At 66.1% G+C, this 56,652-nt stretch carries 53 protein-coding genes and 2 pseudogenes (1 of these 55 only partly in view); 34 read left to right on the top strand and 21 right to left on the bottom strand.

Going from position 1 to position 56,652, the window contains the following annotated elements:
* Window positions 1–364: pseudogene (gene dnaJ / locus BM282_RS17010) on the top strand (molecular chaperone DnaJ); it begins 803 nt to the left of the window's first position.
* Between the two features lie 181 nt (window positions 365–545).
* Window positions 546–1,631, top strand: coding sequence for a CobW family GTP-binding protein (locus BM282_RS17005; RefSeq protein WP_089883274.1), 1,086 nt, complete (start codon window positions 546–548; stop codon window positions 1,629–1,631).
* Here BM282_RS17005 and BM282_RS18715 read toward each other — a convergent pair.
* The gene (locus BM282_RS18715) at window positions 1,606–1,773 is read right to left on the bottom strand and encodes a hypothetical protein (RefSeq protein ID WP_175501609.1); all 168 of its coding nucleotides are present in this window, start codon (window positions 1,771–1,773) and stop codon (window positions 1,606–1,608) included. The two genes, BM282_RS17005 and BM282_RS18715, sit on opposite strands and share 26 nt — an antisense overlap.
* Window positions 1,774–1,895: 122 nt before the next feature.
* On the opposite strand from BM282_RS18715, the gene BM282_RS18710 reads away from it, so the two are divergent.
* Window positions 1,896–2,051, top strand: coding sequence for a hypothetical protein (locus BM282_RS18710; protein WP_175501608.1), 156 nt, complete (start codon window positions 1,896–1,898; stop codon window positions 2,049–2,051).
* Window positions 2,052–2,091: 40 nt separating this feature from the next.
* On the opposite strand, the gene BM282_RS17000 is transcribed toward BM282_RS18710, so the two are convergent.
* Window positions 2,092–3,261, bottom strand: a complete 1,170-nt coding sequence (locus BM282_RS17000) for a glutathione-independent formaldehyde dehydrogenase (protein ID WP_089883272.1) — start codon at window positions 3,259–3,261, stop codon at window positions 2,092–2,094.
* 240 nt (window positions 3,262–3,501) lie between these two features.
* Here BM282_RS17000 and BM282_RS16995 point away from each other — a divergent pair, with 240 nt between their 5' ends.
* Complete coding sequence (locus BM282_RS16995) at window positions 3,502–4,239, top strand: acetyl-CoA synthetase (RefSeq protein WP_245758406.1); 738 nt, start codon at window positions 3,502–3,504, stop codon at window positions 4,237–4,239.
* Window positions 4,240–4,284: 45 nt separating this feature from the next.
* Here the strand turns inward: BM282_RS16995 and BM282_RS16990 are convergent, their stop codons facing one another.
* A complete protein-coding gene (locus BM282_RS16990) occupies window positions 4,285–6,291 on the bottom strand; it encodes an AMP-binding protein (RefSeq protein ID WP_089883270.1) in 2,007 nt (668 codons plus the stop codon).
* A 98-nt stretch (window positions 6,292–6,389) separates the two neighbouring features.
* Between BM282_RS16990 and BM282_RS16985 the strand changes: the two genes are divergently transcribed.
* Entirely contained in the window at window positions 6,390–7,799 is a 1,410-nt protein-coding gene (locus BM282_RS16985) for a short-chain fatty acid transporter (RefSeq protein ID WP_089883268.1), read from the top strand.
* Between the two features lie 69 nt (window positions 7,800–7,868).
* On the top strand, window positions 7,869–8,462 hold the full coding sequence (locus BM282_RS16980; RefSeq protein ID WP_089883266.1) for a GNAT family N-acetyltransferase: 594 nt from the start codon (window positions 7,869–7,871) through the stop codon (window positions 8,460–8,462).
* A gap of 9 nt (window positions 8,463–8,471) precedes the next feature.
* On the opposite strand, the gene BM282_RS16975 is transcribed toward BM282_RS16980, so the two are convergent.
* Window positions 8,472–8,756 carry a hypothetical protein gene (locus BM282_RS16975; protein WP_089883264.1) on the bottom strand — a complete coding sequence of 95 codons (285 nt, stop codon included), beginning with the start codon at window positions 8,754–8,756 and terminating at the stop codon, window positions 8,472–8,474.
* A gap of 87 nt (window positions 8,757–8,843) precedes the next feature.
* Entirely contained in the window at window positions 8,844–9,140 is a 297-nt protein-coding gene (locus tag BM282_RS16970) for a DUF7520 family protein (protein ID WP_089883262.1), read from the bottom strand.
* Here BM282_RS16970 and cdd point away from each other — a divergent pair.
* The 3 genes from cdd (at window position 9,131) to BM282_RS16955 (ending at window position 11,855) form a co-directional block, all read left to right on the top strand.
* Window positions 9,131–9,643, top strand: a complete 513-nt coding sequence (cdd, locus tag BM282_RS16965; RefSeq protein WP_394327794.1) for a cytidine deaminase — start codon at window positions 9,131–9,133, stop codon at window positions 9,641–9,643. The genes BM282_RS16970 and cdd overlap by 10 nt on opposite strands.
* Window positions 9,644–9,700: 57 nt before the next feature.
* The gene (locus BM282_RS16960) at window positions 9,701–10,519 is read left to right on the top strand and encodes a nucleoside phosphorylase (protein ID WP_089883258.1); all 819 of its coding nucleotides are present in this window, start codon (window positions 9,701–9,703) and stop codon (window positions 10,517–10,519) included.
* A gap of 145 nt (window positions 10,520–10,664) precedes the next feature.
* On the top strand, window positions 10,665–11,855 hold the full coding sequence (locus tag BM282_RS16955; protein WP_089883256.1) for an NAD(P)/FAD-dependent oxidoreductase: 1,191 nt from the start codon (window positions 10,665–10,667) through the stop codon (window positions 11,853–11,855).
* A 195-nt stretch (window positions 11,856–12,050) separates the two neighbouring features.
* Here the strand turns inward: BM282_RS16955 and BM282_RS16950 are convergent, their stop codons facing one another.
* Entirely contained in the window at window positions 12,051–12,584 is a 534-nt protein-coding gene (locus tag BM282_RS16950) for an Rrf2 family transcriptional regulator (RefSeq protein ID WP_089883254.1), read from the bottom strand.
* Window positions 12,585–12,759: 175 nt separating this feature from the next.
* On the opposite strand from BM282_RS16950, the gene BM282_RS16945 reads away from it, so the two are divergent.
* The gene (locus BM282_RS16945; protein WP_089883252.1) at window positions 12,760–13,674 is read left to right on the top strand and encodes an NAD-dependent epimerase/dehydratase family protein; all 915 of its coding nucleotides are present in this window, start codon (window positions 12,760–12,762) and stop codon (window positions 13,672–13,674) included.
* A 48-nt stretch (window positions 13,675–13,722) separates the two neighbouring features.
* On the opposite strand, the gene BM282_RS16940 is transcribed toward BM282_RS16945, so the two are convergent.
* A complete protein-coding gene (locus tag BM282_RS16940; RefSeq protein WP_089883250.1) occupies window positions 13,723–15,168 on the bottom strand; it encodes a TIGR00341 family protein in 1,446 nt (481 codons plus the stop codon).
* A gap of 145 nt (window positions 15,169–15,313) precedes the next feature.
* Here BM282_RS16940 and BM282_RS16935 point away from each other — a divergent pair, with 145 nt between their 5' ends.
* Together BM282_RS16935 and rocF are read left to right on the top strand one after the other, a co-directional pair.
* Window positions 15,314–16,717: a DUF389 domain-containing protein gene (locus tag BM282_RS16935; RefSeq protein ID WP_089883249.1), complete on the top strand. Its 1,404-nt coding sequence runs from the start codon at window positions 15,314–15,316 to the stop codon at window positions 16,715–16,717.
* Window positions 16,718–16,756: 39 nt separating this feature from the next.
* Entirely contained in the window at window positions 16,757–17,665 is a 909-nt protein-coding gene (gene rocF / locus BM282_RS16930) for an arginase (RefSeq protein WP_089883247.1), read from the top strand.
* A gap of 69 nt (window positions 17,666–17,734) precedes the next feature.
* Here the strand turns inward: rocF and gyrA are convergent, their stop codons facing one another.
* The gene (gyrA, locus tag BM282_RS16925) at window positions 17,735–20,278 is read right to left on the bottom strand and encodes a DNA gyrase subunit A (RefSeq protein WP_089883245.1); all 2,544 of its coding nucleotides are present in this window, start codon (window positions 20,276–20,278) and stop codon (window positions 17,735–17,737) included.
* On the bottom strand, window positions 20,279–22,192 hold the full coding sequence (gene gyrB, locus BM282_RS16920) for a DNA topoisomerase (ATP-hydrolyzing) subunit B (RefSeq protein WP_089883244.1): 1,914 nt from the start codon (window positions 22,190–22,192) through the stop codon (window positions 20,279–20,281).
* 248 nt (window positions 22,193–22,440) lie between these two features.
* On the opposite strand from gyrB, the gene BM282_RS16915 reads away from it, so the two are divergent.
* Together BM282_RS16915 and BM282_RS16910 are read left to right on the top strand one after the other, a co-directional pair.
* Window positions 22,441–24,843, top strand: a complete 2,403-nt coding sequence (locus BM282_RS16915) for a DNA topoisomerase VI subunit B (RefSeq protein ID WP_089883242.1) — start codon at window positions 22,441–22,443, stop codon at window positions 24,841–24,843.
* Window positions 24,844–24,845: 2 nt separating this feature from the next.
* Window positions 24,846–25,940 carry a DNA topoisomerase IV subunit A gene (locus BM282_RS16910; protein WP_089883240.1) on the top strand — a complete coding sequence of 365 codons (1,095 nt, stop codon included), beginning with the start codon at window positions 24,846–24,848 and terminating at the stop codon, window positions 25,938–25,940.
* Window positions 25,941–25,947: 7 nt separating this feature from the next.
* Here the strand turns inward: BM282_RS16910 and BM282_RS16905 are convergent, their stop codons facing one another.
* From BM282_RS16905 to BM282_RS16890, 4 genes are all read right to left on the bottom strand, one after another.
* A complete protein-coding gene (locus BM282_RS16905) occupies window positions 25,948–26,775 on the bottom strand; it encodes an alpha/beta fold hydrolase (RefSeq protein WP_089883238.1) in 828 nt (275 codons plus the stop codon).
* Between the two features lie 85 nt (window positions 26,776–26,860).
* A complete protein-coding gene (locus BM282_RS16900; RefSeq protein ID WP_089883236.1) occupies window positions 26,861–27,577 on the bottom strand; it encodes an MBL fold metallo-hydrolase in 717 nt (238 codons plus the stop codon).
* 61 nt (window positions 27,578–27,638) lie between these two features.
* Window positions 27,639–29,048: an alkaline phosphatase family protein gene (locus BM282_RS16895; RefSeq protein WP_175501607.1), complete on the bottom strand. Its 1,410-nt coding sequence runs from the start codon at window positions 29,046–29,048 to the stop codon at window positions 27,639–27,641.
* Window positions 29,045–30,319, bottom strand: coding sequence for an inositol-3-phosphate synthase (locus tag BM282_RS16890; protein ID WP_175501606.1), 1,275 nt, complete (start codon window positions 30,317–30,319; stop codon window positions 29,045–29,047). The genes BM282_RS16895 and BM282_RS16890 overlap by 4 nt, the downstream gene beginning before the upstream one ends.
* 189 nt (window positions 30,320–30,508) lie before the next feature.
* On the opposite strand from BM282_RS16890, the gene BM282_RS16885 reads away from it, so the two are divergent.
* From BM282_RS16885 to BM282_RS16870, 4 genes are read left to right on the top strand one after another with little or no spacing between them, the layout of a single operon-like run.
* Window positions 30,509–31,363, top strand: a complete 855-nt coding sequence (locus BM282_RS16885; RefSeq protein WP_089883514.1) for a TatD family hydrolase — start codon at window positions 30,509–30,511, stop codon at window positions 31,361–31,363.
* A 1-nt stretch (window position 31,364) separates the two neighbouring features.
* A complete protein-coding gene (locus tag BM282_RS16880) occupies window positions 31,365–32,201 on the top strand; it encodes a sugar phosphate isomerase/epimerase family protein (protein WP_089883232.1) in 837 nt (278 codons plus the stop codon).
* A gap of 2 nt (window positions 32,202–32,203) precedes the next feature.
* The gene (locus BM282_RS16875) at window positions 32,204–33,136 is read left to right on the top strand and encodes a UbiA family prenyltransferase (RefSeq protein WP_089883230.1); all 933 of its coding nucleotides are present in this window, start codon (window positions 32,204–32,206) and stop codon (window positions 33,134–33,136) included.
* 7 nt (window positions 33,137–33,143) lie between these two features.
* Window positions 33,144–33,989, top strand: a complete 846-nt coding sequence (locus BM282_RS16870) for a sugar phosphate isomerase/epimerase family protein (RefSeq protein WP_089883228.1) — start codon at window positions 33,144–33,146, stop codon at window positions 33,987–33,989.
* Here the strand turns inward: BM282_RS16870 and ligA are convergent.
* Window positions 33,986–35,818, bottom strand: coding sequence for an ATP-dependent DNA ligase LigA (ligA, locus tag BM282_RS16865; RefSeq protein WP_089883226.1), 1,833 nt, complete (start codon window positions 35,816–35,818; stop codon window positions 33,986–33,988). The two genes, BM282_RS16870 and ligA, sit on opposite strands and share 4 nt — an antisense overlap.
* Window positions 35,819–35,951: 133 nt before the next feature.
* Between ligA and BM282_RS16860 the strand changes: the two genes are divergently transcribed.
* Complete coding sequence (locus BM282_RS16860; RefSeq protein ID WP_089883224.1) at window positions 35,952–37,481, top strand: hypothetical protein; 1,530 nt, start codon at window positions 35,952–35,954, stop codon at window positions 37,479–37,481.
* Window positions 37,482–37,625: 144 nt separating this feature from the next.
* Here the strand turns inward: BM282_RS16860 and psmB are convergent, their stop codons facing one another.
* Together psmB and BM282_RS16850 are read right to left on the bottom strand one after the other, a co-directional pair.
* Window positions 37,626–38,357 (bottom strand): archaeal proteasome endopeptidase complex subunit beta, encoded by a 732-nt coding sequence (gene psmB / locus BM282_RS16855; RefSeq protein WP_089883223.1) that lies wholly within the window; start codon window positions 38,355–38,357, stop codon window positions 37,626–37,628.
* 167 nt (window positions 38,358–38,524) lie between these two features.
* On the bottom strand, window positions 38,525–38,707 hold the full coding sequence (locus BM282_RS16850) for a hypothetical protein (RefSeq protein WP_089883512.1): 183 nt from the start codon (window positions 38,705–38,707) through the stop codon (window positions 38,525–38,527).
* 293 nt (window positions 38,708–39,000) lie between these two features.
* Between BM282_RS16850 and BM282_RS16845 the strand changes: the two genes are divergently transcribed.
* From BM282_RS16845 to BM282_RS16835, 3 genes are all read left to right on the top strand, one after another.
* On the top strand, window positions 39,001–39,372 hold the full coding sequence (locus BM282_RS16845; protein WP_089883510.1) for a DUF555 domain-containing protein: 372 nt from the start codon (window positions 39,001–39,003) through the stop codon (window positions 39,370–39,372).
* A 45-nt stretch (window positions 39,373–39,417) separates the two neighbouring features.
* Window positions 39,418–39,957, top strand: coding sequence for a CBS domain-containing protein (locus BM282_RS16840; RefSeq protein ID WP_089883221.1), 540 nt, complete (start codon window positions 39,418–39,420; stop codon window positions 39,955–39,957).
* An 81-nt stretch (window positions 39,958–40,038) separates the two neighbouring features.
* Window positions 40,039–40,443: a hypothetical protein gene (locus BM282_RS16835; RefSeq protein ID WP_089883219.1), complete on the top strand. Its 405-nt coding sequence runs from the start codon at window positions 40,039–40,041 to the stop codon at window positions 40,441–40,443.
* Window positions 40,444–40,445: 2 nt separating this feature from the next.
* Here the strand turns inward: BM282_RS16835 and BM282_RS16830 are convergent, their stop codons facing one another.
* Window positions 40,446–41,750, bottom strand: a complete 1,305-nt coding sequence (locus BM282_RS16830) for a cytochrome P450 (protein ID WP_089883217.1) — start codon at window positions 41,748–41,750, stop codon at window positions 40,446–40,448.
* Window positions 41,751–41,826: 76 nt separating this feature from the next.
* Window positions 41,827–42,831, bottom strand: coding sequence for a phosphoribosylformylglycinamidine cyclo-ligase (gene purM, locus BM282_RS16825; protein WP_089883214.1), 1,005 nt, complete (start codon window positions 42,829–42,831; stop codon window positions 41,827–41,829).
* Between the two features lie 373 nt (window positions 42,832–43,204).
* Here purM and BM282_RS16820 point away from each other — a divergent pair, with 373 nt between their 5' ends.
* Together BM282_RS16820 and BM282_RS16815 are read left to right on the top strand one after the other, a co-directional pair.
* Window positions 43,205–43,453, top strand: coding sequence for a hypothetical protein (locus BM282_RS16820; protein ID WP_089883212.1), 249 nt, complete (start codon window positions 43,205–43,207; stop codon window positions 43,451–43,453).
* A 44-nt stretch (window positions 43,454–43,497) separates the two neighbouring features.
* Entirely contained in the window at window positions 43,498–43,743 is a 246-nt protein-coding gene (locus tag BM282_RS16815; RefSeq protein WP_089883210.1) for a hypothetical protein, read from the top strand.
* Here BM282_RS16815 and BM282_RS16810 read toward each other — a convergent pair.
* Both BM282_RS16810 and BM282_RS16805 read right to left on the bottom strand, forming a co-directional pair.
* Window positions 43,740–44,381, bottom strand: a complete 642-nt coding sequence (locus tag BM282_RS16810) for a metalloprotease (protein ID WP_089883208.1) — start codon at window positions 44,379–44,381, stop codon at window positions 43,740–43,742. The genes BM282_RS16815 and BM282_RS16810 overlap by 4 nt on opposite strands.
* A 54-nt stretch (window positions 44,382–44,435) precedes the next feature.
* On the bottom strand, window positions 44,436–46,112 hold the full coding sequence (locus BM282_RS16805; RefSeq protein WP_089883205.1) for a TraB/GumN family protein: 1,677 nt from the start codon (window positions 46,110–46,112) through the stop codon (window positions 44,436–44,438).
* Window positions 46,113–46,165: 53 nt separating this feature from the next.
* On the opposite strand from BM282_RS16805, the gene BM282_RS16800 reads away from it, so the two are divergent.
* The 10 genes from BM282_RS16800 (at window position 46,166) to dhaM (ending at window position 56,035) form a co-directional block, all read left to right on the top strand.
* Window positions 46,166–47,518 (top strand): glycerate kinase type-2 family protein, encoded by a 1,353-nt coding sequence (locus BM282_RS16800; protein ID WP_089883203.1) that lies wholly within the window; start codon window positions 46,166–46,168, stop codon window positions 47,516–47,518.
* Between the two features lie 81 nt (window positions 47,519–47,599).
* On the top strand, window positions 47,600–47,974 hold the full coding sequence (locus tag BM282_RS16795; RefSeq protein ID WP_089883201.1) for a CBS domain-containing protein: 375 nt from the start codon (window positions 47,600–47,602) through the stop codon (window positions 47,972–47,974).
* Window positions 47,975–48,091: 117 nt separating this feature from the next.
* Entirely contained in the window at window positions 48,092–48,706 is a 615-nt protein-coding gene (locus tag BM282_RS16790; RefSeq protein ID WP_089883200.1) for an ArsR/SmtB family transcription factor, read from the top strand.
* 82 nt (window positions 48,707–48,788) lie between these two features.
* Window positions 48,789–49,256, top strand: a complete 468-nt coding sequence (locus BM282_RS16785) for a bifunctional nuclease family protein (RefSeq protein WP_089883198.1) — start codon at window positions 48,789–48,791, stop codon at window positions 49,254–49,256.
* A gap of 68 nt (window positions 49,257–49,324) precedes the next feature.
* Window positions 49,325–49,783 (top strand): hypothetical protein, encoded by a 459-nt coding sequence (locus BM282_RS16780; protein WP_089883196.1) that lies wholly within the window; start codon window positions 49,325–49,327, stop codon window positions 49,781–49,783.
* Window positions 49,784–49,908: 125 nt separating this feature from the next.
* Window positions 49,909–50,496: a hypothetical protein gene (locus tag BM282_RS16775; protein WP_089883194.1), complete on the top strand. Its 588-nt coding sequence runs from the start codon at window positions 49,909–49,911 to the stop codon at window positions 50,494–50,496.
* Between the two features lie 71 nt (window positions 50,497–50,567).
* The gene (ileS, locus tag BM282_RS16770) at window positions 50,568–53,699 is read left to right on the top strand and encodes an isoleucine--tRNA ligase (protein ID WP_089883192.1); all 3,132 of its coding nucleotides are present in this window, start codon (window positions 50,568–50,570) and stop codon (window positions 53,697–53,699) included.
* Between the two features lie 151 nt (window positions 53,700–53,850).
* Complete coding sequence (gene dhaK, locus BM282_RS16765) at window positions 53,851–54,846, top strand: dihydroxyacetone kinase subunit DhaK (protein ID WP_089883189.1); 996 nt, start codon at window positions 53,851–53,853, stop codon at window positions 54,844–54,846.
* A 92-nt stretch (window positions 54,847–54,938) separates the two neighbouring features.
* Window positions 54,939–55,649, top strand: coding sequence for a dihydroxyacetone kinase subunit DhaL (gene dhaL / locus BM282_RS16760; RefSeq protein WP_089883508.1), 711 nt, complete (start codon window positions 54,939–54,941; stop codon window positions 55,647–55,649).
* Window positions 55,646–56,035, top strand: a complete 390-nt coding sequence (gene dhaM, locus BM282_RS16755) for a dihydroxyacetone kinase phosphoryl donor subunit DhaM (RefSeq protein WP_089883187.1) — start codon at window positions 55,646–55,648, stop codon at window positions 56,033–56,035. Before dhaL ends, dhaM begins: the two co-directional genes overlap by 4 nt.
* A 37-nt stretch (window positions 56,036–56,072) precedes the next feature.
* Here dhaM and BM282_RS16750 read toward each other — a convergent pair.
* Window positions 56,073–56,652, bottom strand: a pseudogene (locus BM282_RS16750) (hypothetical protein); the annotation flags it as partial.

The following is a 56,652-nucleotide window of genomic DNA, read 5'->3' as shown; positions in this document are numbered from 1 at the left end:
CGAGGTGGGAATCCGGGACCACGACGCGTTCGAACGCGACGGCGACGACCTGTACCACAACCTCGCCGTCTCCTTCCCGCAGGCCGTCTTCGGCGCGACGGTGGAGATTCCGACCGTCACGGGGACGACGGAGTTCGAGGTACCCGAGGGAACGCAGAGCGGCGAGTCGTTCCGCGTCCGCGGCGAGGGGATGCCCCACCTGCGGGGCCGCGGCAGCGGTGACCTCCACGTGTAAGTGGATGTGGTCACCCCCGAGAAACTGAACAAAGAGCAACGCGAAGCGCTCGAAGCGTTCGCCGAGGCGGGCGGCGAAGAGGTGAACGTGAAAGAGGGCTTCTTCGAGAAGATCAAGAACTCGCTGTAGCGCCTCCTCGTTCTCCCACCACCGTGTAGGCCGTTGAATTCCGCTCTCGGTCTCCGGGCAGGCGTTCGCGTCTCGTCTCCGCGCCGGCGGCGTGAACGCAACTGGTATCTAGTCTAACACTACTTCTTCGAAGCGGACGGTTCCGGAACGTTATCTTACTTCGTCTCGTCTACTGGCAGTGATGACCGCCGGTAGTGCCGAAACGATACCCGTCACCATCGTCAGCGGAACGCTCGGTGCGGGGAAGACGACGCTCGTGAACCGCATCTTAGAGAACGACGCGGGGTACGACGTCGCCGTCCTCGTCAACGACATGGGCGAGGTGAACGTCGACGCCGAACTCGTCGCCGGGTCGACGGACGACGACGTGATAGACCTCACGAACGGCTGTATCTGCTGTCGGTTGCAGGACGATTTAGCGAGCGAGGTGACGCGTCTCGCCGACGAGCGAGTGTTCGACTGCCTCCTCGTGGAGGCGTCGGGAATCAGCGAACCGTTCCCCATCGCGCGGACGTTCGTCGAGAACGACGCCGTCGCCGAGCGCTATCGGTTGGACACGATGGTGTCCGTACTGGACGCGTACGGCTTCTGGAAGGAGTTCGACCCCGAGACGAACCGGCCGACCGAACAGGCTGCCGGCGGGCGAGAACTCGCGGACGTCCTCGTCGACCAGGTGGAGTTCTGCGACGTGTTGTTGTTGAACAAGTGTGACCTCGTCCCCCACGACGAGTTAGACGGCGTCGAGAGCGTCGTCCGCGAGATGCAACCGCGGGCGGGTATCCACCGGACGACGCACGCCGACGTCCCCGCCGAGACGGTTCTGGACACGAACCTGTTCGACTTCGACGCGATTCGACGCTCTGCGGGATGGAAACGACGACTCGCCGAGGACCACCATGGTCACGACCACGACCACGGCAACGCGCACGGCGTCTCGTCGTTCTGCTACGAGACGACGCGCCCGTTCCACCCCGAACGGTTCGAGGCGTGGATGGACGAGTGGCCGCCGGGCGTCTACCGCGCGAAGGGGTTTTTCCTCCTCTCGACCCGTCCGGAGACGGTCATGGGGTTGAACCGCGCCGGTCCCTCGGTCACGGCCGGACCCATCGGTCGCTGGCAACCGGACGACGAACCGACGACGAGACTCGTCTTCATCGGCGCGGAGTTGGACGAAGAAGCGATTCGAGAGCAACTGGACGCGTGTCTCGTCGAAGACGGAGCGGAGGTCCCCACCGAGGAACTCAGCGACCCGTTCCCGACGGCGTAACCTGGTCTCGAAGTTCGTCCCACGACTCCTCGAACCCGTAGTTCGACTCCCGTTCTCGTGCCTTCGCCTGGGCGGTCTGGTAGACGTCGTCGTACTCCAGCAGTCTGTGCCACCCCTCGTTCATCATGCAGTAGAGACACATCGCTCGTCTAGTTCACTCCTCGCATCGGCAAGGTCGTTACCCCACCACGACGACACGAATTTCGTAATACGACTGACAGTCTTCTCGGAAGATATATCTATGCGCGCGAATTGGTGCTGGTGATGAGTCGAGAAATCGTGTCAGCATACCGCGCGGTCGTCACGGGCGAGTGCAACCACTGCCAGTGGGAAGCACTCGCGACGTCGTACCCCGAGATGGTCGAGATGTACCACGACCACCTCCGGGCGGACCACCCGACGGCGTGGTTACACGCCTGAGAGTCGGTCCGTCTCGGCGACTGCGCGTCCGTCCGTTCGACTACGGTTCGAGGAGTACCTTCGTCACGCCCTCTTCGCGCTTGTCGAACGCCTCGTACATCTCCGGTGCCTCGTCGAGGCCGACGCGGTGTGAGACGACGAAACTCGGGTCCGCGCGCCCCTCGATTATCAGGTCGCGGAGTTCCCGGTTGTAGTCTTTCACGTTACACTGGCCGGTGCCGAGTTTCTGTCCCTTCTCGAACAGTTTCCCGAAGTCGATACCGAGTCGACCCTCCGCGGACATCTCGTCCGGCGCGCCGGGGTCCGAGGGGACGTACAGTCCCGGTATCCCGAGTTGCCCCGTCGGTCTGACGGTTCGGATGAGTTGGTTGAGGACGACGGCCGGGTTCTCGCGGGCGGGGTCGTACGGGTCGTCGTCGTCGGCGTCGCGGGCCTTCTCGGGGTCGATGGCCTGATAGCCGACGGCGTCGACGCCTCTATCGACTTCGTCGCCGTGCGCGTCGATAATCTGGTCGACGGGGTTGCCCTCCTCGAAGTTGATGGTCGTCGCGTCGCAGTGCTTCTCGGCGAGTTCGAGGCGACTCGGAACTCGGTCGACGACGTATATCTCGGAGGCGCCCTTGATTTTCGCGCTGTACGCCGCCATCAGGCCGACCGGACCCGCACCGTAGATGGCGATGGACTCGCCCGGTTGCAGTCCGGCGAGTTCCGTCCCGTGCCACCCCGTCGGGAAGATGTCCGCGAGGAGTGCGAACGAGTCCTCGTGTTCTCTGCCCTCCGGCAGTTTCAGCGCGTTGAAGTCGGCGTAGGGGATGCGAAGTTTCTCCGCCTGTCCCCCCTTGTACGGCCCCATCGCGACGTAGCCGTAGGCACCGCCGGCGAACCCGGGGTTGACGTTGGTACAGAACCCCGTAAAGCCCTCCTCGCAGTTCTTACAGAACCCACAGGCGACGTTGAACGGGGCGACGACGCGGTCACCCTCTTTCAGCGTGCTCACCCCGTCGCCCACCTCCGTCACGATACCCATGTTCTCGTGCCCGAACACGATTCCCGGTTCCGCCGCCGTTCGGCCCTCGTACATGTGGAGGTCCGACCCACAGATGCACGACGTCGTAATCTCGATGAGAACGTCGTTCGGGTGTTCTATCTGTGGTTCGTCTACCTCCTCGACCGCCACTTCTTTCGGTCCCTTGTAGACCACTGCTCTCATTGACATTGTGTTGCCACCACTCTATACTGCGGTCGTCTGATTATTATGTCATTTTACGTACTACTGTGACTATCATGATGTTTTGTTATAAAATTGTAGGTGATAGTATCTGGTGCGTTCTTTTCGACCTCCCCACACTGTCGAACGCCGCGCAGCGGAACCGAACACCGACCGGACGCTCCGGCGACCCGACGCGGGTCAGACGACGGACCTTTGTCGAGTGCCTCCCTCCTCTCGGACGTGACGCACGACGCCCCGCCGAGTCCCGTGACTGCTCCCACGGTGGTCGGTGACCTCGTCGCACGCGATAGACGCACCGCGGCACCCGCCCTCCGCGACGACGTCTCCGACCGGTCGTACAGTTACCACGACTTCGTGACGACGACGTACAAGGCGGGGAACGTCCTCAGATACCTCGGCGTCCGCGACGGGGACGGCGTCGCCGTCGCCCCCGACGCCCGGCCCGAAGCGCCACTCGTGTTCTACGGGGCCGCCCAGTTGGCGGCGGTCACCTCCTTCTCGCCCGACGCCGACGACCCCCCGCGCGCCACCGTCGTCGGCGTCGAACGCGAGGCCGACTTCGAACTCCCGGCGGGACACAAACTCGCCGTCTACGGCGGCCCGCCGGAACGCCCGGAGACGACGCACTGGGAACAGGAGGTGTGGAGCGAGAACCCCGCCGTCCACCCCGTCGCCGTGGAGGCTTCCGCACCCGTCCTCAGCGCCGCGGACGAGACGTACACGCACGAGGGGGTCCTCGACGCGGCCCTGTCGGTGGTCGAGGACGCGGGAATCGAACCGGGCGACGACGTCGTCGTCCGCGCTTCCTTGACGGAGGCGGGTGCCGTCGTCGCCGGACTCCTCGCGCCCGTACTCGCCGGTGCCGTCGTCGTCTTCCCCGACGCGGAGACGGTCGGTGACGTGGCCGTGGGGTCGGGCCCGGAGGAGAGAGCGGTCGACCCCGACGGCGTCTGCTGACGCCGCGGCGTCTCTTTCTGGAATTTCCCTTCGAATCTCCGCTCGCTACCGCGCGTCGCGTATCTCGTCTAGCGCGCTCGGGTTCTCGATGCTGGAGAGGTCACCGGGGTCCTCGCCCTGATGGACGGCGGCGATGGCCCGACGGATTATCTTGCCCGACTGCGTCTTCGGGAACTCCGAGACGAACAGGAGTTCGCGCGGGCGGAACGGCTTTCCTTGCTCGTCGCCGACGAGTTCGCGGAGTTCGTCTCGCAACTCGTCGCTCGGGTCGACGCCGTCTTCGAGGACGACGTAGGCGACGACGGCGGTTCCGGTGGTGTCGTCGTCGACGCCGACGGCGGCGGCTTGGTTCACCGCGTCGTGTTCGATGAGCACGCCCTCTATCTCGGCGGGTCCGACCTTCCGACCGGCCACGTTCAGGGCGTCGTCGGCGCGCCCGTGGAGGAACCAGAACCCGTCCTCGTCTTTCTGCGCCCAGTCGCCGTGGTTCCACAACGGCGGGTCCTCGAACGCCGACCAGTACTCTTCGAGGTAGCGTTCGTCGCCGCTCCAGAGGCTCTTCGTCATCGACGGGCAGGAGTCACGAGCGACGAGGTAGCCGCGTTCGTGCGTGTCGGCGATGCTCGCGCCCGTCTCGTCCACGATGTCGATGTCCATTCCCAACCCGGGGCCGCCGAGCGAACAGGGCTTGAGAGGTTGGTTGGGCATCGGCATGAGGAAACAGCCGCAGATTTCGGTGCCGCCGGAGATGTTGATGATAGGCGTGTCGCCGCCGCCGACGTGCTCGTAGAACCACTGCCACGACTCGGGGTCCCACGGTTCGCCCGTCGACCCGAGGAGTCTGAGCGTCGAGAGGTCGTGTTTCGCCACGAGTTCGTCGTCGTACTTCCGCAGGGCGCGGACGGCCGTCGGCGAGATGCCGAACACCGAGAGGCCGTGGCGTTCGATCATGTCCCAGAACCGGTCCGGTTCGGGGTAGTCCGGCGCGCCCTCGTACATGAACACCGTCCCGCCGAACGTGTGATTGCCGACGAGCGTCCACGGTCCCATCATCCATCCGATGTCGGACACCCAGAAGAAGCGGTCCGAGGGCTTGTGGTCGAAGCCGAAGAATATCTCCTTGGCCGTCTGCATCTGCACGCCCGCGTGCGTGTGGACGATGCCCTTCGGCTTGCCCGTCGTTCCCGACGAGTAGAGGAGCATCGACTCCTGCGCCGAGGGGAGTTCTTTCGTCTCGTACGCGCTCGACGCCTCGCCGACCGTCTCGTGCCACCAGTCGTCCCGCGTGGTCCACCGGATGGTCTTCTCCTCGCTCGCTTCGACGCCCAGTCGGTCGTAGACGACGGTGTGTTCGACGGTGCCCGCCTGTTTGATAGCCGCGTCGGCGGTGTCCTTCAGCGTCACCTCGCTCCCCCGGCGGTGGAAGCCGTCGGCGGTGAAGAGCACCGAACACCCGGAGTCCTCGATGCGCGTCGCCGTCGCGTCCACGCCGAACCCCGAGAAGATGGGGACGGCGATGGCACCGACCTTCAGACAGCCGTAGAGGATGGAGACGACTTCGGGCACCATCGGCATGTAGAGGCCGACGGTGTCGCCCGTCTCTATCCCGTAGTCTTCGAGGGCGTTCGCCACGCGGTTCGACTCTCGGTACAGGTCGTGGTAGGTGACACGGCGTTCGTCGCCGGGTTCGCCCTCCCAGAGGAGTGCGACCTTGTTTCGGTTCTCCGCGTCGGGTCTGCCGTGTCTGTCGACGACGTTGTGGGCGACGTTTATCGTCCCGCCGGGGTACCAGTCGGTGAACTGCGGGCCGTCCGCGCTGTCACGGACGGTGTCGTAGTCGGCGTAGAACTCCACGCCGAGGTAGTCGACGAGTTCGTCCCAGAACCAGTCCACGCCGGACGCTTCGACGCCGTCTACGTCCGTGCAGGTCCGTCGAATCAGTTCGTCGTAGTCGGCGATGCCGTACTCCTGCATGAACGCGTGGACGTTCGTGGACTCGACGAACTCCCGCGTCGGTTCGTGGACCACCTCGTCCGTGTCGGGTACCTCCATCACGTCCGGCAGTTCTCCGCGTCCGGCCAAGTAACTTTCCCGAACGATTGTCCGGAACTCGGAACGCTTATCTGGCTCACGTCTAGCCATCACCTCGTATGTCAACAGACACCACGTCAGGGTCGGCCATCCAGCGCTTCGGCGCGCGGATGGCGAGCGTCGTCGAGCGGGTGATGCCGAGTCCGTTCCTCTTCGCCATCCTGCTCAGTTACGTCGTGTTCGTCGGCGGCGTCCTCATCGAGGGGACGAACCCGGCGACGATGGTGACGTACTGGTACGACGGCTTCTGGGTGCTTCTCAGCTTCGCGATGCAGATGGTGCTCATCCTCGTCACCGGATACGCACTCGCGTATCACCCGTTCGTCCAGCGCGGTATCGAACGCCTGACCGCGATTCCGAACGACGGGAAACAGGCCGCCGTCCTCGTCGGTGTCATCTCCATGACCGTCGCGTGGGTTCACTGGGGCCTCGGCCTCATCGTCGGCGCAGTGATGGCTCGCGAGATGGGTCGACAGGCCGCGAAGCGCGACTTGCAGGTTCACTACCCGCTTCTCTGTCTGGCCGGCTACATGGGCATGGGACTGACGTGGCACTGGGGCCTCGCCGGGTCCGCACCGCTTCTCATGAACACGCCCGGGAACGTCTTCGTCGAACAGGGGGTCGTCTCCGGCCTGATTCCGACCTCCGAGACGGTGTTTCACCCGTACACGCTGACGCTCGTCGTCACGGGCATCCTCTACACGTCGCTCGTCCTCTACCTCCTCGCGCCCGAAGCCGAAGAGGCCGAGAGTATCACGGCGTACGTCCCCGAGTCGCAACTGTTCGGGGCGTCCGCCGACGGCGGCGACGCCGACACGAGTGCGGCGGCGGACCCGAACACCGTGGGCGAGAAGATAAACCAGAGTCGACTCGTCGGTGGCATCGTGGCGCTCACGGGCGTCGTCTTCGCCGCCTACACGTTCTACACGCAGGGTCTCGCCGCGCTGAACCTCAACATCGTCAACTTCGGGTTCCTCTTTCTCGGACTGCTTCTCTACACGCGCCCGAAAGCCTATCAGGAGCAGTTCTACGACGCCATCTCTTCGACGGGCGGCATCGTCCTGCAGTTCCCCCTCTACGCTGGTATCATCGGGATGATGAACAACTCGGGGCTCTCGGCGACGATGGCCGAGGCACTCGTCTCGCTGTCGACGGAGGCGACGTTCCCGGCCGTCGCGTGGATTACCGCGGGGATAATCAACGTCTTCGTCCCCTCGGGCGGCGGCGAGTGGACGGTCATCGGCACCACTGTCCTACAGGCCGCCAACGAACTCGGCGTGCCCGCCGGACAGGCGACTATCGCCTACGCCGTCGGCGACGCCCACACCAACCTCCTGCAACCGTTCTGGGCGCTTCCGCTCCTCGGAATCACGGGCATCCGCGCTCGCGACATGTTCGGCTACGGCGTGACGATGATGTTGCTTCTCGTCCCCTTCCTCGCCGTGGGACTCATCTTTATCCCCTACTGAACCACGAGGCAGTTTTCTCCGCGGCGGTCCCCCGCAAACCATTTTCCGGCCGACGACGTAGACACCTCCATGTACGTACGGGACGCCAAGAACCGCGACGAGGTTTGGTTGCTCGACCGCATCGAGGAGTCGGCGCTCGAAGACCCGGCGTTCCGTTCGCGCGACTACGTCATCGCCCTCGACGAGACGACGAACACGCGGGCCGGATTCGGTCGAATTCGCCTCCACAAGACCGACGACGAGGAGTTCTGCGAACTCGCGTTCGTTCTCACGCTCTCTGCGTGGCGCGACCAGGGCGTCGGCGCGCACGTCGTCGAACGACTGGTGACGAAAGCCGCCGACGACGACTTCGACCGCGTCTACACGTTCACGAGGGAACCGGACTACTTCCTCACGTTCGGCTTCGAACCGGTCGACAGCGCCGACCTGCCGGACGAACTCCGGGAGCGACTGGACGCCGTCCGAGACGAACGCGGCGACGACACTATCGCGATGCGCCTCCAACCGGGTCGCTTCCGGATGCCCGACGAACTCCGCGAACGCTTCAAGTCGGCCCGCCCGGTGGACGAACCCGCCCCCGACGAGGTGGCGATAGAGGAGACGGCCGAAGACTTCGGTATCGACCCCGAGAAGACGACGTACAAGTACGATACGGGACGGTAGCGGTCGACTTCAGGTCCGGTCCTCTAAGAAGTCGGTGCTGAAGACGATGTAAGCGAGGATACAGCAGAAGAAGATGGGCGGGAGGATGGCGAACGCCCAGAGCGGTTCGAGCCCCCACCCGAACAGCAGGAGGACGCAGAGCAGTCCGATGCTCAAGAACGGTAGGACGGCGAGGACAGCCCGCTTCCGGTTCTTCTCTTTCTCGTCGTCGCCGAGGGGGTTGTCCGGGTCGAACTCGCCGTCGAACGCCGCCTCCGCTGTCTCCTCGTCGGACGTGGTGGCGGAACTGCGCATACTCGTGTTCGGGGGCGGACTCCTAAAAGCGCCGCGTCTCCGGACTCGCGTCGGTCTCTCTGCGGCGTCGGCCGCGCGGCGGACCGCTCAGCGCCCGCCGTCTTCCATCCGCGAGGCGAGTTCGACGAGGCCGAACAGGGCGGCGAGGACGACGCTCGCGAGGACGACACCGTAGAGCGCCATGGAGAGCGGCGTCGTCGGGAGCACGAGAAGTCCGCCGAGGACCGCCGCCTCGGGGACCGCTTCCGCGCCGTTGCTCCCGATGAAGGCTCCGAGAAGTCCCGAGATGGCGACGACGCTGAGTCCGACGACGAGGAGAATCGACCGGCCGAGACCCGGCCGCCCCGTCGCCGCCTCGACGGACGTGTCGGATTGTGGTTGCACACTCGCAGTACGGACGCCGGACGCTTTGCGCTTACTCTTCGACGGCGACTGCGTACACTCTTGAACGCACCCGCCCAACTCCGTCACACATGCCCGAACCACTCGTCACGCAGGCCCGCGACGTTCTCGAACACGCTCACGTCCCGTACTCGGAGTACCGCGTCGGGGCCGCGCTCAGAACCGCCGACGGCGAGGTGTTCGTCGGCTGTAACATCGAGAACGCGAACTACTCGAACAGCCTCCACGCCGAGGAAGTCGCCATCGCGGAGGCGGTGAAGCAGGGCCACCGCGAGTTCGACAGACTCGCCGTCACCTCGGGCGCACGCGACGGCGTCACGCCGTGCGGGATGTGCAGACAGACGCTCGCGGAGTTCTGCGACCCGGAGATGGTCGTCGTCTGTGACGAGGGCGGCGAGGAGACGACGGAGTACACGCTCTCTGAACTCCTGCCGAACACCATCTCGTTCGACACGCTGGAAGCGGCGAAACGCGACGAGGAGTAGTCCGTCGGCGACGCGCGGAAACACAAACCCTTCAATCCCCCTCGACAGAGAGGAATCATGAACGATAGCGAGGACCCGAACGCCGAGGTCCAGTACCACCTCGAAGTCGGCCCCGAAGACGTCGCGGACGCCGTTCTCCTCCCCGGCAACCCCGAACGAGTCGACAAGGTCACCGCACTGTGGGACGCCGCCGAAGAGAAGGCGTACCACCGCGAGTACCGCACGGCGACGGGTCACTACGAAGGTTCACCCATCTCCGTCACCTCGACGGGCATCGGCAGTCCGTCCGCGGCCATCGCCGTCGAGGAACTCGCGCGCGTCGGGTCGGACACGTTCATCCGGGTCGGGTCCTGCGGGGCCATCCAACCCGAGATGGACGTCGGCGACCTGGTCATCACCTCGGGGGCCGTCCGACAGGAGGGTACCTCGAAGGAGTACGTCCGCGAGGACTACCCGGCCGTCGCCGACCACGAAGTCGTCTCCGCCCTCGTCGCCGCCGCCGAACGCCTCGGCTACGACTACCACGTCGGCCTGACGATGAGCGCCGACTCGTTCTACACCGGACAGGGTCGGCCCGGGTTCGAGGAGTTCCGCGCTGCGGGTTCGGACGCTCTCGTCGAGGAGTTACAGGACGCGAACGTGAAGAACATCGAGATGGAGGCGTCCGCGTTGCTCACCATCGCCAACGTCTACGGCCTCCGCGCCGGTGCCGTCTGTTCGGTGTACGCCAACCGCGTCACCGGCGAGTTCCGCACCGAGGGCGAGTCGCGCGCCGCCGAGACGGGGAGTCTCGCCGTGCACCTCCTCGCGAAGATGGACGAGGTGAAGCGCGAGGCGGGCGTCGACCGGTGGCACGCCGGTCTGTCGTTGGACTGAGACGCTCGGTCGGACTCCGCGACGATACTCGGCTTTATGCAACGGCGTTTCTCCGGCAATTTTGACCGCACCCCGACGCAGTATACCGATTCCGTCCGAAAGACGTTCCAAAGGCCATTTATCCGATGCCTACGGAGAGTTTCGCATGAGTACACAGGTCGTCGTCCTCGGTTCCGGCTACGCCGGCACTGGCGCCGTCAAACGCCTCGAAGAAGAACTCGGCTCCGACGCAGAACTCACGTGGGTCTCCGAGAACGATTACCACCTCGTCCTCCACGAGGTACACCGCTGCATCCGCGACCCGAGCGCCGAGTCGAAGGTCGCTATTCCCGTCGACGAGATCAAATCGCCCGAGACGGAGTTCGTCAAGGGTCACGTCGAGAACGTCGACGTCGACGAACGCGTCGTCGAACTCGAAGACGGCGACGTCGACTACGACTACCTCCTCGTCTGTCTCGGCTCCGCGACGGCGTTCTACGGCATCGAAGGCCTGCAGGAGTACTCCTACGAACTGAAGGGTCTCGACGACGCTCGCGAGATTCACAGCGCCATCGAGTCGGCCGCGGAAGACGCCACCCGCGACGACCCCGCGAAGGTCATCGTCGGCGGTGCCGGTCTCTCCGGCATCCAGTCGGCCGGCGAGATTGCGGGCTACCGCGACGACAACCGCGCACCCATCGACATCTCCATCGTGGAGGGTCTCGACGAGGTGTTCCCCGGAAACGACCGCGAACTGCAGGGCGCACTCCGCAAGCGTCTCGAAGCCCGCGACATCTCGATTCTGACGGGCGACTTCATCTCGAAGGTCGACGAGGACTACGTCTACCTCGGCGGCGGCGAGGACGAAGACCCCGAAGAACTCGACTACGACGTCCTCATCTGGACCGGCGGAATCACGGGCCAGAAAGAGGTCGCCGAAGCCGACGTCGACAAAGACGAGCGCTCGAACCGCATCTTCACCGACGCCGACTTCCAGACGAGCGACGACCGCGTGTTCTCGCTCGGCGACTCCGCGCTCGTCGAACAGGGAACCGACTCCGTCGCGCCGCCGACGGCGCAGGCCGCCTGGCAGGCCGCCGACGTCGCCGGCGAGAACGTCGCTCGCGCGGTGAAAGGGCAACCGCTGAAGACGTGGACGCACGAAGACAAAGGGACCGTCGTCTCCGTCGGTCACGACGCCGTCGCTCACGGCGTCAAACTCCCCGGCTTCGGCAAAATACCCGTCAACGTCTTCGGCGGCCCGGCCGCCCGGACGCTCAAGAAGGGTATCGCCGCGAAGTGGATCGCCGACGTGACGACCCCGCGCCGCGCCGTCGAGGCGTGGGACAGTATGTGAAACGGGCGAACTGAGACTCACCGCGTCCTCGCTTCTCTCTCGCACTCTTCTCCTCTTCGGTCTCTCGCTCTCGCTCGAAGCGATAGCTCACCGTCGTCGAGACGTGCCGAGACCGAGTTTACGAGAGACGAGAGAGCGACTACCGTGCGTCGAAGCGGAGAGTGACGCCCAGCGCGGGCGTGCGTCGAGAGAAGATCAGTGCGAAGGCTCGCCTTCGGGTGCCCGCATGTCGTCGATGCGGAGGATGAGGATGTTGCTCGTGTCGTCTTTGCCGTCGACGACGCCCTCGATGACGAGTTTCGAGAGCGGCGTCGGACCGACGCGAACGTCGTCGCCCTCGTGGAAGTCACGGACCGACCCCTGCACGTGAATCTCCGCACGGCAGAGTTCGGGGTGGTGGACCGACGAGAGGTCGATTTCGTCGACGTTGACGCCCTCGACGGCTTCGTCGTTGTGGAACAGGGGAACGAAGGCGGGTTCGTCCATCTGTTCGACGTCGAGTGCCTCGTAGGCGTTCGCCGTCGGCTTGTACCCGCCCTTCGGGCCGGGGACACCTTCGACCAGTTGCAGCGCTTTCAGGCTCTGCATCTGGTTGCGGATGGTGCCGGGGTTGCGGTTTACCTCCTCTGCGATGTCCTCACCCTTGACGGCGTCCTCGGTCTGCCGGTAGAGGTTGATGAGCGCCGTCAGAATCGTTTTCTGACTGGACGTCAGCTCGATTGATGACATACAGCATCGTTCGCCGTATACGTCCTTAAATCCGATGGATGAGCGGGAGTATTCGGTCGCTGTACCGTTATTTTCGAGCACTCCCGTGTGCTATTTTCACAAATCTTCTGTCGGTAGAACGCAACATCCCGTTCGGTTCGGTATTGCTTTGTGTCTCCCCGCCAGTAAATGTCGTATGCACGACAAGCGGATACTGGTCACTGGCGGTGCCGGATTCATCGGGTCGAACCTCGCGAACCACCTCGCCGCGGAGAACGAGGTGGTGGCCGTCGACGACCTTCACCTCGGGACGCCGGAGAACCTCTCCTCGGACGTGGAGTTCGTCGACGCCAGCGTCCTCGACGACGACTTACCCACCGATGGCGTGGACGTCCTCTTTCACCTCGCGGCGTACTCCTCGTACACGATGGCCGAGAAGAACAAGCGAGAGGCGACGCGGGTGAACGTCGAAGGCTTCGTCAACGCCGTCGAACAAGCCCGCGAAGACGGCTGTGACACCGTCGTTTACGCCTCTACCTCCTCTATCTACGGCTCTCGGACGGAACCCTCGCCCGAGGACATGCCCGTCGAGGCCCGAACCTGCTACGAAGCCTCGAAACTCGCCCGCGAACAGTACGGCGACTTCTTCCATCACCACTACGATATGACGCTCGCCGGACTCCGATTCTTCTCGGTGTATCAGGGCTACGGCGGCGCGGAGGAACACAAAGGCGAGTACGCCAACACCGTCGCGCAGTTCGCGCACAAGATAGCCAACGGCGAGTCGCCCGAGGTGTTCGGCGACGGGACGCAGACGCGGGATTTCACCCACGTCGACGACATCGTCCGCGGCATCGAACTCGCCGCGGAACACGAACTACAGGGAATCTACAACCTCGGCACGGGCGAGGCGTACGACTTCAACACGATGATTCGGCTCATCAACGAGGAGTTGGGAACCGACGTCCAACCGGTCTACGTCGAGAACCCACTGGACGTGTACGTCCACGACACGATGGCGGACGCGACGAAGATTCGCGAAGCCACCGGCTGGGAACCCGAGATAAGCTTCGAGGAAGGCGTCTCGCGACTCTGCGAACCGTACAAGTAGCCCGCGCTCTCACGCTCCGGCGATTTCGGTTCGGTCCGTCCCGCGCCGTCAGTTCGTTCCGGCGACTGCGGGGGGTCCACCCACTGCGGAAGGTCCGCGGACCGCGGGGAGTCTGGCGATTGCGGCGGGGCCGCCGACCGACAGGGTGGAGGCGGCTGTCAGACGCGTCCGTTCCCGTCCGGCGTCCTGTCCCTCCACGAACTCGACGGCGACGTTCACCTCGCGGTCGGTCTCCTGTTGTATCTGCTGTCGAACCGTCTCGGCCAGACCCGGATACGGCGTGTCGGCGGGGCGTCTGACGACGACGCTCACCTCCGGCGTCTGGTCGAGCGTTCGAATCATGCCGACTTCGGTCCGGACGGCGGCGAGTTCCAGTTCCTCGTACTCGTCTTTCTCCATCACGTCCTCGACGGCGGTGTTGACGGCGTTGTCGAACGCGATTTGGCCGACCAGCAGTCCGCCCGCGCCGACGAAGACGACGAGGAGCGACAGGAGTGCCGCGACTGCGGGAACGTACTTCTTCGCGCTGTCGCCGACCGACTTCGTCTCGCCGTTCGTCCGCGCCGCCTCCTCCTCGGACCACTCCTCGGGTCGGTAGCCGAGGTACCAGAGGACGACGAACGCCGAGACGTTGACTGCGACGGCGTTCACGACGAGGAGGAGGATGGCCCCCAACGCGACGCTCGGGAGGTTCCACGCCAGTCCGATACCGACGGCGGCGGCGGCGGGGATGAGCGCCGCGGCTATCATCACGCCGACGAGCGAGACGGGCAGCGCCGTCGCCAACCCGAACGCTCCCGCGCCACCGGCACAGAGGGCGACCAGAACGGAGAGAAAGCCCGGTGAGATTCGCTTGCTTATCTGTCCGATGGTCGAGACGTCGAGGACGGACGTGACGACTTGGCCGGACTTCATCGTGAGTCCGAGGACGAGAGCGCCGGCGATGGCCACGGCGAACCCGAACAGTTGTTGCATGAACCCCATCCGAATCATCCGTCGGTCGTTCAGCGAGATACCCACCGCCGAGATGAGCGCGGAGCCCACCTGCGGGGCGATGACCATCGCCCCGACGACGACGGCCGGCGAGTCCATGAGCAGTCCCGCCGCCGCGACGAGCGCACTGAAGATGGTGAGCGAGTAGTACGTCAGCGCGTTCCGGTGCATGTCCAGCGCCTTCGCGCGAATCTCCTCGGGGGCGACGGCGTCGTCCTCCTCGACGCCGGCGACGAACCGGTCTTCGAGTTCGTGGTAGTGGGTGGTCTTGGCCGTCTCCGCGCTGGCGATGACCGTGTACTCCCTGTCGTCGACGCCCGCCTCGCGGAGTTCGCTCATGACGAACTCGACGGCCTGTGTCGGAAGCGGGAACTCGACGAGCACCGTGTCTCCTCGCTCTGTCGCGTCTTTGGTGACGACGAAGTCGATGTTCTCTGACTCCAAGATGTCGAGGACCGTCGAACGCGAGTCCTCGGACACGAGGAGTTTTATCAGCCGCATCGACTCGATGGACGCCGCTCGTCGCCTTGAGGGTGGTGGGCGGTGCCACCGCGTGCGACTCGCCGCACGCTGCGACGCTCGCTCTCGCCGCCGCGTTCGCCGTCTCGGCCAGAACGCTCAACCGGGCCGGGCGCGTCCTCTCGCCGTGCGACTCATTCGTGTCCGCGTGGACGACGACGCGCGGGACGCCGTCGTCGCGGCGTTGGACGGACTCGACGCGACGTACGCCGTCCTCTCCGACGACGAACGGCGAGACAGCGCGTTCGTCGAAGTCCCCGTCGACAGCGGCGCGGTCGAACCGCTCCTCGAACACCTCCACCGGAACGGCCTTCCCGAGGACGCTTACACCGTCGTCGTGGACGCGGACGCCTCTCGGACGGTGAACGAGAACCTCCGCGACCAGTTCGTCGAGGGGCCGATGGGTGACCGCGGCATCTCTCACCCCGCGATACGCGAACGCGCGGAGGACCTGCAACCCGGACGGGCGACGTACCTCGCGTTCGCCATGCTCTCGGCGACGCTCGCCACCGCCGGTCTGCTCCTCGACTCCGCCATCGTCGTCGTCGGGGCGATGGTCATCGCGCCGTTCGCCGGGTCGTCGCTCTCGGCGTCCGTCGGCGCCGTCATCGACGACAGAGAGATGTTGATTCGCAGCGTCGTCTCGCAGTTGCTCGGCCTCCTCGCCGCCTACGCCAGCGCCGTCGTCGTCACGTTCGTCGTCAGGCGAACGTTCTTCGTTCCCGCCAGCCTCGCCGTCGCTCGCGTGGAGCAAGTCGGCTTCTTCGTCACGCCGTCGCTTCTCGCACTCGCCATCGCTATCGCCGCCGGTGCTGCCGGCGCGTTGGCCCTCGCGACGGACCTCCCCGTCTCCATCGCGGGCGTCGCTGTTGCCGCCGCCATCGTCCCCTCCGTCGCCGCCGCCGCCATCGGCACCGTCTGGAGCCAGCCGGTTCTCGTCCTCGGGGCCGTCGTCTTGCTGTTCATGAACATCGTGTTCATCAACATCGCGGCGTACCTCGCCCTCGTCGCCCTCGGCTACCGGTCGTCGGTCGTCGCCAGCACGTGGCGCGACCTGGGGCCGAGTCTGCGAACGGGCGCGTACGCCCTCGTCGTCGTCGGCTTCCTCGTCGTCACCGCGCTGACCGCCACCGCGACGTACTCGCACGTCGTCTTCGAACAGGACGTGAACGCGGGCGTCCAGACGGCGCTCTCCGACGAGGAGTACGAGGAGGTCGAACTCGTCGGCGTGAAGACGCAGTACGACGACGCGGGCGTCCTCGGGTCGCCCGAGAGCATCACCGTCTCCGTCGTCACGGGCGCGGACGCGACGTATCCGTCCATCGCGACGGACGTGAGAGACCGAGTCAAGGACCGGACGGGACACGACGTGACCGTCGAAGTCCACACGCTCGACTACCAGCGGTCGGTCGCCGCCGGAGACGGCGGTCCCAGCCGACTCGAACGCTGGTTCTCGGCGCTCTCGGAGCGACTCGCCCGACTCGTCGGCGACGCCGCCCTCGCGTCAGTCGGCGACGCGACCCCCTCCTGAACCGCAACCACTACCCGTGCCGTGGTCGCAGTTTCCGCCATGACGCGACCCGTCAGAATCATCGGTGCACCGACAGACTACGGCGCGAACCGACGCGGCGTCGACATGGGACCGTCCGCCATCCGGTACGGCGGCTTGGCCGACCAACTCGCCGACGCGGGGGTCACCGCCATCGACGACGGCGACGTCGAGGCACCCCCCGCCGAGGTTCGCGACCCGGACGCGGAAGCGCCCGCCGAGGGCAGCGCGAAGTTCCTCCGCGAGACGCGCGACGTCGTCACGTCGCTGTCGGACCGCGTCGCGGAGACGCTGGCGGCCGAGGAGCGACCACTCGTCCTCGGCGGCGACCACTCCGTCGCCATCGGGTCGGTCACCGGGTCGGCCCGCGACGCCGACATCGGCCTCGTCTGGTTCGACGCGCACGGCGACTTCAACACGCCCGCGACGTCGCCGTCGGGGAACGTCCACGGGATGCCCCTCGCCGCCGTCCTCGGCGTCGGCGACTTCGCCGACACGCCGTGGGCGAACGCGGACGGCCTCCGCGAGGAGAACGTCGCCGTCGTCGGCCTGCGCGACGTGGACGACGTCGAACGCGACGCCATCAACGACAGCGACGTGACCGCCTTCACGATGTCCGATATCGACGAACGCGGCATCGACGCCGTCGTCGACGACGCCTTGGAAGTCGCCTGTGCGGCCCCCGACGGCATCCACGTCAGTCTCGATTTAGACTGGCTGGACCCCCGCGAGGCACCGGGCGTGGGGACACCCGTCCGCGGCGGCGTCACCTACCGCGAGGCGCACTTCGCGCTCGAATCGGTCGCACGAACCGGCGAACTCCGCTCGCTCGAACTGGTCGAAGTCAACCCCATCCTCGACGAACACAACGAGACGGCCGCACTCGCGACCGAACTCGCGGCGAGCGGTCTCGGCAAGCGCATCCTCTGAGACGAGCCACACCGCGTTTCCGGTGAAAAATTCCGGTACTCGAAGCCGAAGAGAGACCGTCGGACGCGACTACTCGCCCGCGGCGGCGTCGGCGTCGGCTTCGACGGCTTCGTCGTCCGCGTCCGTGACGCGGTGGACGTCGACGCTCGCGACGTAGTCGCCGTCGTCCATCTCCATCACGATGACGCCCATCGTGTTCCGACCGACCGTCGAGATGTCCTCGACGGGCGTCCGCATTATCTGACCGGACTTGCTCATCACGAACAGGTGGTCGCCGTACCGGACCGTCTCCATCGCGCAGACGGCGCCGTTCCGTTCGTTCGTCTTGATGTCGATGAGTCCCTTTCCGTTCCGCGACTGCGGGCGGTAGTTGCCGATGTTCGTCCGCTTGCCGTACCCGTTCTCGGTGACGGTGAGCACCCAGTCGTGCAGTTCCTCGTCGACGGCGGCGACGCCGACGAGTTCGTCGTCGCCCTCCAACTTCATCCCTCGCACGCCGCGGGCGGACCGGCCCATCGCGCGCACGTCGTCCTCGTCGAAGCGGATGGCCATCCCCTGTTTCGACGCGAGGATGAGGTCGTGTTCGCCGTCGGTCACCTCCACGTCGGCGAGTTCGTCGCCGTCGTCCAGTTTCGTGGCGATGATACCCGTCGAGAGGATGTTCTGGAACTTCTCGACGCTGGTGCGCTTGACGTAGCCGTTCCGCGTCACCATCGTGAGGAACTTGTCCGTCTCGTCCTCGATGTCCGTGGTGTTGACGACGGCGGTTATCTCCTCGCCGTCGTCCAGTTCCAGGAGGTTCACCGCCGACTTCCCGCGGGCGGTTCGTGACATCTCCGGTATCTGGTACGTCTTCAGCTTGTACACCTGTCCGTGGTTCGTGAAGTACAGCAGGTAGTCGTGCGTACTCGCGACGAACACCGAGGAGACGTTGTCGCCCTCCTTCAGGTCGGTGCCGATGATTCCCTTTCCGCCGCGGTGTTGCGCGCGGAACGTGTCCAGCGGCATCCGTTTGATGTAGTCGTCCTCGCTGACGACGACGACGACGTCCTCCTCCGCGATGAGGTCCTCGTGGGTGACCGTCCCGGTGTCCTCGATGAACGAGGTGCGCCGGTCGTCGGCGTACTCGTCTTTTATCTCCAACAGCTCGGATTCGATGACGGCGTCGAGTTCGTCGGCGTCGGAGAGAATCTCGTTCAGACGGTCGATTCGTGCCTGCACGTCCTCGTACTCGGTCTCTATCTCCTCGGCCTCCATCGAGGTCAGAGAGCCGAGTTGCATCGCGACGATGTGGTCGGCCTGCGCCTCCGAGAAGTCGAACGTCTGCAGTTCTCGGTCCTCGACTTCGACGACCATCTCGCCGCGGAGGGCCGCCTTCGCGTCGTCTCGGCTCTCGGAGTTGCGGATGGTCGCCACCACGTCGTCGATGTTGTCGAGCGCTTTCAGGCGGCCTTCGAGGATGTGCGCGCGTTCTTCGGCCTCGTTCAGTTCGTACTCCGAACGGCGGCGGACCACGTCGCGGCGGTGGTCGAGATACTCCGCTAGCGTCTCTTTCAGGGTGAGGACGCGGGGTTGGCCGTCGACGAGAGCGAGGTTGATGACGCCGAACGTGGATTCGAGGTGGTGTTCGAGCAGTTGGTTCTTCACCACGTCGGCGTTCGCGCCGCGCTTGAGTTCGACGACGACGCGGATGCCGTCGCGGTCGGACTCGTCGCGCAGGTCACGGATGCCCTCGATGGTGCCGTCGTTGACGTTGTCGGCGATTCGCTCGATGAGGCGCGCCTTGTTCTCCTGGTAGGGGAGTTCCGTGATGACGATGTTCTCTTCGTCCTCGTCGACTTCGAACTCCGCGCGGACGCGGACGCGGCCGCGACCCGTCTTGTACGCCTTGTGGACGGCGTTGCGACCGACGATGTTCGCGCCCGTCGGGAAGTCCGGCCCCTTCACGTGTTCCATCAGGTCCTCGACGGTGGCCTCCGGGTTCTCGATGAGTTCGACGGTGGCGTCGATGACCTCTCCGAGGTTGTGCGGCGGGATGTTCGTCGACATCCCGACGGCGATACCCGACGACCCGTTGACGAGGAGGTTCGGGAACGACGAGGGGAGGACGACCGGTTCCTGCTTGCGGTCGTCGTAGTTCGACTGGAAGTCGACGGTGTCCTTTTCGATGTCGTCCAGTAACTCCTCTGCGATGGGGGCCATCCGGGCCTCTGTGTACCGCATCGCGGCCGGCGGGTCGCCGTCGACGGAGCCGAAGTTCCCCTGCCCGTCGACGAGGGGGTAGCGCATCGAGAAGTCCTGCGCCATGCGGGCGAGGGCGTCGTAGATGGCGGAGTCGCCGTGCGGGTGGTAGTCACCCATCGTCTCGCCGACGATGGAGGAGGACTTGCGGTGCGACGAACGCGAGGAGACGCCCGCCTGGTCCATCGCGTAGAGGATGCGACGGTGGACGGGCTTCAGTCCGTCACGGACGTCGGGCAGCGCACGACCCGCGATGACCGACATCGCGTAGTCGATGTACGACTGCTCCATCTCCTGTTCGATGCGCGCGTTCTGAATCTCCGCTGCGATACCTGCGCCGGGACGGAACTCCTCTGGTGCGTCTGAACTCATCTAGATGTCCACCCACTCGGCTTCGCCCGCGTGTTCTTTGATGAACTGTTTCCGCGGCTCGACGGCGTCGCCCATCAGGATGTTGAACATCCGGTCTGCGGCGGCGGCGTCGTCGATGGTTATCTGTTTCAGCACTCGGTTCTCGGGGTTCATCGTCGTCTCCCAGAGCTGTTCGGGGTTCATCTCGCCGAGACCCTTGAACCGCTGGACCTGCGTCGGGTTGCCGTCGCACTTCTCTTCGACGATGCGGTCCCGTTCGGCCTCGGTCATCGCGTCGTACGTCTCGCCGCGGTAGCGCACGCGGTACAGCGGCGGTTGCGCCGCGTAGACGTAGCCCGCTTCCACGAGCGGTCGCATGTAGCGGTACAACAGCGTCAACAGCAGCGTCCGGATGTGCGCGCCGTCGACGTCGGCGTCAGTCATCAGGATGACGCGCTCGTAGCGCACGTCTTCGATGTCGAACTCCTCGCCCACGCCCGCCCCGATGGCGGTGATGAGCGCGCGAACCTCGTTGTTCTCCAGAATCCGGTCGAGGCGGTGTTTCTCGACGTTCAGAATCTTCCCGCGCAGGGGGAGGATGGCCTGGAAATGTCGGTCGCGGCCCTGTTTCGCGGAGCCACCGGCGGAGTCGCCCTCCACGACGAACAGTTCGGACTCGCTCGGGTCGCGGCTCTGACAGTCGGCGAGTTTGCCGGGCAGCGCCGTCGATTCGAGCGCGGACTTTCGGCGCGTGAGCTCCTCGGCCTTCTTCGCCGCGCGGCGGGCTTTCGCCGCCTCGACGGCCTTCATCACGATGGCCTGTGCGGTGCCGGGGTTCTCCTCGAAGTACGTGCCGAGCTGCTGGTGCGTGACCGACTCGACGATACCGCGCACTTCGCTGTTACCCAGCTTCGTCTTCGTCTGTCCCTCGAACTGCGGGTCGGGGTGTTTCACGGAGATGACTGCGGTCATCCCCTCGCGGATGTCCTCTCCCTTCAGGGAGTCTAAGTCGTCCAACAGGTCGTTGTTCCGCGCGTAGTCGTTGACCACGCGAGTGAGCGCCGTCTTGAACCCGGTGAGGTGCGTCCCGCCCTCGCGCGTGTTGATGTTGTTGGCGAACGCATGGATAGAGCCTTGCAGTTCCTGGGTCGCCTGCAGGGCGACCTCCACGTCGATGCCGTCGTCTTCGTCCGTGTAGTAGATGACGTCGTCGTGTAGTTTCGACTTCGTCTCGTTGAGGTAGCGGACGAACTCGCGGATGCCGCCCTCGAAGTAGAAGGTGCTTCCCTCGTCCACTCGCTCGTCGTCGAGCGATATCTGGACGCCGGAGTTGAGGAAGGCGAGTTCGCGCAGGCGGTTCTCCAGCGTGGTGAACTCGAAGTCGAGCGTCTCGAAGATGTCGCTGTCGGGGTGGAAGCGAATCGTCGTGCCCGTGTCCTCGTCGTCTTCGAGGTCACGGACGCGTTCGAACGCCTCCGGCAGCGGTTCGCCGCGTTCGAACCGGTGCGTCCAGAGCGCGCCGTCCCGCTTTATCTCGACTTCCAACCAGTCCGAGAGGGCGTTGACGACGGAGACGCCAACGCCGTGCAACCCCCCGGAGACCTGGTAGGACTTGTTGTCGAACTTTCCGCCGGCGTGGAGGACGGTCATGATGACCTCGACGGCGGGCCGGTCGTACTGTTCGTGCGTATCGACCGGGATACCCCGACCGTTGTCGGTGACGGAGACGGACCCGTCCTCGTGGACGGATACCGATATCTCGTCGCAGTAGCCCGCGAGAGCTTCGTCGATAGAGTTGTCCACGACTTCGTAGACGAGGTGGTGTAACCCTCGTGAGTCGGTGGAACCAATGTACATCGCCGGGCGCTTTCGGACGGCTTCTAAGCCTTCGAGGACCTGAATCTGCCCGGCCCCGTACTCACTTTCGTCTGGCATACTATCTGCTCGGGCTTTGGCCATCTCCCCCCTTAAACCCTCGCACGCGAGCGCGCGCGTGTATTTATGTAGTCGAGACAAGGAGAACGACGCGAGAACGCGACGGCTCCGACGACCGTCCGGTCTCCCGATTGCGTGTCACGCTATCGTCTGTCACTGTATCTCTTTCGGCTCACGGTCGGTGCGCTTCACTTTCACCCTACTCCCGAACAGTACTTAAGCACCCGTCCAGAATTTCCCCCCACAGAATGACCTCGTTCCAGTCGACACTCGGCGAGGACGCGGGGATCGCAGAGGAGTTGGCCGAGAGCCAACGCGCGATCTCCATCGCCGAGTTCTTCGAAAAGAACAAGCACATGCTCGGGTTCGACTCGGGGGCGCGAGGGCTGGTCACCGCCGTAAAGGAGGCGGTGGACAACGCCCTCGACGCGACCGAGGAGGCGGGAATCAAGCCCGACATCTCCGTCGAAATCCGCGAGTCAGGCGACTACTACACGCTGGTCGTCGAGGACAACGGTCCCGGTATCACGAAGCCGCAGATTCCGAAGGTGTTCGGGAAACTGCTGTACGGCTCTCGGTTCCACGCCCGCGAACAGTCCCGAGGGCAGCAGGGTATCGGTATCTCCGCGGCGGTTCTCTACTCGCAACTCACCTCGGGCAAGCCGGCGAAGATAACGTCCAGAACGAAGGGTGCAGAGACCGCACAGTACTTCGAACTCATTATCGACACGGACACGAACGAACCGGAGATTCAAGTCGAGAAGGAACTCTCCCCGGGCGAGTCGGACCTCTCGCCGACGCACGGCACGCGCATCGAAGTCGAGATGGAGGCGAACATGCGCGCCCGCCAACAGCTACACGACTACGTGAAACACACCGCCGTCGTCAACCCGCACGCCCGACTGGTGTTGATGGAACCGGGCCTCGAAGAACCGCTCCGGTACGAACGCGTCGATGGCGCCGGCCTCCCCGCCGAAACCGAAGAGATTCGCCCGCATCCGCACGGCGTCGAACTCGGGACGCTCATCAAGATGCTCGGGCGCACCGAGTCGTACTCGGTATCGGGATTCCTACAGGAGGAGTTCACCCGCGTCGGCGCGAAGACGGCCGACAAGATTCTCGACAACTTCCGTGACCGCCACTTCGGCCGCGAGATGGGGTGGAGCGTCTCCGACGGCGAGGAGGTCGACCTCGACGCGGCCATCGTCGACGCCGTCTCGAACAAGGGCGCGGACGCGACGGACGCCTTCGCCGGACGCGTCGGTGACACCCTCCGGAACCGCCAGCGGACGACGCACTTCGAACTCGGAGACATCGTCGACACCGTCGCCGACGACGTCGGAGACGAGTTCGACGTCACGTTCGGCGACACCGTCCGCGAGAACGCCGTCGAGGCGGCGTGGGCGGTGCTGACGCTCGAACGAACGACGGATATCTACGGACTCGTCGACGACGCGACGAGCACCCAGAAGGACGACGCGACGGTCCACGGACTCGCCGAACGCGTCGCCGAGAAGTTCGGCGCGAACGACTCGCACCGCGAGACGTACCGGCAGGTCCGCGACTACGTCGACCGCTCGGCGGACGTCCTCGTCGACGACGACGTGACGTTCGGTGAGACGGCCAGAGAGAACGTCACCGACGCGCTCTGGTCGGTCATGCGGACCGTCCCCGACGACGTGCCGAAGGTCAAAGACGTGGCCGACGACCGAGACGTGGCCTCGCAACTGTTAGAGGGGATGCGCGAGGCGGACATCCTCGCGCCGCCGACGAACTGTCTGTCGCCCATCTCCGCCGAGTTAGTGGAGGCGGGCCTCCGAAAGGAGTACGACGCCGACTTCTACGCGGCGGCGACGCGCGACGCCGAAGTCCACGGCGGCGACCCGTTCATCGTCGAGGCCGGTATCGCCTACGGCGGCGAACTTGCGGCCGAAGGCTCCGTCGACCTGCTCCGGTTCGCGAACCGCGTTCCCCTCGTCTATCAACGCGGCGCGTGCGCGACGACGGACGTGGTGAAACGAATCGGGTGGCGAAACTACGGACTCGACCAACCCGGCGGGTCGGGGATGCCGAAGGGACCGGCGGTCATCATGGTCCACGTCGCCTCCACGAACGTCCCGTTCACCTCCGAGTCGAAAGACGCGCTCGCGAACATCCCGGCCATCGAAGACGAGATAGAACTCGCCATCCGCGAGGCGTCTCGCGAACTGAAGTCCTACCTGAACAAGCGCCGGTCGATGCAGAAGCGACGGAAGAAACAGGACGTGCTCGGCCGCATCCTGCCGGAGATGGCGGACAAACTCGCCGAGGTCACGAAGCGGGAACGTCCGAATATCGACGGCGCACTCGCCCGCATCATGAACAACGTGAGCGTCGACCGAGCGGTCGACGGCGACACCGTCACCCTCGCCGTGGAGAACCACTCCGACCGGACGGAGACGCCCGACATCACGGACATCGTCTCCGCGGAACCGACCGACGTCCCCGACGACGCAACCGTCGTCGACTTGGACGGCGAGTGGTTCGTCAAGTGGAACCCGTCGGTTTCGGCGGGCGAGACGGCCGAACTCACCTACACCGTCGCATCGGACGCGTCGTTCGACATCAACGTCGACGGCGTCGAGACTGAGAAACTGACCGTCAACGCTTAATCATGAGTACGAACCACAACGACGAACTCGCGCAGGAACGACTCATCGACCTCGCCGTCGAGTTCTACGACCAGTTCGCCGGGGGCGACATCCCGCACATGGACATCCCGACGCGGACGAAGAGCAACATCGTCTTCGACGAGGAGTCGAAGGTGTGGGTGTACGGCGACCGCACGTCCACCCGCTCTGCGAACAGCGTCCGCGGCGCGCGAAAACTGCTGAAGGCGACGTACGCCATCGAGTTCCTCGTCAACCAGTTAGAGGAGGACCGCTCGTCGACCCTCCGTGAGTTGTACTACCTCTCCGAGTCGTGGGACAACGAGGAGGCACAGTTCAACGACCAGGACGAGTCGAACCAACTCATCGAGGACCTCGAAATCGTCTCGAAGGTCACCCGCGAGGACTTCCACATGCGTCCGGAGGAGTCCGGCGCGACGCTCATGGGGCCGCTGGAACTCCGCGAGCAGACCCGCCGCGGCGAGCGCGAGATTCACTGTCAGGAGGACGTCGGCGAGGGCGGCTACCAGATTCCGAACAACCCAGACACCATCGAGTTCCTGGACCACGACATCGAGTTCGTCCTCTGCGTGGAGACGGGTGGGATGCGCGACCGACTCATCGAGAACGGCTTCGACGAGAAGCACGGCTGTCTCGTCGTCCACCTGAAGGGGCAACCCGCCCGCGCGACGCGCCGCATCACGAAGCGTCTCCACGACGAACTCGACCTGCCCGTCGTGGTCTTCACAGACGGCGACCCGTGGTCGTACCGCATCTACGGCTCCGTCGCCTACGGCTCTATCAAGTCCGCGCACCTCTCGGAGTACCTCGCGACGCCGGAAGCGGAGTTCGTCGGCATCCAACCGCAGGACATCGTCGACTACGACCTGCCGACCGACCCGCTCTCGGACTCGGACGTGAACGCCCTGCAGTCGGAACTCGAGGACCCGCGCTTCATGACCGACTACTGGGAAGAACAGATCGAACTCCAACTCGACATCGACAAGAAGGCAGAACAGCAGGCGCTCGCCTCGCGCGGCCTCGACTTCGTGACGGACACCTACCTCCCCGAACGACTCGGCGAGATGGGCGTCCTCTGAGTCGGCGTCACCCGCGGAGCGGTTCCTCGCGGAGGAACCGGCGGACGACGCGATTCATCGTCTTCGTCTGTTCTGCGGCGGCGGCGTGTCCCGCTCCCGACAGCAACGCGAGCGTCGCGTCCGGCAGTCTCTCTTTCGTCTCGCGGAGCAGTTCCGGCGGGAACAGTCGGTCCGCGTCGCCGCCGACGACGAGCGTCGGCGTCCGTATCTGCGCCAGTCGGTCGGTGGTGTCGTGGTCGAGGCACGCCCGAAGCGAGGTCAGCACGTCGTCGGGGTACGGCGGCCGGAGAAGCGGTCCGACCGCGCGGAGCAACGGCGGGTACGCCCACCGTCGCCACCCGGTGAACGACTCTCGCGACGCCGACGCCTGCACGCGGCCCCAGTCCCCGTTCTCCGCCCACGTCTGCCAGTCGCCCAGGACCGCCCGTCCGGCGTCGCCGACGTGCGCGGCGGTGGACCCGAGGACGAGTCTGTCGACGAACTCGGGGTAGTCGGCCGCGAGGTGCTGGGCGACGAACCCGCCCATCGAGTATCCGAGCACGTGCGCGCCGTCGAGTTCGTCGAGGAACGTCGCGACGGCCCCCGCCATCTCCCTCGTCGTCGTTCCTCCGTCGAGGTTTCGGGGTCTGCTGACCGTCCAGACGGTGAACTCGTCCGTCAGGCCGCGGTACGTCGTCCGCGCGAGGAGTTCGGCCGTCGCTCTCGACGGGCGACCGGAGAACGCGTCGCTGAGGCCGGGGAGGACGACGAGCGTCTCGGGGCCGTCGCCCGCCCGGTAGTACGGGATTCTGTCCTCGAACAGACCGTACCGCTCCGCGAGTGCAGGACTGGTCATCGTCCCTCAAACGACGGCGCGGGACGTCAAAACCGTTGTCGCTGTCGACGCACGTCCGGTGTGGTCGACCGTCTTCGGAGCGGCGTCAGACCGCGTGGTCCGTCGGGTCTTCGAGGACGACGGGGATTCCGCGCGAGGCCACGTCCGCCGCGAACGCCTCCTCGTCGGCTTCGAGGATGTCGATGGTGTCGTAGTGGATGGGAAGCACCAGTCCGGGTCTGAGCGCCTCCGCCAAGTCCGCGGCCTCGTGGCGGTCCATGACGATGGTGCCGCCGATGTTCGCGAGGAAGAGGTCGACGGACAGTCGCTCGAACCCCTTCAGCACGTCGCTGTCGCCCGGCCAGAACACCTTGGTTCCGCCGACGGAGAGGAGGAAGCCGCAGCCGAATCCGGGCGGGTGGACGAGGCTCCCGTCGTCGCGGGTGTGCGACCCGTCCGCCTCGTTGTAGGCGGGGAGGGTCCAGAGGTCCACGTCGCCCACCGTGCGGTGGTCCTCCTCGCCGACGCGCACCGTCTCGTACGGGAGGTCCTCGACGGCCTCCACGTCGCGGTCGATGCCCGCGGGGTCGACGGCCTCGAAGACGACGACGGTGGCGTCCTCCTTCGCGACCGAGCGAATCGCGTCGCTGTCGTAGTGGTGGTCGTGCGTGACGCAGACGAGGTCGGCGTCGCGGGCGTAGTAGTCGTCCAACACGCCGTACCGTCCGGGGTCGAGGTAGGCGACGGTCCCCGAGTCGGACTCGATTCTGGCGGTGGCGTAGCCCAGCCACGAGACGCGGAGGTTCCGGAAGTCGACGGTCATACCCCGCGGTAGTACGGCGAACGCATAACAGGTTTCGCTCTCCCTCCGACTCGTCGCGAAGTCAGTCGTCGGCGGGGCCGAGTTCGCTCGTCGGCGCGAGGATGGACGCCCCTTCGAACGGCATCTCCACCTCGTCGTGGACGCCGAGGAGGTCCAGGACCGTCGGCGCGACCTGTCGCATGTCGATGTCGCCGTCCAGCGACAGCGACGGCGCGGCGGGGCCGCCGATACCGAAGAACGGCATCGTCTCCTCGTCCACGCGGCCGTGAGAGCCGCGAACGTTCGAGGGGTCCGTCGAGACGAACCCGGTGTCGCCGAGGAACAGTTCGCAGGGGTCGTAGCCGGGTTTCTCGTGGATGTCGACGCTGTCGGCGTACGGCGGCATCGCCTCCGTTTCGCCCTCGTTCCACCAGTAGTAGGCGAACCACGCGTCGGGGTCGGCGACGAGAACGAGGTCACCCGCGTTCTGGTGGTCGATGCCGTACGCCGCCTGGTCGTCGCCGTCCAGGATTCGTTCGATGCCGTCGAGCGCTTCGAGGGCCTCTCTTGCCGTCTCGACCGCGTCTTGGTCGCAGTAGACGTGCGCGACCTGGTGGTCGACGACGGCGAACGCCTCGGAGGCGTCGAGGTCCGGAATCCGCCCGGAGTCGTCGGCGTCTCGGGTCTTCATCAGGCCCGCCTCGCGGAGTGCACGGTTCGGGAACACCGGGTTCGACACGTCGTGGAAGCCGTACTCGCTGACGACGACGACGGCCGTCTCCTCCCACGCCGGAGTCGACTCGAGGAACGAGAGGTAGTCGCCGACGAGTTCGTCGATTTCGGAGAGCGCGCCGGCGAACGCCTCGGAGTCCGGCCCGTGGCTCTGCCCCGTGTAGTCGAGGTGCGGGAGGTACGTCCAGAGCATCTCCGGGTCGTAGCGCTCCGTCGCCTCGCGGGCGGCGGAGAGTATCCACTTGCTGCTCTCGGCGTTCGCCGCGGGCCCCCAGTAGTTGTGAAGCGGGAAGTGGCCGTACTCCTCGCGGAGTTCCTCGTAGAACTCGTCGGGGTTCGTCCAGCAGTTCATCTCGATGAGGTCGTTGTTCTCGTCCTCGATGGGCTTCGGCGTCACCGCCACGTCCGCGGAGGTGCCGTAGAGGTGCTGGAAGAACAGCGCGCCGGTCTCGACGCCGGCGTCGCGTGCGACCTCCCACACGCGCTTTCGGTCGCCGCTGTTGCGACCCCACAGTTCGACGGTGTCGGTCTCGCGGTCGTACTCGGCGTTCGACACGTCGCCGTGCGTCGCCGGCGCGGTTCCCGTCGAGAGCGTCGTCTGCGAGGGGATGGTCACCGCCGGGAACGGCGGGACGGCGCCCGTCGTCGCCCCGTCGTCGAACAGACGGGCGAGGTTCGGCGTCGTTTCGGCGTCGACGTGGTCGGGTTGGAGTCCGACGATGTCCAAGACGACGACTCGTTCGGCGATTCGCTCCGTCATCGGTTCGCCTCCGTGTCGGCGTCGATGCCGGAACCGTCCGTCCGCATCGAGACGGGGTCGACCGTCTCGTCCGCGTCGTCTCGGTGGCTCTCGACGTAGGACTCCAGCATGGCGAACTGTCGCGAGAGGTCGTGTTCGGCCACGTCCATCGGCTCTTTGAAGAACGACGCGAGGTGTTTCTGTACCCCGCCTTCGCCGCGTTCGTCGGCGTGTGAGACGAGGCGCACGAGGTCCAACACGAGAGGGGCCGCGAGCGAGGAGTCAGCGCCCTGCCACGTGAACTGGAGGCTCATCTTCGTCCCCATGAACCCCTCGAAGTGGACGTGGTCCCACGCCGTCTTCCAGTCGCCCAGCGAGGGCGTGTAGTCGATGCGAACGCGGTTGTGCATGTTCGGGCCGAGGATGTTCGACAGGACCCCGCCCTTGCTCTGCAGTTTCCCGGCCTTGTTCTCGTCGTCTTCGAGCACCTTCCCGTCGCCGTTACCGAGGATGTTGAAGCCGTCCCACGACAACACGTCGAGGTTGCGTCCGGCGAACATGGGTCCGAGTGCGGTCTTCAGGAGCGTCTCGCCGGTCTTGGCGTCTCGGCCGACGTGCGGGACGTTCTCTCTGTCGGCCAACTCGCGGAGGCCGCCGAGTTCGCTCCCCGTCGAGGGCGTGAAGTTGACGTACGGATGGCCGTCCACGAGGGCCGCGTAGGCGTACAGCGAACTCGCCGGCAGGTCGGCGTCGTCGGACTCGACGGCGTCCTCGAACGCCGCCAGCGTGTCGTACTTCGCGGCGTCTCTCACCGGCGGTTCCGAGGAGGCGAGGTTGACGACGACGAGGCGGTCCACGCCCGTCTCGTCGACGAAGTCGGCGAAGTCGGTACGAATCTGTTCGACTACCTCGCTCACGCTGTGGTCTCGGTCGAGGGTGTCGCCGTCGGCCAGAGAGACGGCGCTCCCGCAGTTGCGTGCGGTGCCGGTCTTCACCCGGCCGTCTATCTCGCGCAGGTCGTCGGCGACGGCTTCGAGCGTCTCCCGGTCGACGATGTCCGAGTCGGCGAGTTCGGTCGCCGTGTGGAGGAGGGGTCGGTCCGCGATGTCGTGCCCGCCGAAGACGAAGCCGTCGACGTCGGGCAGGTCGAGAAGACTGCAGGGTTCGCGGGCGGTCACCATGCCCGTGCCGTCGGTCGTCCCCCGAGCGATGCCTCGCGCCCCGGTGATAGCCGTGGTCGCGACGTTGCCGCGGGCGCCGACGAACCAGACACCCGTTCGCGTTCGCGTCATGTTCCTAGGGGGCGACGGGACGGGGTTAGTTATGCATCTGCTTCGGTGGAATCGACGGCTGAAACGGCCGTCTCTGGCGATCGCAACCCGCCGTTAAACGTCCGCTACTACGGCTTCCGACCCGTCTTTCGCCGGTGCTAAACCTGTATGACGTCGGTAACAAAGCCCGTATAGTCCGGAGTGGTCTCTATGCGTCTCATCGACTCCCACGCGCACATGACTTCGCGCACGACGAGCGACTACCGCGAGATGCGGCGGTCCGGCATCGAGTGCGTGATCGAACCCTCGTTCTGGTCGGGGTCGGACAAGATGTACCCCGAGTCGTTCTTCGACTACTTCGAGCACATCATCGACTTCGAGACCGAACGCGCCGAGCGAATCGCCGGGATGGACCACTACGTCACCGTCTCCATCAACCCGAAGGAGGCCGTCGACCGCGAGATGTCCGAAGCGGTCATCGACCGCCTGCCGGAGTACTTAGAGCGTGACCGCGTCGTCGGCGTCGGCGAAATCGGGTTCAACCTCCAGACCGACGAGGAGGAGTGGGCCTTCCGCGAGCAACTCCGCCTCGCCGAAGAACACGAACAACCGGTCATCATCCACCTCCCGCACACGGAGAAGCCGAAAGGTGCGGTTCGGACCGTCGACATCATCGAGGAGATGGACGTCACCCAAGAGCGCATCATCATCGACCACAACGAACCCGGGACGATGGAGACGACGGCCGCGACGGACTGTTGGCTCGGCTTCACGCTCTATCCGGGCAAGATATCCATCGAGGAGGTCATGCCGCTCCTCGAAGAGTACGGCACCGACAAGCGAATCATCAACTCCTCGGCGGACTGGGACGACTCGAACCCCCTCGCCGTCCCCGAGGCGCGCGACGCCATGATAGACGCCGGGTGGGAACGCGACACCGTCCGAAAACTCCTGTTCGAGAACCCGATGGAGTTCTTCTCGCAGTCGCCGAACTTCGACTACGCCCGCACCGTCGCCGCCGAGTCCTCGGCGAACGAGACGGTGACGACCACCGAGGGCCAGTGAGATGTCGCTCCAGTTCGGCTTCTCGATGAACGCCTTCCGGGAGTACTCCACCGTCGGCGCGATAGACGCCGTCGCCGACGCGGGTTACGACGGCATCGAACTCCTGTTCGACCAGCCGTTTCTCTACCCGCCGGAGGCGACCGGCGAGGAGTACGACGAGGTTCGCGCGGCACTCGATAGAAACGACGTCGCCATCAGCAACTGCAACGCGTTCATGCTGACGGCTATCGAGGACTTCCACCACCCCTCGTTCGTCGAGGTGGACGAAGACTACCGCCAGCGTCGTATCGACTACACGCGCGACTCCCTCGACGCCGCCGCCGAACTCGACTGCGACTACATCTCCATCGAACCCGGCGGCCCCGTCCCCGAGGAGAAGTCCTACGAGTGGGGCATGGAGACGTTCGTCGACGCTCTCGCCGAACTCGCCCCGCACGCGGAGGAGGTGGGCGTCGACCTGTTGGTCGAACCCGAACCCGACCTCCTGATAGAGACTTCGAGTCAGTTCCTCGACCTGATGGACCGCGTCGACTCCGACGCCATCGGCTGTAACTTCGACGCCGGCCACCTGTTCTGCGTGGACGAAGACCCCGCGGAACTGGTCGAGACGCTCGGACCGTACACCGAACACTATCACTTAGAGGACATCCCCGCGGACCGCGAGCACGAACACACGCAACTCGGCGACGGCGCGATGGACATCGACGGCTTCCTCGAAGCGGTCGAAGACTCCGGCTACGACGACTACGTGACGGTCGAACTCTACCCGTACCAGGAGACGGCCGCCGAGACGGCGCAGGGCGCGATGGACTACCTCCGCGACCACGGGTGGACCTGAGGATGGCGACGGGAGTCGAGGACGCACTCGCGTTCGACCGGGTTCGGCGAGTCGCGACCGATTACGCCGACCTGATTCGACTCCCGAACATCTTCACGGCCCCGCCGGACGTCCTCGCGGGCGCCGCCCTCGCCGTCGCCCTCGGCGCGACGGTCGACCCCGTTACCGTCGCCGGTCTCTGTCTCGCTTCGGCACTCGTCTACGCGGCGGGGACGACGCTGAACGACGTGGCCGACGTGGACGAAGACGCCAGCGAACGCCCCGAACGACCGATTCCGTCCGGGCGCGTCGGGCGCTCCGAAGCGCTCTCGCTCGGCGTCGTCTTCCTCCTCGCGGGCGTGGGCGTCGCCACGGCGGTGTCGGGATTCGCGACGGGCCTCACCGCCCTCGTTCTCGCCGCCGCCGTCGTCCTCTACGACGGTCTGCTGAAGGGCGGACCGCTCGGATTCATCGCTATGGGGTCGGCCCGCGGACTGAACGTCCTCTTGGGCCTCTCCGTCGCGGGTGCGGCGGCGCTGAACCCCGTCGCGTTGCTGTTCCCCGCCGCCGTCGTCGGCTACGTCGCCGCGTTGACGCGCATGGCCGAGGCGGAGACGGGCGGCGGTGAGGGGTCGGCCGTCGCCCTCACGGGCGTCGGCGCGACGGTGGCGGCGATGGTCGTCGCCGTCGTCGCCACCGTTCTCGGCACGCCGACGACCGGACTCGTCGCGACGGTCGTCGCCGCGGGCTTTCTCGCGTGGGACTGGCGCGCACTCGGCCCGGCCATCGCCGACCCCGCCCCCTCGAACGTCGGCCCCGCCGTCGGCACCTGCGTCCTCGGCATCGTCCTCCTCGACGCCGCCGTCGCCGTCGTCGGGGGACCGGCGTTCGCACTCGCCGCCGCGGCGTTCGCGCTTCCGGCGACGACGCTCTCTCGGTACTTCGACGTAAGCTAACGACACCATGGAACTCGCATTCTCCACGAACGCGTACACGAACCACACGCTCCCCGACGCAGTCCGGCGAATCGCCGACCACGGCTACGCGGGAGTCGAACTCCTCGGCGACGTCCCGCACGCGTACTTCCCCGAATTCGACGCCGACGACGTCGCCGCCCTCGGCGACGCACTCGCCGAGACGGGTATCGCCGTCTCGAACGTCAACGCCAACACCGCCTCCGGCTACTACTCGGACGCGCCGCCGTCGGCGTTCTTCGAACCGAGCGTCATCAACCCCGAGGCCGACCGCAGGACGTGGCGCGTCGAGTACACGAAGCGCGCTATCGACCTCGCGGCGTCGACGGGCGCACCGTCGGTGTGTCTCTCCTCGGGTCGACCCCTGCCCGGAACGATGCCGGACGAAGCCTACGACCACCTCGTCTCGTCGCTCCACGCCATCCTCGACTACGCCGAACCCCGCGGCGTGCAGGTGGGAATCGAGTTCGAACCCGAACTCCTCGTGGAGTGCACCGACGAGGTGTTGACGCTCATCGACGACGTGGGCCGGGACAACCTCGGCGTCAACCTAGACGTCGGCCACGCCGCCGTCTACGGCGAAGACCTGCGCGAGAGCATCGAGAAGAGCGCGGGCCACATCACGGGCGTCCATCTCGAAGACATCGCGGGCGGCATCCGCGGCAAGCACTACCACCTCGTCCCCGGCGAGGGCGACTTGGACTTCGACGTCGTGTTCGATTCGCTCGACTCCATCGGCTACGACGGCTTCGTCACCCTCGAACTGTACACCTACCCCGACCGACCCGACTGGGCCGCGAAGACGGCGTTCGAGGCGCTAGAGCGGTACTTCTAACGGGACTCCGATTCGGCCAACCGCTCGATTCGTGCAAGCGAGTCGGCGTCGGCGACTTCCTTGTCCTCGCGAACCGCGACGAACCGCGGGAAGCGGAGCGCGTACCCCGAGGAGTACGTCGGCGACGCCTGAATCTCCTCGTAGCCCACCTCGAACACGACCGACGGGTTCAGTTCGACGGTCTGGCCGTTCTCGGAGACGATTTCGGGTTCGAGAAGCGTCGAGAGGTCGGCCAACTCTTCGTCGGTGATACCCGTCGCCACCTTCCCGATTTCGACGTAGTCGCCGCCGTCGCGCACGGAGAGCAGGAACGTCCCGAGGTGGTTCGCTCGCCGACCCTCACCCCACTCCGCACCCGTCACGACGAGGTCGACCGTCTCCACGTCGGGCTTTCGCTTCAGCCAGTTCTTTCCGCGGTTCCCCGGCGAGTACGCCGACGCGGGGTTCTTCAGCATGATTCCCTCGTGGCCCGCCTCCAACGCGGCCTCCTCGAAGGCGGCTATCTCGTCGCCGTCGTCGGAGACGAGGAGGTCCGAGACGGCACCGGCGTCGTCGAGTACGTCGCTCAGACGGGCGTGCCGTTCGGTCACGGGCGCGTCGAGCAAGTCCTCGCCGTCGGCGTGCAGACAGTCGAAGGCGTGGAGTTCGACCCGGACCGCGTCTCGCATCCGGTCCACGTCGTGCTTTCGGCGGAAGCGACGCAGAATCTCCTGAAACGGACGCGGCGCGCCGTCGTCGTCGACGGCCACCACCTCGCCGTCGAGGATGACGGGCGCGTCGACGCGGGACTCGACGAACTCGACGACGTCCGGGAGGGCGGCGGTCACGTCGTCCATGTTCCGCGAGTACAGCGAGACGCCCGCTGTCTCACCCTCGTCGTCGGGTTCGACGTGGACCTGGACGCGCGCGCCGTCGAACTTCCGTTCGACCGCCGCCTCGCCCCACTCGTCGAGTGCGTCGGCGGCGGTTCCCGCTTGCGCCAGCATCGCCTGCACCGGCCGCCCGACTTCGAGGCGGACGTCCGCCAACCCGGATTCGCCGTCGTCGCGAGCGACGGCGGCGACCATGCCGTGGTCGTTCGACACCTGCAGGGCGCGCTCGACGGCCCGGAGTTGCTCGTCCGTCGCGCGTGTGAGGGGGTCTTCGTCGTCGTCCGCCGCGGCGCGTTCCTCGCTCTCGTCTCTCGTTTCGCCGTCCGTCTCGTCTCTCGTTTCGTCGTTTGGCTCGTCGTCAGCTTCCGAATCCGTCGTCTCACCCGTCTCCTCGACCGCCAAAAACGCCTCCGCGATGGCGTCGCGAACGGTTCCCTCGCCGACGCCGATTCGCATCTCGCCGAGGACGAGACGAGCGAGGTAACGCGCTTCTTCGGGAGTGGTGCGGTTGAACAGGCCGAACAGCGTGTTGAGTTTGCGGTCCTCGCTGCCCGACCCGGCGGCGGCGGCGAGTTCGCGGAGCGTCTCGTCCACCTCGGCGACGGTCAGTCCGTCGTCGTCGCCGCCCGCGAACGCGGCGAGTCCTCGCTGGCCGCCGAAGTCGTAGCCGGCGGCGACGGCGCCGATTTCGCCTTCCTCGGCGAGTCGGTCCTCGACGTCCGCGGCCGTGACGTTCTGCCCGGCGGCGCGAGCGATAGCTCCGCGGAGGAGTCGCGGGCCGACGTCGAGCGTCGTGGAGTCCCACGCCGGGAAGACGCGGCCGTGGACGAAGCGGACGACGACCGGAAGGTCGTCGCCGGCGTCACAGAACAGGTCCCGGACCAACGCGACGGTCGCGAGGTCTGCGGGTTCGGCCTCCATCTCCGACGCGCGCGTGGCGAACTCGGCGAACTGCATCGCTCGTCGGTGGTCTCCGCGGACGAAAAAGCCCCTCGAATCGACGCGTGGCACGCGGACGTCGACGTGCGTGACAGTACCAAGACGCGGCGGAGCCACGGGATTGAAGCCTCACCGGAGCACAGAGAGCGGTATGAGCGACGAGCTTGCGGCCCGCGTTCGCGACGTGCTCTCGGTCGACGCCGAGGAGTACGAACGGCAAGCGGAGGCGGACGCCGAAGTCGTGAAATCGGAGTTGGCGGCTGGGACGTTCGACAACCACCAGTCTATCGTCGGCCTCGAATACGAGTTCTACGCCGTCGCCGACGGCCGGTGGGCCGCCGAGGACGAGGGGTCCAACGAACTGATGCGCGTCCCTCGCCGCCTCCTCGAACTCATCGGCTTCGAGAAGGAACTCGGCCTCCACAACGCCGAGATGACGACGAGTCCCCAACCGCTGAACCCCCACGGCCTCCGCGCGCAGGAGTCGGAAGTCCTCGCCCGCCTCACCGCCGCGCTCCAGTGCACGTCTTCGGAGGGGATGCGCCTCGTCAGCGACGGCCTCTGGACGATACCGCCGACGGGCGAGACGGCCCGCGAGTACCTCACCGACAGCATCTCCGACGACGGCGTTCGAATCGCGACGAACATGAGCGACTCCGTACGGTACCACGCGATGGCCAACGGCGCGAACGCCGCCGACCAGATGAGCGTCGACGCCCCGCACGTCGAACTCACCGCCGACACGGTGATGCCCGAGTCGCTCATCACCTCCATCCAACCGCACTATCAGGTCGCACACGCCGCCGACCTTCCGCTGTACTTCAACTACGCGCTCCGCATCGCCGGCCCCCTCCTCGCCCTCGGGGTCAACTCCCCGGTGTTCCCTCCGGACCTGTACGACGACGCGCCGCCCGAAGAGATTCTGGCGGACGGTTACATGGAGAACCGAATCGCCGTCTTCGAGTCCGTGCTCAACGCCGAGGGCCCGGACAAGGTTCGGTTCCCCGACGACCTGACCGACATCGAGGAGGCGGTCGACCGAGTGGCCGCCGACGCGACGATGGTCCCGATGCCCGTCCCGCGCGGCGACCGGTTCGACGACTCCTTCGCGACGCTTCGGCGCAAACACGGGACGTTCTGGCGGTGGGTTCGCCCGGTGTTCGACGGCCCGACGCGGTCGTCGGCGAACGCTCGCATCGAGTTCCGACCCATCGCCGCGCAACCGACCGTCCGCGACTCCATCGCCTTCCAAGCCGCCTTCGCGGGGCTGATGGAGAGCCTTCCGAAGCGCGGGCATCCGGTGATCAACCAGGACTGGGAGACGGCTAAGGAGAACTTCTACGCGGCGATGCGCGACGGGTTCGACAGCGGCCAGCGCTGGATAGCCAACGACGGCCACGAGACGACGAACCCGGTCGAGGTGTACGACGACTTGCTCGCACACGCCGTCGACGGGCTGAAGTCCGCCGGTTGTTCGGAGGCGCAAGCCGACCGATACGTCGCCCCGCTTCGCGTTCGCGCCGAGTCCGGCCAGACCCCCGCCGGGTGGAAACTCGACCGGGTGCGCGACGGACTCGCGGACGGCGACGCGTTCGACACCGCCGTCTACCGGATGCAACGCGACTACATCGGCCGACAGACCGAGACGCTACTGGACGGTTCGTTCGCGGACTGGCTGTAGCGTCGGTCCGTTTCGCCGGCGGTCGATGCGCGCGTTCTCCGGCGAGAGACGGAACGGAGGATTCTGACACGCGAACAGTTCGACCAGTCGCCGACTCGGGAGTCGAATCGGTCGAAGACGAAGTCGCAGAGAACGTCGCCGGAGTTAGAGAACGTCCGCGAAGTCCTTGTGCTGGGTGATGTCGACGCCGTCTTCGGTGACGACGCAGATGTTGATGCCGTTCCCGGAGGCCAGGTCACGCTCGACGGCGCTCTTGACGGCGCGGGCGGCGATGGTCTTCGCCTCGTCGATGCTCAGGTCGTTCGAGTACTCCTGTTCGAGCACACCGAGGGCGTACTGGCTGCCGGACCCGGTGACGGTGTACTCCTCTTCGAGGATGGAACCGGCGGGGTCGATGCTGTAGATGTGCGGCCCCTCGGCGTCGACGCCGCCGAGGATGGGCTGGACGACGTAGAACGCGCCCGAGCGGAGGAAGTTGCCGAGAAGCGTCGAGAGCGCCTGCATGCTCATGTCCTCGCCGCGGCGCGACTCGTACAGTCGGACCTCGGCGCGAATCGAACGGATGAGCGATTGGGCGGCGGAGACAGAGCCAGCGATGGTGAGTGCGCCCGTCGGGTGAATCTCTTCGACCTTCTGGACGTTCTTCGAGGAGACCATGTAGCCGAGACTGGCGCGCATGTCGGTCGCCAGGACGACGCCGTCTTCGGTCTTCAGACCGACCGTCGTCGTCCCCGTCTTCGTCTCCTGTGCTCCCGACTCTCCCGCGCGATTCTCGGCGTTCGGGAACTCGCCCAGTTCGGGGGCGAACACGCCGGAGTGGTCGCCGTTCAGGGGGTCGAGGCGGCCAGAGGTGTCGTCGCTCGTCGGTGTACGCATTACCTGCTTTTGAAGCCCGGCGCTGATAAATGCCACCCTTCCCTCCGCTGTTGCCCGTACCGCGGGTTCGGCCGACAGACCGGCGGTTTTCGGCCGTCCTGGGTCGGCGGTCGCGGCGTGGCCGTCGCTTCCGGTGTGGACGCTGTCCGAAGAAACGAGACGACCGACTACCGGCCGCGTGGTTCGTCGGTCTGGTCGTACGCGGACGCCGCGGCGTCGACCATCCGGTCGACCGGGAGGCGGACGCCGACTCGACGGGCGAGGAGGGCGACGGGCATGAGGAGGATGCCGAGGGCCAACGTCAGTTGGTAGAGGGCGAACGTGACGGTCCGAGAGATCGCGTTGAACATCTCGCTGACTGGGGAGGCGCGTCGGGGGTATATATACGTTTCGTCAGACGACATTCGCCTATCCCGGCGCTGTCTATCGATTAAACGGCACTTGTCTCCGACGCAATCTCACTGGCGTTCGGACCGCTCACGGCGTAGGAGTTCTGTCGGCACTCTCACTCGTTCGCATAAGTTATGCCGTGAATCTCGGTTACGTCCGCTCCGAGAACGTCCCGCGAGACGGACGGTGCGAACCGCTGACACCGTGGCGGCGGAACCACAAGACACGAAACCCCGTGGTGCTACTGACGCCTATGAGCAACTATCTCGTCGCGATGGAAGCCGCGTGGCTCGTCCGTGACGTCGAAGATATCGACGACGCCATCGGCGTCGCCGTCAGCGAGGCGGGCAAGCGACTGAACGACAAGAACAAAGAGTACGTCGAGGTGGAAGTCGGCGTCACGGGCTGTCCCGCCTGCGGCGAACCGTTCGACTCCGCGTTCATCGCCGCGAACACGGCGCTCGTGGGCTTGCTCCTCGAAATCGACGTGTTCAACGCCGACGGCGAGAAGCATGCCTCCCGTATCGCAAAGAGCGAAGTCGGCGGCGCACTCCGCGACGTTCCCCTCTCGGTCATCGACGTCGTCGAGACGGACGAGGACGCCGACGAACGCGACGACGAGTGAGCGTTCCCGGAAAGCTTTTCATATAACCTACGGTTATCTGTGGCTATGGAACTCCCGACTCCACAGGACCTCCGTCAACGACGGAAGGAACTGGACCTCACGCAGAGTACGCTCGCCGAGATGGCGGGCGTCTCGCAACCGCTCATCGCCCGTATCGAGGGCGGCGACGTGGACCCGCGTCTGTCGACGCTCCGGCGCATCGTCAACGCACTCGACGAGGCGGAGGGGAGCGTCGTCCACGCCGACGACCTGATGCACACCACCGTCGTCAGCGTCTCGCCCGACGATTCGGTGCGCACCGCCCGCGACCGGATGTTAGACGAGGGGTTCTCGCAACTGCCCGTCATCCGCGACGGCCGCCCCGTCGGCATCATCTCGAACGGCGACATCCGCCGCGTCCAAGACGAGGACGTGGGTGAACTCCCCGTCGCAGAAGTGATGCGCGAGTCCATCACGACGGTCGAACCGAACGCGACGCTCGAAGAGATAGACTCCTCTTTGGACCACAACGCCGCCGTCCTCGTCGTCGAGGGCGGACAGACCGTCGGCATCATCACCGAGGCCGACGTGGCCGCGCGTCTATAACTCGGGAGCGGGCGCTGACGAGACACAAAGAGTGACTGTCGCCTTCACCGTCTTCTTGCCGTCCCGACGCGAGTTTCGACTATGCCCTCCGGAACGACGCTCGCACGCGGACTCGCTGCCGTCGGGACACTGCTTGTCGTCGTCGGCTGTTACCTCCCGTGGCAGGTGGTGCCGCCGAGTCACACCGGCCCCGTCACCGCCATCCTCGTTCCCGGGATGGAGACCGGATTCAACGGCTTCGACTCGCTTCTCGTCGGTGCGTCCGCCGTCGCGACCGGACTCCTCTTCGCTCGCTCCGGTCGCTCCGGTCGCATCTCGGGACTGTTCGCGACGCTCGTCGGCGTCGGTATCGCCGCGTTCGCCTTCCAGTACTCGACGGACAGCGTCGCCTCGGCCCGCGTCGTCGCCATCGGCCTGCCTCTCACCGGCGTCGGCGGCGGCCTCCTCGCGACTGCCGGCGTCGTCGCCGTCCTCGCCGCCGACTGACCCTATCGCTCGCTGACCGTCATCGGCACGTCGCCGTCCGGTTGCGTCGTCATCTGCGGCGCGACGCCGAGTTCGCCCTCGCCCGCCCAGTCGATACGCCACCGCTTCAGGAGTTCCGCCATCACGACTTTCGCCTCCATCGTCGCGAACGCCTGTCCGACGCACCGGCGGGGACCCGCGCCGAACGGGATGTAGGCGTACTCGGCCACGTCGCCGCGTCCCCATCGGTCGGGGTCGAACTCGGTCGGGTTCTCGAAGAACCGTTCGTCACGGTGCGTCGTCACCACCGACAGCAGCAGTTCCGACCCTTCGGGAATTCGGTAGCCTCCCAGTTCCACCTCGCGCGTGGTCACGCGGGGGAGCGTGTGGACCGGGGGGTAGAGCCGAAGCGTCTCCTTCACGACGCGTTCGAGAGCGGTGAGGTCCGAGAGGTGGTCGACGCTCACCGGGTCGTCGCCGACGACGTCGTCTACCTCCCGTTCGACTCGCCTGCGGACTGCGGGGTTCCGCGAGAGGAGGTACCACGCGAACGTGAGTGCGAGCGCCGTCGTCTCGTGACCCGCGAACAGGATGCCGACGAGTTGGTCCGCGACTTCGGCGTCTGACCGCGGGTAGCCGTCGCCCTCTCGGGCCGTCGCGAGCACCGAGAGTAGGTCTCCGTCCCCCGGTCGGTCCGCCTCCAGCAGTCTCTGTATCTCCGTCCGGAGCGTCGTCTCCGCGTTCTCGAAGCGGCGACGACTCGGCGTCGGAACCCACGCCGGAAGCGCCCACGACGACGGGGAGAAGTAGGCGTTCAGGTCGTCGGCGGCGCGTCTGAGCGACTCGTCGCCCGCTCTCTCTTCAGGGGCGAGTCCCAGCAACGTCGCCGCGAGGACGTCGAACGTGAGCCTCTTCATCTCTTCGACCATCGAGTACGTCTCCCCGTCAGCCCACGACTCGGCACGTCTCTCTGCCTGTTCGCGCATCTTCGGGACGTAGTCGGCTATCTTCCGGAAGAAGAAGAAGGGGTCCAACAGGTCGCGTTGCTCGCGCCAGTCGCCGCCCTCCACGGCGAGGACGCTGTCGCCGAACGCGAGGCTGAAGTCGTCGGTCTTCACGAACGCGTCGCGGTCGGTGACGAGGACGCGTTCGAAGAGGTCGGGGTGCGAGACGATGTAGCGGTCCGTCCCGAGGATGGACAGACGGACCACGTCGCCGTGTTCGGCGACGGACCGGGCGGTGAACGCGAACGGGTCGCGGACGAACGAAACGGTGTTGCCGAGGAGGGGAAGCCCGTTCGGTGCGGGCGGACGAGGTCGGTTCTGCATAGCGGACGACACGACGGATTCGCCCAAGAAGACTGTCACTCGTCGCGCGCGACTCGCGACTCCTCGGAGGTGTCCCTCAGAGGTCGAGACCGCGGAGAGAGACGCCGGTGCCGTCTTCGACGCGGCCGATGACTCGGCCCTCCGTCTCCGCGGCGAGTGACTCGGCGTCGTCGGGGTCGAGTGCCGCGACGAACCCGGTCCCCATGTTGAACGTGCGGTGCATCTCCTCGTCGGAGACGTTGCCCTCCGACTGGACGAAATCGAACACCGGGTGCGGGTCGAACGCGTCTTCGACCTCGTAGTGGAACTCGCCCATGCGTTCGAGGTTCGTCCACCCGCCGCCGGTGACGTGCGCGGCGGCGTGGACGCCGTGGTCGCGCATCGGGTCCAAGAGGTCGGTGTAGATGCGGGTCGGTTCCAACAGGGCCTCGCCGAGGCTGTCGTAGCCGTCGAACGGGCAGTCGTCGCCGTACTCGTGTTCCTTCGTGACGGCCTTCCGCGCGAGCGTCAGCCCGTTCGAGTGGATGCCCGAAGAGGGAAAGCCGACCAGTGCGTCGCCGGCTTCCGCCTCGCCGGGGAACAGCGCGTCCTTCTCGGCCAGTCCGGCGCAGGTGCCCGCGAGGTCCAGTCCCTTGATGACCTCGGGCATCACCGCCGTCTCGCCGCCGACGAGTTCGACGCCGGCCGTCTCCGCGCCCGACGAGAGACCTTCGCCGATCTGTCGGGCGAACCGTTCGTCCGGCGCGTCGACCGCGAGGTAGTCGACGAACGCCACGGGTCGGACGCCGGCCGCCACGAGGTCGTTCGCGTTCATCGCGATACAGTCGATACCGACCGTCGAGTAGTCGCCGAGCGCCTCCGCGACGACGAGTTTGGTTCCGACGCCGTCCGTCGCGAGAGCGAGGTAGCGGTCGCCGATGTCGAGCAGGCCCGCGTAGTCGCCTTCGCTCTCACCGACGGCACCCACGAGTGCCGCCGTCGCCGCTTCGCTGGCGCCGATGTCCACGCCAGCGTCGGCGTAGGTCAGTTCGTCCTCGCTCGCCTCGTCCGCGGGGTCGTCGCCCGCGTCGGTACCGGTCATGTGCGAACGGGTGCGGCGGGGGAGCAAAAAGCTGCCCGTCCCGACCGTTCGCCCGCGGCCGCCGGCCACCGTCTCCCGAGCGTCCGCCCGCCGCCCCCGTCGCCCGCCGTCTCCCGACCGGGTCTTTACTACCCGGTGGCAACTCGTCGCGTAGGCTGTTCAAAACGCAGTTTCGAACCCAAGTCACGTCACAGTATCTCATGGTCTTCCAAAAGCGAATTAAAACAGTTTATGAACGTTCTAAACGTCTCTCGACCGTTCGTGAAACGTCGGTAAAACGCCGTTCAGCGTCGTAAATGGGACGAAAATGACGGTAAGTCTCGGTCGATTATATGTGGGATGGACACGTAGGAATCAGTGACGGTAACCAACGATGTCAAGCGTCCCCTCCACCCTCGAAAACACGCCCGTCCGACAGAGCATCGGCTTTGCCAACACGGCCGCTAAACTCACGCTCCGTTCCGCGGAGACGGTGACGTTCTGGGCGGCTATTCTCCTCCCGTTGACGTATCTCCCCCTCCTCCACGGCGGACTCGCCGCGGACGAGTCGCTCCACTTCGCGGCGCTTCTCGCCTGCAACCTGTTCGCCCTCGTCGCGGGACACGGCTACGGCCGCGACTGACGACACCTCGTACCCCGGACCCGGAACCTCCACGCCCGGACGGCGTGTCTCCCACGTCGCGTCCGATTCGCATCCCCGAAACGAGCCGTGTCCTCCGCACGGCCGGTCCCCTTACCGTCGTCCTTCCGCAGACTTCTCACCTCGCGAGCAACGCGGCGTCTCCGTCGGACTCGTCGGCCGGCGTCGTCGCCGTCTACTGGGCGCTCACGCCCGCGCTTCGCCGACTCCCGGCGGCGACGAACGTCGAACCGAACTCGTTCGGCGGCGCGGCCCGCGCGTCGTCCGACTAGAACAGGCCGAAGCCGAAGACGAACATCCCGACGACGAGGAGGAGCGACGGGACGAAGACGGCGGCGAACACCCCTTTGCTCCACGAGATGACGGTGTTGCCGTCGAGTGCGCCGAACGGGAGCATGTTGAACGCGGCGAGAAAGAGGTTGATGGTGACGCCGCGAGAGCCCACGAGACCGACGAACTCCGACCCGCCGAACACGCCGACGAGGAGGACGGGCAGGAAGACGGCGGCGAGGAAGAGGTTCGTCACCGGCCCGGCGAGGGCGATGAGTCCGTGTTCGCGTTCGGTGAGCATCCCGCGGTGGTGGACCGCTCCCGGCGCGGCGAAGATGAACCCGGCGAGCGAACTCATCACGGCGAGAAACAGCATCCCGTAGTCCGCGCGGAACTCCGCGACCTGTCCGTACCGGACGGCGACGACTTTGTGCGCGAGTTCGTGCAAGAGAAAGCCGATACCGGCGGTGAGGAGGCTGACGAGGAAGGGACCGAGGAGGCCGCCTTCGACGACGTTCGAGATGGCTGCCATCCCGCCGCCGGCGAAGAAGATGGCGAAGGCGAAGCCGAGTGCGACCCACGCGAGTCCGAGGTCACGGAGTTCGCGCGAACTGAATTGGAGCGACGTGTTCGTACTCATGTGTTCGAGTTAGAGACTGTTCGGGCGGCCCGTAGTTGGGCCTTGTGGGTGGTGTCAGGCGCGCGCGACGAGACCGAGGAGTATCTCCCAGCCGTTCTTCGCCCCCTCGAACATCAGGTCGATGATGCCCGCCGGGCCGCCCAGGTCGACGGCGAAGAGCGGGAGGATGTAGCCGACGAACAGCGCCGAGGCGACGATACTGCCGACGTTCGTCGCGGCGACGACCATGATGAGTCGGAACAGCGGGACGTCGAACATCTGCCCGACGAGTTCGCCGATGGGCGTCTCCTCGTCCGCGAGCAGGTCGTTCAGACGACCGATGTCGCCGACGTTCACCGACCGGTACTGCAGTTCCATGTAGCCCGTGAACCACCCGGGCGCGAGGAACGGGTTGATGGACGTCATCCAGGCGACGGCCCCGCCGACGAACGCGGACGTCCACCGCGCGCCCGCGAGTTTCGCGAGTCCGGCGGCGAACACGCCGTTGATGAGGAACCACGCGCCGAACAGGCGAATCAGCGTGTCGTTGCCGGCCGTCGAGAGGGCCAGAAGGCCGAAGAAGCCGACGACGACCACCGAGATGGCCGTTCCGACGATTTTTGCCCACGGAACTCCGCCCGAGGGGTCGCCCGTCAGCGAGTCCATCGGCGGCAGTTCGTGCGGGTTCGCGAGGTAGCGTTCGATTCCCTCGCGGTGACCCGCGCCGACGACGGCGACGACGTGTCGGCCGGACTGACGCAGGGCGACGAGTTGGTGGGCGATGTAGGCGTCGCGTTCGTCGATGAGCGCTTGCGCGCCGCCCGGCGAGAACTCGCGGAACTCCTCCATCATCGCGCTCACCACGTCTGTGTCGGTCATCGCGCTGATGTCCATCTCCTCTATCTCGTCGACGTCGCCGCCCGCCCCGCTTCCGAAGGCCGTGCCGAGCGTCGCGGCCAGACCGCCGAGGAGGAGGCCGGTTCCGATGCCGATGGTGAGACTCCCCAGCGTCCGCACGGAGAACGGGCTCAGATTCGCGACGAGTGGGTCGGCGAGGCCGAAGCCGACACCGGCGACCATCCCGGCGGCGACGCCGCCACCGGCGGCGAGGAGGGCGCGTTCGTCCGTCGCGAGGAAGGACTTGCCGACGACCCAGAGGGCGGCGGCGACGGCGACGAAGACGACGAGTCCGCCGGTGACGCGCGAGAGGACCGGTAGGCCGATGCCCAGCGAGTCGCCGAACAGACCGACTATCGGCCCGAAGAGCAGACCCAAGAACAGGCCGAGGACGACGGCGACGCCGCGCCTGTCGCCGAGGCCGAAGGCGAGTCCGCCCACCATCTGGAGTTTCTCGACGAAACTCATCCGCGACCAGAAGCGTCGCATCGTCTCGTTGATGTCGCGGTCCACGAGTGCGACGTCGATGCCCATCCCTTCGGCCGTCTCGACGGCCGCGAGCATGTCCGCGCCCGGTTGCACGTCGAACTTCTCGCCGAGTTGCGCCTGGACGTACGACAGCATCCAGTAGGCGATGAACTGGAAGACGGTGTTGCCGCTGAGCAAGTCGCTCGCCTCGATGTCGTCGGGCGTGCCGCCCTTCATCTGTCGGTACCGACCCTCGTCGAGTTCGACGGCGACGACGTCCGGGCGTTCCTCCGCGACGACTTCCTCGACTTCGCGGACGCTGTCCTCGGAGACGTGTGCCGTCCCGACGACGCGGACGCGACCCTCTCCGGCCGCTTCCTGACTCATTACCTCCGGATTTCGGGCCACGCTTTTTACCCTTGTCGGAGCATCTCGCACCCATGCACGACCTCTCGTTCGACGCCGAGACGCCGACGAGCGCCCACGAAACGGCGCTCGCGTGTCTCTTGGACGCCGTCGCGGCCGTCCTCCCAGACCGAGTCGTTCGCGACGCCGTCTCCGTCGACGGCGACGGCCTCGTCGTCGCCGACGCGACGTACGACCTCTCCGACTTCGACCGCCTCCTCGTCGTCGGCGGCGGGAAGGCGGGCGACGGCGTCGCGGACGCCCTCGAAGCCGTCCTCGGCGACCGAATCGACGGCGGCGTCGTCGTCGCGCCAGAACCCGGACGCGGCGACCGAATCCGGCGGCTTCCGGGCGCACACCCCGTCCCCTCCGCCGAGGGCGTCGAGAGCGCCGAGCGAATCGTCGAGTTGCTCTCGGACGCCGACGAGAGGACCCTCGTCCTCGCCGTCGTCACCGGCGGCGCGAGCGCCGTGATTCCGACGCCCGCCGACGGCGTCTCGCTCTCGGACCTCCAGGCGACGACGGACGCGCTTCTCAAGTCGGGCGCGCACATCGGAGAACTGAACGCCGTCAGAAAACACCTCTCGACGCTGAAAGGCGGCGGACTCGCCCGACTCGCCGCGCCCGCGACGGTGGTCGGACTGGTGCTCAGCGACGTCGTCGGCAACGACTTGGGCACCATCGCCTCCGGCCCCACGGCGCCCGACGAGACGACGTACGACGACGCCCTGTCGGTGCTCGACCGGTACGGCCTCGACGTCCCCGAGAGCGTCCGGACGCGCCTCGAACGCGGCGCACGCGGCGAACTCGACGAGACGCCGAAGCCCGGTGACGCCGCGTTCGACCGGGTGACGAACCACGTCCTCGCCGACGGTCACACCGCGCTCTCGGCGGCGCGAGAGACGGCCGAACAGCGAGGCTACGACGCGCTCGTCCTCTCCTCTCGCGTCCGCGGCGAGGCGCGCGAGGCGGCGAAGACCCACGTCGCCGTCGCCGAAGAGATGGCGGTGACGGGCGACCCGCTCTCGGCCCCCGCCGTCGTCCTCTCCGGCGGCGAGTGCACGGTCACCGTCCGCGGCGAGGGCGAGGGCGGCCCGAACCTGGAGTTCTGCCTCTCGGCGGCCCGCGAACTCGGAACCGACGCCGTCGTCGCCGCGATGGACAGCGACGGCGAGGACGGGGGAACGACCGTCGCGGGGGCGATGGTGGACGCGTCGACGGCCGAGGGTATCACCGCGGAACGCGAGGCGGCGACTGCGCTGGCCGAGAACGACGCGCTCCCGTTCCTCCGCAACCGAGACTGCCTGATTCGGACGGGGCCGACGGGGACCAACGTGAACGACCTGCGGGTTGCGGTCGTGGAGGCGTCGGCGGACGACCGCGTCTGAGCGGCCGCCGTCCTCCCGCGCCTCGCGCCGAGTCCGACGTCCGTTCGCACCTTTATATCGCTCGTCTTCGTCCGTGTTGGTATGAGTTCTCAAGACAGAGTTACCGTCGCGGACGTGATGTCGACGCCGCTGGAGACTATCTCTCCCACGGCGACCGTAATCGAGGCCGCGCGGCGGATGCGCGAGAAAGAGATCAACGCCCTCGTGGTCGAGACCTCTCCGCGAGCGATAATCAGCAGTACGGACGTCTTGGACGCCGTCGCCGAGGGCGAGAACGTTTCGACGCTGAACGTATCGGACGTGATGACGACCGACGTCGAGACGGCGACTCCGGACCTCTACATGGAGGAGGTGGCCGCGATGATGACCACCTACGGCATCAAGCACCTCCCCGTCGTGGACGACGACTACGTCGGGATGGTCTCCTCCACCGACGTCGCGGCCTACCTCTCGTAGCGGTCCGGTCCGTCCGGACTCGCCGAGACCGCCGTCCTTCGCTTCGGCTGGTCGGCGGGTCGGCGCGGACCCCGGACGAGCAACAAGTTTGTATCCTGTGACGGCATACCGGTCCGCATGGCTCGCTTACTGCCCTCCGCGTCGAAGACCGAAGTCGACGCCTCCCCTCGCGTCATCGGTCTCGACGACGACGAGGCCGACGACCTCCTGTCGGCGCTCTCCTCTTCGACGGCCCGTCGCCTCCTCGCCGTCCTCCACGAGGAACCGGCGAACGCGGCCGCCCTCGCCGACAGCATCGACACCTCCCTGCAGAACGTCCAGTACCACCTCGGCCGTCTGGAAGGCGCCGGGGCCGTCGAAGTCGTCGACACCGTCTACTCCGAGAAGGGTCGCGAGATGAAGGTGTACGCCCCCTCGGACAAACCGCTCGTGGTCGTCGCAGCCGACAAAGAGGAGACGACGGGGCTCATGACCGCGCTCCGCCGCCTCCTCGCGGGCGTCGCCGTCGTCGCGTTCGCCAGCCTCCTCGTCCAGTGGGCCATCGTCGGACTGCCGTTCGTCGCGCAGACGGGGAGCGAGGCGGGCGGGGCGGACGCGGCGACCGTCGAGGCCGCACGGGCCGCCGACGAGGCGGCGACGGCCGTGGGTCTTCCCCCCGGACTCGTCTTCTTCCTCGGCGGACTGAGCGTGCTCCTCGTCTGGTCTGCGGTGTGGTACCTCCGGCGAGAGTGAGCCTCCGTCGTGCGGTGACCGACCGGAGTGAGACGCCGTGTCGTGGGGTAGGTATTCATACCCCGCGCACGAACTCGCACGTATGAATCACCGGGCCGAGGTGAAGGGTATCGGTGTCGGCCTCGACGCCGAGGGGGGGAGCGTTCCCGCGGTCATCCTCCACGCCCGTAACGAGTATCTCCCCATCGTCATCACCTCCGACCAAGCACAGGCTATCCAACTGGCTCTCTCCGGAGAACCGTTCGAGCGACCGCTGACGCACGACCTCTTGGTGGACATGATAACCGAGTTCGGCGGGGCCATCGACACCATCCGCATCGACGACCTCTCGGACGGCACCTTCTTCGCGAAGATAGACGCGGAACGCTACGAGAACGGCGAACCGAAGACGTTCGTCTTCGACGCCAGACCGAGCGACGCCGTCGCTCTCGCCGTCCGCGTCGACTGCCCCATCGTCGTCTCCGACGAAGTGCTAGACGAGGCGGGGCAACCGCCCGAACGCTTCGACGTGGGCGAACCCTCCGAGGGTCCCGACGACGTGGACTTCTAACCGCTCTCGACTCCCCCCGACTCTCTCGGAGGGCGTCGCTTTTACCCGACGACGACGAACTACGAGTCATGCCTCTCGACGTGGACCCGCCGTCGCCACCGGAACTCAGTCCGTCTATCGACCCGAACGAGTACGACGACGCCGAAGTCGTCGGCGACGACGACTACCGCCGCGAGGAACTGTCGGCGTTCCTCCGCGAGGGAGCGTGGGCGGAGGCGTTCGAGCAGTGGGCCGCCGACGCGGCGGTCACGGAGGAGGAGTGGGAAATCGTCACCGACCTCGGGATGGGGTCGGACTTCGACTTCTTCTGGGACGACTTCGCCGGACGCGTCGGCTACCACGCGCCCGGCCTCCCGCAGGACTGGAAAGAGCGAGGAGTCCACCCGGACCTCACGTCGTGGAAGCAGGTGTCGAGCATCAACGCCGGTCTCACGGAGTTCGGCCAGACGGTGTGCGACGTGCTCAAAGACGACTACATCGACTGGGAGTCCGAGTACGAAGCGCCGGACGACCTGCCCGACTTCTGAGTCGGCGTGAGAAACTATAGTAGCGTCTGTAAGTCACCACTCACTCGACCGCACGACAGCGTGCGGTCGGATGCGAAGACAGTTGCAGACGCTACTATTTTGTCGGCTCGCGAACGAGTCGACGTATGCGACGACGCGCCCTCCTCTCCGCCGCCGCACTCACCACCGGTCTCGCCGGTTGTCTCGACGCCGCCCAGCGACAGGTCCGCGGCCGCATCGACATGGACCACGCGGTGGCGGCGCTTCACCCCGCGGACGAACCGTGGATTCGCGGCGGCCTCTCGGCGGACGAGAACCGGACGTACCACGCCGAACTGTTCGCCGAAGCGCCGCCGGACGACGCCGACGTGTTCACCGAGGCGTATCCGCAGAGAGAGGAATCGCTCGACAACGACGTGCGGAACGACGACTACTCGACGGGCTTTCTCCTCCTGTTCGAGGTGAAGTCCTCACGAGAGGAGGCGTACACTGCCATGCCGACGACTATTCACGGCGAACTCGCGTGGGCCGGAATCGACGGTATCTCGCTTCCTCTCGAACGTTACGAGTACGGTTCGGACCTCCCCGAGACAGTCGGTGACGCGGACGAAGTCGTCTGTACGATGCTCGCGCGGTACGAGGTCAGGCGGAATCCGAAGACGGCGACCGTTCGGGTGTACGACGAGAAGGGGAGTCCGCGAAGCGGGAGTCTCACGGCGCGGTCGCGGTTGTAGTCGCGTCCCGGTCACGGAACCGTTCGCACGGTTCCACGGACTTGATATACGTTCCCGAATTGTCCTCCTGTATGGACGACCTACCCGACCAGTACACGCCGACGGACGTAGAGTCCGCGGTCGGCGACTACTGGGACGAGGAGAACGCCTACGAGGCGACGAAGGAGGCGCACGCCGACGACCCCGCTTTCTTCTTCGTCGACGGCCCGCCGTACACCTCCGGACAGATGCACCTCGGGACGGCGTGGAACAAGACGCTGAAGGACGCTATCATCCGCTACAAGCGCATGACGGGCCACCGGGTCACGGACCGCCCGGGCTACGACATGCACGGCCTCCCCATCGAGGTCAAGGTCGAAGAGGAACTCGGCTTCGAGACCAAGCGCGACATCGAGGAGTACGGCATGGAGGCGTTCATCGAGGAGTGCAAGTCGTTCGCCGAACGCAACCGCGTGGCGATGGACGACGACTTCCAGTCTATCGGCGTCTGGATGGACTGGGACGACCCGTACAAGACGATGTCGCCGGAGTACATGGAGGCGGCGTGGTGGGCGTTCCAGCAGGTCGCAGACCGCGGACTCGTCGAACAGGGCAAACGCTCGGTCAACTACTGCCCGCGGTGTCAGACCGCCATCGCGGCGAACGAAGTCGAGTACGACGAGATAGAGTCGCCGTCCATCTACGTGAAGTTCCCTCTGAAGGAGAAGGAGGGGAACCTCGTCATCTGGACGACGACGCCGTGGACCATCCCCGCGAACACGTTCGTCGCCGTCGACGGCGAGATGACCTATCAGGCCGTCCGCGCCGAGAAAGACGGCGAGAGCGAGGTCCTCTACGTCGCCGAACCCTGCGTCGAGGCCGTCCTGAAGAAGGGTCGCTACGAGGACTACGAAGTCATAGCGGAAGTCTCCGGCGAGGAGATGGTCGGCTGGGAGTACGACCACCCCCTCCGCGAGGAGGTCACCGAGTACGCCGATTTCGAGGGTGCCGGAGAGGTGTACACCGCCGACTACGTCGAGGCCGACCGGACCGGACTGGTCCACTCCGCACCCGGCCACGGGCAGGAGGACTTCGCTCGCGGTCAGGAACTGGGACTGGACGTGTACGTTCCCGTCGACGGCCGCGGCGAGTTCACCGAACAGGCGGGTAAGTACGCCGGGGCGTTCGTCCGCGACGCCAACGACGATATCGTCGACGACCTGCGCGAGAACGGGAGTCTGCTCCACTCGGGCGAACACCACCACCGCTACGGTCACTGCTGGCGGTGCGACACGGACATCATCTTCCTCGCCACCGACCAGTGGTTCATCACGGTCACCGACATCAAAGACGAACTCCTCGCCAACATCGAGGACTCCGAGTGGCACCCGCAGTGGGCGCGCGACAACCGCTTCCACGACTTCGTCTCGGACGCGCCCGACTGGAACATCTCGCGGCAGCGCTACTGGGGGATTCCGCTCCCCATCTGGCAGGCCGACGACGGCGACTTCCTCGTCGTGGGCACGCGCGAGGAGTTAGCCGAACGCGCCGACCAAGACGTCGACCCCGACGAACTCGACCTGCACCGACCCGCGGTGGACCCCCTCACCATCACCGAGGACGGCACGACGTACGAACGCGTGCCGGACGTGTTCGACGTGTGGATAGACTCCTCCGTCGCCTCGTGGGGGACGCTCGACTACCCCGGAAACGAGGCCGACTTCGAGGAACTGTGGCCCGCGGACCTCATCGTCGAAGCGCACGACCAGACCCGCGGGTGGTTCTGGTCGCAACTCGGCATGGGAACCGCCGCTCTCGGCGAGATTCCGTACGAGGAGGTACTCATGCACGGGTTCGCCAACGACGAGAACGGCCGGAAGATGTCGAAGTCGCTCGGCAACATCGTCACCCCCGAGGAGGCCATCGACCGGGCGGGGCGCGACCCCCTCCGAGCGTACCTCCTGAGCCACGACCAGCAGGGTGTGGACCTCTCGTTCGAGTGGGACGGACTCGGCGACACCCAGTCGTCTCTGAACATCTTCTGGAACGTCTTCCGGTTTCCCCTGCCGTACATGGAACTGGACGGCTACGACCCGTCGAACCCGGACCTCTCCGATGGCGAACTCACTCTCGTCGACGAGTGGGTGCTCTCGCGCCTGCAGACCGTGAAGGCCACCGTCGACGAGGCGTGGGAGAACTACGAGATTCACGACGCCCTGAACGCGGTGCTCGACTTCGTGACGCAGGACGTCTCGCGGTTCTACGTGAAGGCCATCCGCGAACGGATGTGGGAAGAGGAGGACTCCGACTCGAAACGCGGCGCGTACGCGACGCTCGCGACCGTGCTGAACGAGACGGTGCGCCTCGTCGCGCCGTTCACGCCGTACGTCGCAGAACGGATGTACCAGCACCTCGACGGGAGCGAGACGAGCGTCCACGCACTCGACTACCCGACGGTCGACGACGAGTGGCGTGACCTCGAACTCGAACGCAACATGGCCGTCCTGCGGAGCGTCGAAGAGGCGGCCGCGAACGCCCGCCAACAGGGCGAACGCAAACTCCGCTGGCCCGTCCCGCGCGTCGTCGTCGAGAGCGCGGACGAGACGGTCGCCGAGGCCGTCGAAGCGCTCTCCGACCTCCTCGCCGACCGGGTGAACACCCGGAGCGTCGAAGTGGTCGAGACGTTCGACGAACTCGTGGAGTACGCCGACCCGCAGATGGGAGTCATCGGTCCCGCTTTCGGCGGCGACGCCCAGAAGGTGATGGAGGCCGTGAAGGGCGCGACGCGCGCCGAGGTCGAGTCCGGTATCAAAGTCGACGGCGAGACGGTCGACCTCACCGACGAGATGGTCGAGTACCGCGCCGAACCCCCCGAGAACGTCCACGGTGCCGACTTCCTCGGAATCGACGACGGCGAGGGCGGCGTCGTCTACGTCGACACCTCGCTCACCGAAGAGATAGAGGCCGAGGGGTACGCCCGCGACGTGATTCGCCGCATCCAAGAGATGCGAAAGCGACTCGACTTGGACGTCGAAGAGGAGATAGCCGTCTCCTTGGACGTGCAGGACGACCGAGTCGCGAACCTCGTCGCGCGCCACGACAACCTCGTCATGGAGGAAGTGCGGGCGACGACGCTCGACGCGGACGGCGACGACACCGACCTCACGGAAGAGTGGGACGTCGAAGGCGTGACTATCGTCATCGGCGTGACGAGAACGGCGTAACACCGACGGGATAACACGGACGACATCGGTCGCCTCTCGACGCGCCGTCTGGGTTACCCTTCGCACGGTTTTTTCGCACGACGAAGCCGCGGTTTCCAGTTGAACCGCAGCCAACACTTTTGCTCTCGTCCGCCGTTGTGCACGGTGGACCATGAAGAAACTCGTAAACGACCCATCGGACTACGTGGACGAGATGCTGGACGGGATGACCGCGGCGTACCCCGACAGACTCCGGCGTCTCGACGGAACGAAAGTGCTCGTCCGGGCGGACGGCCCGGTGGACGGAAAGGTCGCCATCGTCTCGGGTGGGGGAAGCGGACACGAACCGACACACGCGGGCTACATCGGCGACGGGATGCTGGACGGGGCGGCGTCGGGTGAGGTGTTCACCTCGCCGACGGCGAACGAACTGAACGAGATGATACAGGCCTGCGACGCGGGCGAGGGCGTCCTCTGCGTCGTGAAGAACTACGAGGGCGACGTGATGAACTTCGATACGGCCGCCGAGATGGCCGAGATGGAGGACATCGACGTGGCGCAGGTGGTCGTCAACGACGACGTGGCCGTCGAGGACTCGCTGTACACGTCGGGTCGCCGCGGCGTCTGCGGCACCATCCTCGTCCACAAGGCCGTCGGCGCGAAGGCCGCCGCGGGCGGGAGTCTCGACGAGGTACAGGCGGTCGGCGAGAAAGTCATCGACAACGTGCGGACGATGGGGATGGCGCTCACGTCGTGTATCACGCCCGAGAAGGGCGAAGAGACGTTCGACCTCGGCGACGACGAGATAGAACTCGGTATCGGCATCCACGGCGAACCCGGAACCGAGCGCACCGATATGATGACGGCCGACGAAGTGGCCGAACACCTGACCGAGAACGTCCTCTCGGACCTCGAAGTCGAGGCGGGCGAGGAAGTCGTCACCATCGTCAACGGGATGGGCGGGACGCCGCTCTCGGAACTGTTCATCGTGAACCGAAAGGTGCAGGAGTTACTCGACGACCGCGGTATCGAGACGTGGGACGCGTGGGTCGGCGACTACATGACCTCGCTCGACATGATGGGGTGTTCGGTCACCGTCTGTCGCGTCGACGACGAACTGAAGGACCTGCTCGACGCCGACGTGGACACGCCCGCGCTGAAGGACTGAATCGGACGCCGTCGGCCGCGACTGCCGCGAACTGACACGTCTATTTTTCCGGCCGCCGTAGTTTCAAGCCGACCGCGGCCGTGTACGTCGGTATGGCCGACGAATCCGTCCAACGCGAGGCGCTCATCGCCGCTATCGAGAACGTAGCGGCGCGTATCGAAGCGGAGAAATCGACGCTGACGGACCTCGACTCCGCCATCGGCGACGCCGACCACGGCAACAACATGCACCGTGGTTTCGAAGCCGTCGTCGAGAAGGTCGACGAGTTCGAGGAGATGTCGCCCGCGGACATCGTGAAGACGGTGGGGACGACCATCATCGGCAACGTCGGCGGCGCGTCCGGACCGCTGTACGGTGGCTCTCTCATGTCGGCCAGCCAGGAACTCGAAGACGGCATTACGGCCGAGACGTCTATCGCGTTCGCGGAGGCGTATCTGGAGAAGGTGAAAGACCGCGGCGACGCCCACCTCGGCGCGAAGACGATGGTGGATGCACTGACGCCCGCCGTCCACACGTACAAGAAGTCCATCGAACACGACGACCTTCCGCCGCTGACGGCGTTCGCGAAGGCCGTCGACGCGGCCGAACGCGGCGTCGAGTTTACCGTTCCCATCCGCGCGGCGAAGGGGCGAGCGTCGTTCCTCGGGTGGCGGTCCGTCGGGCATCAAGACCCCGGCGCGACGAGCACGCTGTTCATCATGCAAGAGATTCTGAAGACCGCCGAGGAGTACTTAGACGGTGAGACCGACGCCGAAGCGGTCGCCGAGTCGGTTCCCGACGAAGACCCGGAGGAGGCCAAATGATCGGACTCGTCGTGGTCTCGCACAGCGAGAAAGCCGCGGAAGGTATCTGCGACATCGCCGCGCAGATGGGCGGCGGCAGCGCGCGAATCGAGGCCGCCGGCGGCGACGGCGAGGGCGAAATCGGAACGAACGCGAACCGAATCGTCGACGCCATCGAGACGGCCGACGACGGCGACGGCGTCGTCGTCCTCGTCGACCTCGGGAGCGCCGTCATGAACACCGAACTCGCGTTCGAGATGACGGACGTGGAGGCGGTCATCGCCGACGCGCCCGTCCTCGAAGGAACGCTGAACGCCGCCGTCGAGTCCACGTCCTCGAAGGCGACGCTGGACTCCGTCGTCGACTCCGCAGAAGACGCGCGCGACTACCACAAACTGAACGACTGAGACGACGACTCGAAAAACAGGGTGGCCTCGTTCGGCGTTAGAGGCCGAGGGTGGCGACCCAGGAGGAACTGGGGAAGACGCCGGCGATGTGGAGGACGGCGATAAGGAACGTCCCGAAGACGATGGCCGCCGCGGGCGGGTCCCAGTGGGTGTCGCCGTGCGCGTAGAAGATGCGCTGGAACACCTCACCGAACAGCGCACAGACGACCCCGAAGACCGCGGCGACGACGAGCGCGACGACGAGCGACCCCTCGCCACCGTTCGTCACCGCCAGTGCCGCCGTGCTTCCTGGTAGAGCCATGTGGTGGGTGACCGGAATCTTCTCGACGCCCAGATTCAAGAACAGCAGCGACGCCGCGCTGATACCGAACGCGAGGAACGCGCTCCCCGTGGTCATCGCGATGTAGCCGCCGAGGATGCCGACGACGAGGCCAATCATCGCGACGTTGCCCCACTTGTACTGGTGCGGAAGCCACGGTTCGACCGCCAGTCGGTCAGCAGTCGCCGTGCCGCCGTCGGTTTCGACGCCGCCGTCGGCCGCCGCGTCACCGATGACGCGCATCTCTTCGCGCTCGAACGGCGACATGTCGAGGGGACCGTCACCGCGAACTTTGCCG

This window comes from Halogeometricum limi, assembly GCF_900115785.1.
Taxonomy (GTDB): Archaea; Halobacteriota; Halobacteria; order Halobacteriales; family Haloferacaceae; genus Halogeometricum; species Halogeometricum limi.
The sequence above is the reverse complement of the archived record's forward strand: the minus strand, read 5'-3'. Positions and strand labels throughout refer to the sequence as shown.

Excerpts from the sequence above, each read along its gene's own strand:
- BM282_RS16940 (WP_089883250.1), bottom strand. The coding sequence starts at position 15,168 with ATGCGGCTGATAAAACTCCTCGTGTCCGAGGACTCGCGTTCGACGGTC.
- BM282_RS16950 (WP_089883254.1), bottom strand. The coding sequence starts at position 12,584 with ATGTCATCAATCGAGCTGACGTCCAGTCAGAAAACGATTCTGACGGCG.
- BM282_RS16880 (WP_089883232.1), top strand. The coding sequence starts at position 31,365 with ATGTCGCTCCAGTTCGGCTTCTCGATGAACGCCTTCCGGGAGTACTCC.
- BM282_RS16845 (WP_089883510.1), top strand. The coding sequence starts at position 39,001 with ATGAGCAACTATCTCGTCGCGATGGAAGCCGCGTGGCTCGTCCGTGAC.
- ileS (WP_089883192.1), top strand. The coding sequence starts at position 50,568 with ATGGACGACCTACCCGACCAGTACACGCCGACGGACGTAGAGTCCGCG.
- rocF (WP_089883247.1), top strand. The coding sequence starts at position 16,757 with ATGACGCGACCCGTCAGAATCATCGGTGCACCGACAGACTACGGCGCG.
- BM282_RS16775 (WP_089883194.1), top strand. The coding sequence starts at position 49,909 with ATGCGACGACGCGCCCTCCTCTCCGCCGCCGCACTCACCACCGGTCTC.
- BM282_RS16860 (WP_089883224.1), top strand. The coding sequence starts at position 35,952 with ATGAGCGACGAGCTTGCGGCCCGCGTTCGCGACGTGCTCTCGGTCGAC.
- BM282_RS16835 (WP_089883219.1), top strand. The coding sequence starts at position 40,039 with ATGCCCTCCGGAACGACGCTCGCACGCGGACTCGCTGCCGTCGGGACA.
- BM282_RS16945 (WP_089883252.1), top strand. The coding sequence starts at position 12,760 with ATGCACGACAAGCGGATACTGGTCACTGGCGGTGCCGGATTCATCGGG.
- dhaM (WP_089883187.1), top strand. The coding sequence starts at position 55,646 with ATGATCGGACTCGTCGTGGTCTCGCACAGCGAGAAAGCCGCGGAAGGT.
- BM282_RS17005 (WP_089883274.1), top strand. The coding sequence starts at position 546 with ATGACCGCCGGTAGTGCCGAAACGATACCCGTCACCATCGTCAGCGGA.
- BM282_RS16990 (WP_089883270.1), bottom strand. The coding sequence starts at position 6,291 with ATGGAGGTACCCGACACGGACGAGGTGGTCCACGAACCGACGCGGGAG.
- BM282_RS16890 (WP_175501606.1), bottom strand. The coding sequence starts at position 30,319 with ATGACGCGAACGCGAACGGGTGTCTGGTTCGTCGGCGCCCGCGGCAAC.
- BM282_RS16960 (WP_089883258.1), top strand. The coding sequence starts at position 9,701 with ATGAACGATAGCGAGGACCCGAACGCCGAGGTCCAGTACCACCTCGAA.
- BM282_RS16980 (WP_089883266.1), top strand. The coding sequence starts at position 7,869 with ATGTACGTACGGGACGCCAAGAACCGCGACGAGGTTTGGTTGCTCGAC.
- BM282_RS16915 (WP_089883242.1), top strand. The coding sequence starts at position 22,441 with ATGACCTCGTTCCAGTCGACACTCGGCGAGGACGCGGGGATCGCAGAG.
- BM282_RS16985 (WP_089883268.1), top strand. The coding sequence starts at position 6,390 with ATGTCAACAGACACCACGTCAGGGTCGGCCATCCAGCGCTTCGGCGCG.
- BM282_RS16830 (WP_089883217.1), bottom strand. The coding sequence starts at position 41,750 with ATGCAGAACCGACCTCGTCCGCCCGCACCGAACGGGCTTCCCCTCCTC.
- BM282_RS16800 (WP_089883203.1), top strand. The coding sequence starts at position 46,166 with ATGCACGACCTCTCGTTCGACGCCGAGACGCCGACGAGCGCCCACGAA.
- BM282_RS16785 (WP_089883198.1), top strand. The coding sequence starts at position 48,789 with ATGAATCACCGGGCCGAGGTGAAGGGTATCGGTGTCGGCCTCGACGCC.
- BM282_RS16840 (WP_089883221.1), top strand. The coding sequence starts at position 39,418 with ATGGAACTCCCGACTCCACAGGACCTCCGTCAACGACGGAAGGAACTG.
- BM282_RS16910 (WP_089883240.1), top strand. The coding sequence starts at position 24,846 with ATGAGTACGAACCACAACGACGAACTCGCGCAGGAACGACTCATCGAC.
- BM282_RS17000 (WP_089883272.1), bottom strand. The coding sequence starts at position 3,261 with ATGAGAGCAGTGGTCTACAAGGGACCGAAAGAAGTGGCGGTCGAGGAG.
- gyrB (WP_089883244.1), bottom strand. The coding sequence starts at position 22,192 with ATGCCAGACGAAAGTGAGTACGGGGCCGGGCAGATTCAGGTCCTCGAA.
- BM282_RS16895 (WP_175501607.1), bottom strand. The coding sequence starts at position 29,048 with ATGACGGAGCGAATCGCCGAACGAGTCGTCGTCTTGGACATCGTCGGA.
- BM282_RS16850 (WP_089883512.1), bottom strand. The coding sequence starts at position 38,707 with ATGTTCAACGCGATCTCTCGGACCGTCACGTTCGCCCTCTACCAACTG.
- BM282_RS16900 (WP_089883236.1), bottom strand. The coding sequence starts at position 27,577 with ATGACCGTCGACTTCCGGAACCTCCGCGTCTCGTGGCTGGGCTACGCC.
- BM282_RS16885 (WP_089883514.1), top strand. The coding sequence starts at position 30,509 with ATGCGTCTCATCGACTCCCACGCGCACATGACTTCGCGCACGACGAGC.
- BM282_RS16795 (WP_089883201.1), top strand. The coding sequence starts at position 47,600 with ATGAGTTCTCAAGACAGAGTTACCGTCGCGGACGTGATGTCGACGCCG.
- BM282_RS16790 (WP_089883200.1), top strand. The coding sequence starts at position 48,092 with ATGGCTCGCTTACTGCCCTCCGCGTCGAAGACCGAAGTCGACGCCTCC.
- BM282_RS16820 (WP_089883212.1), top strand. The coding sequence starts at position 43,205 with ATGTCAAGCGTCCCCTCCACCCTCGAAAACACGCCCGTCCGACAGAGC.
- gyrA (WP_089883245.1), bottom strand. The coding sequence starts at position 20,278 with ATGAGTTCAGACGCACCAGAGGAGTTCCGTCCCGGCGCAGGTATCGCA.
- ligA (WP_089883226.1), bottom strand. The coding sequence starts at position 35,818 with ATGCAGTTCGCCGAGTTCGCCACGCGCGCGTCGGAGATGGAGGCCGAA.
- BM282_RS16870 (WP_089883228.1), top strand. The coding sequence starts at position 33,144 with ATGGAACTCGCATTCTCCACGAACGCGTACACGAACCACACGCTCCCC.
- BM282_RS16810 (WP_089883208.1), bottom strand. The coding sequence starts at position 44,381 with ATGAGTACGAACACGTCGCTCCAATTCAGTTCGCGCGAACTCCGTGAC.
- dhaK (WP_089883189.1), top strand. The coding sequence starts at position 53,851 with ATGAAGAAACTCGTAAACGACCCATCGGACTACGTGGACGAGATGCTG.
- dhaL (WP_089883508.1), top strand. The coding sequence starts at position 54,939 with ATGGCCGACGAATCCGTCCAACGCGAGGCGCTCATCGCCGCTATCGAG.
- purM (WP_089883214.1), bottom strand. The coding sequence starts at position 42,831 with ATGACCGGTACCGACGCGGGCGACGACCCCGCGGACGAGGCGAGCGAG.
- BM282_RS16805 (WP_089883205.1), bottom strand. The coding sequence starts at position 46,112 with ATGAGTCAGGAAGCGGCCGGAGAGGGTCGCGTCCGCGTCGTCGGGACG.
- BM282_RS16955 (WP_089883256.1), top strand. The coding sequence starts at position 10,665 with ATGAGTACACAGGTCGTCGTCCTCGGTTCCGGCTACGCCGGCACTGGC.
- BM282_RS16905 (WP_089883238.1), bottom strand. The coding sequence starts at position 26,775 with ATGACCAGTCCTGCACTCGCGGAGCGGTACGGTCTGTTCGAGGACAGA.
- BM282_RS18715 (WP_175501609.1), bottom strand. The coding sequence starts at position 1,773 with ATGTGTCTCTACTGCATGATGAACGAGGGGTGGCACAGACTGCTGGAG.
- BM282_RS16780 (WP_089883196.1), top strand. The coding sequence starts at position 49,325 with ATGCCTCTCGACGTGGACCCGCCGTCGCCACCGGAACTCAGTCCGTCT.
- BM282_RS18710 (WP_175501608.1), top strand. The coding sequence starts at position 1,896 with ATGAGTCGAGAAATCGTGTCAGCATACCGCGCGGTCGTCACGGGCGAG.
- BM282_RS16875 (WP_089883230.1), top strand. The coding sequence starts at position 32,204 with ATGGCGACGGGAGTCGAGGACGCACTCGCGTTCGACCGGGTTCGGCGA.
- BM282_RS16975 (WP_089883264.1), bottom strand. The coding sequence starts at position 8,756 with ATGCGCAGTTCCGCCACCACGTCCGACGAGGAGACAGCGGAGGCGGCG.
- psmB (WP_089883223.1), bottom strand. The coding sequence starts at position 38,357 with ATGCGTACACCGACGAGCGACGACACCTCTGGCCGCCTCGACCCCCTG.